Origin of the sequence: Mycobacterium cookii (assembly GCF_010727945.1) — a bacterium.
Classification (GTDB): Bacteria; Actinomycetota; Actinomycetes; order Mycobacteriales; family Mycobacteriaceae; genus Mycobacterium; species Mycobacterium cookii.
The window spans coordinates 1,659,634-1,717,304 of record NZ_AP022569.1 but is presented as its reverse complement, the minus strand read 5'-3'; the positions used below and the strand labels follow the sequence as shown (position 1 = coordinate 1,717,304).

At 66.0% G+C, this 57,671-nt stretch carries 44 protein-coding genes, 2 tRNA genes and 1 pseudogene (2 of these 47 only partly in view); 25 read left to right on the top strand and 22 right to left on the bottom strand.

Annotation, left to right across the window (positions count from 1 at the left end; genetic code table 11):
- From G6N27_RS08055 to G6N27_RS08030, 6 genes are all read right to left on the bottom strand, one after another.
- Positions 1-673 carry the start of a PecA family PE domain-processing aspartic protease gene (locus tag G6N27_RS08055; RefSeq protein ID WP_163775862.1) on the bottom strand. 2,120 nt of this gene lie to the left of the window's left edge, so only the first 673 of its 2,793 coding nucleotides appear in the window; it begins with the start codon at positions 671-673; its stop codon lies beyond the left edge, outside the window.
- A gap of 154 nt (positions 674-827) precedes the next feature.
- On the bottom strand, positions 828-2,330 hold the full coding sequence (locus tag G6N27_RS08050) for a class I adenylate-forming enzyme family protein (RefSeq protein ID WP_163775861.1): 1,503 nt from the start codon (positions 2,328-2,330) through the stop codon (positions 828-830).
- Positions 2,327-3,262, bottom strand: a complete 936-nt coding sequence (locus G6N27_RS08045; protein WP_163775860.1) for an acyl-CoA dehydrogenase family protein — start codon at positions 3,260-3,262, stop codon at positions 2,327-2,329. Before G6N27_RS08045 ends, G6N27_RS08050 begins: the two co-directional genes overlap by 4 nt.
- Entirely contained in the window at positions 3,259-4,407 is a 1,149-nt protein-coding gene (locus G6N27_RS08040) for an acyl-CoA dehydrogenase family protein (RefSeq protein ID WP_163775859.1), read from the bottom strand. Before G6N27_RS08040 ends, G6N27_RS08045 begins: the two co-directional genes overlap by 4 nt.
- A 2-nt stretch (positions 4,408-4,409) precedes the next feature.
- Complete coding sequence (locus tag G6N27_RS08035) at positions 4,410-5,516, bottom strand: acyl-CoA dehydrogenase family protein (RefSeq protein WP_179963385.1); 1,107 nt, start codon at positions 5,514-5,516, stop codon at positions 4,410-4,412.
- Positions 5,517-5,521: 5 nt separating this feature from the next.
- Positions 5,522-6,601 (bottom strand): acyl-CoA dehydrogenase family protein, encoded by a 1,080-nt coding sequence (locus tag G6N27_RS08030; protein ID WP_163775857.1) that lies wholly within the window; start codon positions 6,599-6,601, stop codon positions 5,522-5,524.
- A gap of 91 nt (positions 6,602-6,692) precedes the next feature.
- On the opposite strand from G6N27_RS08030, the gene G6N27_RS08025 reads away from it, so the two are divergent.
- Entirely contained in the window at positions 6,693-7,544 is an 852-nt protein-coding gene (locus G6N27_RS08025) for an LLM class flavin-dependent oxidoreductase (protein WP_163775856.1), read from the top strand.
- On the opposite strand, the gene G6N27_RS08020 is transcribed toward G6N27_RS08025, so the two are convergent.
- Complete coding sequence (locus G6N27_RS08020) at positions 7,541-8,266, bottom strand: SDR family oxidoreductase (protein WP_232065019.1); 726 nt, start codon at positions 8,264-8,266, stop codon at positions 7,541-7,543. The two genes, G6N27_RS08025 and G6N27_RS08020, sit on opposite strands and share 4 nt — an antisense overlap.
- 12 nt (positions 8,267-8,278) lie before the next feature.
- Positions 8,279-9,100, bottom strand: a complete 822-nt coding sequence (locus tag G6N27_RS08015; RefSeq protein ID WP_163775855.1) for a FadR/GntR family transcriptional regulator — start codon at positions 9,098-9,100, stop codon at positions 8,279-8,281.
- A 121-nt stretch (positions 9,101-9,221) separates the two neighbouring features.
- On the opposite strand from G6N27_RS08015, the gene G6N27_RS08010 reads away from it, so the two are divergent.
- On the top strand, positions 9,222-11,615 hold the full coding sequence (locus G6N27_RS08010; RefSeq protein WP_163775854.1) for a CaiB/BaiF CoA transferase family protein: 2,394 nt from the start codon (positions 9,222-9,224) through the stop codon (positions 11,613-11,615).
- Between the two features lie 17 nt (positions 11,616-11,632).
- Positions 11,633-11,824 carry a ferredoxin gene (locus G6N27_RS08005; RefSeq protein WP_163775853.1) on the top strand — a complete coding sequence of 64 codons (192 nt, stop codon included), beginning with the start codon at positions 11,633-11,635 and terminating at the stop codon, positions 11,822-11,824.
- On the opposite strand, the gene G6N27_RS08000 is transcribed toward G6N27_RS08005, so the two are convergent.
- On the bottom strand, positions 11,825-13,048 hold the full coding sequence (locus tag G6N27_RS08000; RefSeq protein ID WP_163775852.1) for a cytochrome P450: 1,224 nt from the start codon (positions 13,046-13,048) through the stop codon (positions 11,825-11,827).
- A gap of 186 nt (positions 13,049-13,234) precedes the next feature.
- Between G6N27_RS08000 and G6N27_RS07995 the strand changes: the two genes are divergently transcribed.
- From G6N27_RS07995 to G6N27_RS07975, 5 genes are read left to right on the top strand one after another with little or no spacing between them, the layout of a single operon-like run.
- Positions 13,235-14,350, top strand: a complete 1,116-nt coding sequence (locus G6N27_RS07995) for a Rieske 2Fe-2S domain-containing protein (protein WP_163775851.1) — start codon at positions 13,235-13,237, stop codon at positions 14,348-14,350.
- 9 nt (positions 14,351-14,359) lie between these two features.
- Positions 14,360-15,907, top strand: coding sequence for an AMP-binding protein (locus G6N27_RS07990; protein WP_163775850.1), 1,548 nt, complete (start codon positions 14,360-14,362; stop codon positions 15,905-15,907).
- Positions 15,908-15,926: 19 nt separating this feature from the next.
- Positions 15,927-16,340 carry a nuclear transport factor 2 family protein gene (locus G6N27_RS07985; RefSeq protein ID WP_163775849.1) on the top strand — a complete coding sequence of 138 codons (414 nt, stop codon included), beginning with the start codon at positions 15,927-15,929 and terminating at the stop codon, positions 16,338-16,340.
- Positions 16,341-16,396: 56 nt separating this feature from the next.
- Positions 16,397-16,903 carry an FAS1-like dehydratase domain-containing protein gene (locus G6N27_RS07980; protein WP_163781509.1) on the top strand — a complete coding sequence of 169 codons (507 nt, stop codon included), beginning with the start codon at positions 16,397-16,399 and terminating at the stop codon, positions 16,901-16,903.
- Positions 16,900-17,322 (top strand): MaoC/PaaZ C-terminal domain-containing protein, encoded by a 423-nt coding sequence (locus G6N27_RS07975; protein ID WP_163775848.1) that lies wholly within the window; start codon positions 16,900-16,902, stop codon positions 17,320-17,322. Before G6N27_RS07980 ends, G6N27_RS07975 begins: the two co-directional genes overlap by 4 nt.
- On the opposite strand, the gene G6N27_RS07970 is transcribed toward G6N27_RS07975, so the two are convergent.
- Positions 17,319-18,791: an aldehyde dehydrogenase gene (locus G6N27_RS07970; RefSeq protein ID WP_163775847.1), complete on the bottom strand. Its 1,473-nt coding sequence runs from the start codon at positions 18,789-18,791 to the stop codon at positions 17,319-17,321. The genes G6N27_RS07975 and G6N27_RS07970 overlap by 4 nt on opposite strands.
- 182 nt (positions 18,792-18,973) lie before the next feature.
- Between G6N27_RS07970 and G6N27_RS07965 the strand changes: the two genes are divergently transcribed.
- Entirely contained in the window at positions 18,974-20,227 is a 1,254-nt protein-coding gene (locus G6N27_RS07965) for a lipocalin-like domain-containing protein (protein ID WP_232065017.1), read from the top strand.
- On the opposite strand, the gene G6N27_RS07960 is transcribed toward G6N27_RS07965, so the two are convergent.
- Both G6N27_RS07960 and G6N27_RS07955 read right to left on the bottom strand, forming a co-directional pair.
- Positions 20,210-21,352: an aromatic ring-hydroxylating oxygenase subunit alpha gene (locus G6N27_RS07960; protein ID WP_163775845.1), complete on the bottom strand. Its 1,143-nt coding sequence runs from the start codon at positions 21,350-21,352 to the stop codon at positions 20,210-20,212. The genes G6N27_RS07965 and G6N27_RS07960 overlap by 18 nt on opposite strands.
- Positions 21,353-21,445: 93 nt before the next feature.
- Positions 21,446-23,047: a serine/threonine-protein kinase gene (locus G6N27_RS07955; RefSeq protein WP_163775844.1), complete on the bottom strand. Its 1,602-nt coding sequence runs from the start codon at positions 23,045-23,047 to the stop codon at positions 21,446-21,448.
- Between the two features lie 145 nt (positions 23,048-23,192).
- On the opposite strand from G6N27_RS07955, the gene G6N27_RS07950 reads away from it, so the two are divergent.
- From G6N27_RS07950 to G6N27_RS07935, 4 genes are all read left to right on the top strand, one after another.
- Complete coding sequence (locus G6N27_RS07950; protein ID WP_163781507.1) at positions 23,193-24,407, top strand: low temperature requirement protein A; 1,215 nt, start codon at positions 23,193-23,195, stop codon at positions 24,405-24,407.
- A 481-nt stretch (positions 24,408-24,888) separates the two neighbouring features.
- Positions 24,889-34,125 carry a type I polyketide synthase gene (locus G6N27_RS07945; protein WP_163775843.1) on the top strand — a complete coding sequence of 3,079 codons (9,237 nt, stop codon included), beginning with the start codon at positions 24,889-24,891 and terminating at the stop codon, positions 34,123-34,125.
- A 158-nt stretch (positions 34,126-34,283) separates the two neighbouring features.
- Positions 34,284-34,676 (top strand): holo-ACP synthase AcpS, encoded by a 393-nt coding sequence (gene acpS, locus G6N27_RS07940; RefSeq protein ID WP_163775842.1) that lies wholly within the window; start codon positions 34,284-34,286, stop codon positions 34,674-34,676.
- A gap of 106 nt (positions 34,677-34,782) precedes the next feature.
- Entirely contained in the window at positions 34,783-36,108 is a 1,326-nt protein-coding gene (locus G6N27_RS07935) for a dipeptidase (protein WP_163775841.1), read from the top strand.
- A gap of 35 nt (positions 36,109-36,143) precedes the next feature.
- Here G6N27_RS07935 and G6N27_RS07930 read toward each other — a convergent pair whose 3' ends face one another.
- Complete coding sequence (locus G6N27_RS07930; protein WP_163775840.1) at positions 36,144-36,935, bottom strand: bestrophin-like domain; 792 nt, start codon at positions 36,933-36,935, stop codon at positions 36,144-36,146.
- A 549-nt stretch (positions 36,936-37,484) separates the two neighbouring features.
- Here G6N27_RS07930 and G6N27_RS07925 point away from each other — a divergent pair.
- Positions 37,485-37,937 carry a hypothetical protein gene (locus G6N27_RS07925; protein ID WP_163775839.1) on the top strand — a complete coding sequence of 151 codons (453 nt, stop codon included), beginning with the start codon at positions 37,485-37,487 and terminating at the stop codon, positions 37,935-37,937.
- Positions 37,938-38,052: 115 nt separating this feature from the next.
- Here G6N27_RS07925 and bcp read toward each other — a convergent pair whose 3' ends face one another.
- Positions 38,053-38,526: a thioredoxin-dependent thiol peroxidase gene (gene bcp / locus G6N27_RS07920; RefSeq protein WP_163775838.1), complete on the bottom strand. Its 474-nt coding sequence runs from the start codon at positions 38,524-38,526 to the stop codon at positions 38,053-38,055.
- A gap of 118 nt (positions 38,527-38,644) precedes the next feature.
- Here bcp and G6N27_RS07915 point away from each other — a divergent pair, with 118 nt between their 5' ends.
- Positions 38,645-38,872, top strand: a complete 228-nt coding sequence (locus G6N27_RS07915) for a DUF3618 domain-containing protein (protein ID WP_163775837.1) — start codon at positions 38,645-38,647, stop codon at positions 38,870-38,872.
- A gap of 84 nt (positions 38,873-38,956) precedes the next feature.
- On the opposite strand, the gene G6N27_RS07910 is transcribed toward G6N27_RS07915, so the two are convergent.
- Complete coding sequence (locus G6N27_RS07910; protein ID WP_163775836.1) at positions 38,957-39,649, bottom strand: hypothetical protein; 693 nt, start codon at positions 39,647-39,649, stop codon at positions 38,957-38,959.
- 337 nt (positions 39,650-39,986) lie between these two features.
- On the opposite strand from G6N27_RS07910, the pseudogene G6N27_RS07905 reads away from it, so the two are divergent.
- Positions 39,987-40,166 (top strand): annotated as a pseudogene (locus G6N27_RS07905) (sigma factor-like helix-turn-helix DNA-binding protein); the annotation flags it as partial.
- Positions 40,163-42,925: an AAA family ATPase gene (locus tag G6N27_RS07900; RefSeq protein ID WP_232064914.1), complete on the top strand. Its 2,763-nt coding sequence runs from the start codon at positions 40,163-40,165 to the stop codon at positions 42,923-42,925. The pseudogene G6N27_RS07905 and the gene G6N27_RS07900, both read left to right, overlap by 4 nt.
- 420 nt (positions 42,926-43,345) lie before the next feature.
- Here the strand turns inward: G6N27_RS07900 and G6N27_RS07890 are convergent, their stop codons facing one another.
- On the bottom strand, positions 43,346-44,002 hold the full coding sequence (locus tag G6N27_RS07890; protein ID WP_170308161.1) for a TetR/AcrR family transcriptional regulator: 657 nt from the start codon (positions 44,000-44,002) through the stop codon (positions 43,346-43,348).
- A gap of 87 nt (positions 44,003-44,089) precedes the next feature.
- Between G6N27_RS07890 and G6N27_RS07885 the strand changes: the two genes are divergently transcribed.
- Positions 44,090-45,598, top strand: a complete 1,509-nt coding sequence (locus tag G6N27_RS07885) for an LVIVD repeat-containing protein (RefSeq protein WP_163775834.1) — start codon at positions 44,090-44,092, stop codon at positions 45,596-45,598.
- Positions 45,599-45,654: 56 nt separating this feature from the next.
- On the top strand, positions 45,655-46,218 hold the full coding sequence (locus G6N27_RS07880; protein ID WP_163775833.1) for a DUF305 domain-containing protein: 564 nt from the start codon (positions 45,655-45,657) through the stop codon (positions 46,216-46,218).
- A gap of 290 nt (positions 46,219-46,508) precedes the next feature.
- On the opposite strand, the gene G6N27_RS07875 is transcribed toward G6N27_RS07880, so the two are convergent.
- A tRNA-Lys gene (locus G6N27_RS07875) sits at positions 46,509-46,581 on the bottom strand.
- Between the two features lie 218 nt (positions 46,582-46,799).
- Between G6N27_RS07875 and G6N27_RS07870 the strand changes: the two genes are divergently transcribed.
- Together G6N27_RS07870 and G6N27_RS07865 are read left to right on the top strand one after the other, a co-directional pair.
- A complete protein-coding gene (locus tag G6N27_RS07870; RefSeq protein ID WP_163781503.1) occupies positions 46,800-47,957 on the top strand; it encodes a L,D-transpeptidase in 1,158 nt (385 codons plus the stop codon).
- 100 nt (positions 47,958-48,057) lie between these two features.
- The gene (locus G6N27_RS07865) at positions 48,058-48,207 is read left to right on the top strand and encodes a hypothetical protein (RefSeq protein ID WP_163775832.1); all 150 of its coding nucleotides are present in this window, start codon (positions 48,058-48,060) and stop codon (positions 48,205-48,207) included.
- Positions 48,208-48,518: 311 nt separating this feature from the next.
- Here G6N27_RS07865 and G6N27_RS07860 read toward each other — a convergent pair.
- Positions 48,519-48,594, bottom strand: a tRNA-His gene (locus tag G6N27_RS07860).
- Positions 48,595-48,661: 67 nt separating this feature from the next.
- On the bottom strand, positions 48,662-49,276 hold the full coding sequence (gene orn, locus G6N27_RS07855) for an oligoribonuclease (protein WP_163775831.1): 615 nt from the start codon (positions 49,274-49,276) through the stop codon (positions 48,662-48,664).
- 117 nt (positions 49,277-49,393) lie between these two features.
- Between orn and G6N27_RS07850 the strand changes: the two genes are divergently transcribed.
- Positions 49,394-50,923 carry a helicase HerA-like domain-containing protein gene (locus G6N27_RS07850; protein ID WP_163775830.1) on the top strand — a complete coding sequence of 510 codons (1,530 nt, stop codon included), beginning with the start codon at positions 49,394-49,396 and terminating at the stop codon, positions 50,921-50,923.
- A gap of 1 nt (position 50,924) precedes the next feature.
- Here the strand turns inward: G6N27_RS07850 and cmrA are convergent, their stop codons facing one another.
- Positions 50,925-51,728, bottom strand: coding sequence for a mycolate reductase (cmrA, locus tag G6N27_RS07845; RefSeq protein WP_163775829.1), 804 nt, complete (start codon positions 51,726-51,728; stop codon positions 50,925-50,927).
- 24 nt (positions 51,729-51,752) lie between these two features.
- Between cmrA and G6N27_RS07840 the strand changes: the two genes are divergently transcribed.
- Positions 51,753-53,084 (top strand): MFS transporter, encoded by a 1,332-nt coding sequence (locus tag G6N27_RS07840; protein WP_163775828.1) that lies wholly within the window; start codon positions 51,753-51,755, stop codon positions 53,082-53,084.
- Between the two features lie 5 nt (positions 53,085-53,089).
- Here the strand turns inward: G6N27_RS07840 and G6N27_RS07835 are convergent, their stop codons facing one another.
- Together G6N27_RS07835 and G6N27_RS07830 are read right to left on the bottom strand one after the other, a co-directional pair.
- A complete protein-coding gene (locus tag G6N27_RS07835) occupies positions 53,090-53,845 on the bottom strand; it encodes an MmpS family transport accessory protein (RefSeq protein ID WP_163775827.1) in 756 nt (251 codons plus the stop codon).
- Positions 53,846-53,928: 83 nt separating this feature from the next.
- Positions 53,929-54,549, bottom strand: a complete 621-nt coding sequence (locus G6N27_RS07830) for an SACE_7040 family transcriptional regulator (protein WP_163775826.1) — start codon at positions 54,547-54,549, stop codon at positions 53,929-53,931.
- Between the two features lie 81 nt (positions 54,550-54,630).
- Between G6N27_RS07830 and G6N27_RS07825 the strand changes: the two genes are divergently transcribed.
- The gene (locus tag G6N27_RS07825) at positions 54,631-56,181 is read left to right on the top strand and encodes a carboxyl transferase domain-containing protein (RefSeq protein WP_163775825.1); all 1,551 of its coding nucleotides are present in this window, start codon (positions 54,631-54,633) and stop codon (positions 56,179-56,181) included.
- A gap of 5 nt (positions 56,182-56,186) precedes the next feature.
- Positions 56,187-57,671: the 5' portion of an acetyl/propionyl/methylcrotonyl-CoA carboxylase subunit alpha gene (locus G6N27_RS07820; protein ID WP_163775824.1), read on the top strand. Its footprint extends 507 nt past the window's final position; only the first 1,485 of its 1,992 coding nucleotides appear in the window; it begins with the start codon at positions 56,187-56,189; the stop codon falls past the right edge of the window.

The following is a 57,671-nucleotide window of genomic DNA, read 5'->3' as shown; positions in this document are numbered from 1 at the left end:
CGTTGCCGCCATCGGCACCGTCCCCGCCGTTGCCACCGTTACCGATCAGCCCCCCGGCCCCGCCGTTACCGCCCTGGCCTAGCGCGTCGGTGGCGCCGTTGCCGCCGTTGCCGAACCACAGCCCGCCGGCCTCGCCATTGGCCGCTGCCAATGTGGAGTCCGGCGTCCCGTTGGCGCCGTTGCCGATCAGGATGCCGCTGCCACCAACGTCGTGCCACAGCGTATTGAGCTGAGCGTCGTACGCCGCACCGGATTGGCTGGTGATCCACTCTTGCGCGTCCGCCTGCAGCATCGCGTCGAACGAACTAGCTGCAGGGGACGGATCGGACGCCGCCGTCAATGCCGAATCCGCAGCACCGACACCAAGGCTGCTACTACCGGCTAAATCGGCGGCAGGCGCCACCAGGCCGCCCATATCCAGACCGGCCAAGGCATCCGCACCCGGCACGGAATCAAGACCGGCCAGACTCGCAAGGGAACCTGCGATGGAGTTGATGATGGGGTCAATGACCAGGTCAAACTCGTCGGCATGGGCTACCGGCGCGGTGACCAGCGGAGTCATCGCCGCGCCGAGAAACGCCCCGGCAGCCGCAACCAGACCGGCCGACCGACGATGCCGGCACGCCTTTGCCCGGCGCGGCCGACGATGCCGCTTGCTAGGCCGTTGAGCCATAGTCGGATCCTGAAAGAATCTGAGGTTTAACTTAGGCATTTGTAAGGTAGCGCGAGATAGTCCTCAGGCGTGCTTATCCGCCAAATCGTCGAATAATTTTCACGTTGCTGGTAGCCCAACGGTGGGCCGCTCTTGGGCCAGCTTCAAGCGGCGCTCAGCCGCCGCGGGCTTCGATCATCGCCGAGCGGTTGACCTTCGTCGCCGCCGTGCGGGGAATCTCGTCGACGAACTCCACCGTCTTGGGAACCTTGTAGGCGGCCAGTCGGGTCTTCGCGTAGGCGATGACCTCATGCTCAGCCAGCGGGTTCACCGGATCGGCCGGTTGAATCACGGCGTGCACCCGGCGGCCCCACTCCGGGTCGGACAGGCCGATGACGACGACGTCGATGATCAACTCGTGTTCGACGAGCGCGCATTCCACTTCTGCGGGAAAGACATTGGCACCGCCGGTGATGATCATGTCGCTGCGGCGATCGGCGATGTAGAGATATCCGTCGGCGTCGACGTGACCGATGTCGCCGGCGGTGCGGAACCCGTCGGGCGTCGACGGCAGCAGCGGCGCTCCACCGAGGTAGTGATAACCGGCGCTCATCGGTGAGCGCAGATAGATCTCACCGTGCTCATGCACACCGACCGGTTGACCGTCCAGGCCCAGGATCTGAACTTCGGTGTCGCGGAAGCCCCGACCGACACTGCCGCGATGGGCCAACCACTCGTCGCCGCGCAGTGCGGTCAACCCCAGATTCTCGGTCATCCCGTACGCCATCACGACTTGCTCGGGGCTGAGCAACTCGAACCAGGTATGCAGCAGCGCGTGCGGCATCACCGCCGCACCTTGCAGGATCCAGGCGACGCTGGACAGATCTCGCTCGCGGATATCGGGAAGGGCCGCGATACGCGCCAGCATGGTTGGCGTGGCGGTGAAGTTGGTGATGCGATAGCGCTCGATCGCGTCGACAACGGTTGCCGCATCGAACTTTTCGAGCACCACCAGTCGATCCCCGCCCAACAGGTAGGTGAGCGGTGAGAAGCCGTTGGTGTGGTACATCGGCCCGGGAACCAGGATGGTCTGTGGCTGGGGAGTCGGAGCCCACGCCGCCAAGAACGGAAACGACGATTCCGGCGTCCAAACCCCTTGCGCCAGAGTCAGGATGACCTTGGGCATGCCGGTCGATCCGCTGCTGCAGATGCCATTGGCGTGGGGGGAGACCACCTCGGGAAGCGGGCCGTCGGACTCGGCGGCGGCACGCGAAGCCAGCGCGTCCCGGGTGTGATCGTCGACGACGACGATGGGGTCGATGACTTCCAGCACCCGGGACCGCTCCCAATCGGGCAGGTCCCAGCGCATCGGAACGGGGACGGCGCCGACCTTCCAGCAGCCCAATGCGGCGAGTATGAATTCCTGCGAATTAGGAATCGCCAGTGCGACAAGCGAACCGACCTGCGCACCGGCCGCTGCAAGTGCTCGCCCCCATTGATTGGCCCGGCGATCCAGTTCGGCGAAGGTCATCGAGTGGGCGGTGCCGTCGCGCGCGATGACGGTTAAGGCAGTGTCGTCAGGTCGTTGTTCGGCGAGTTGAGCTAGCTTGGTGCCAAAGGGGATTCCGTCGTCCGGTCCAGTACCGGGGACCCCGGTCGAGGCCGTCTGGGTACTCACGCCGACACCGGTCCTGAGAACAACGTCTCGAATTGGCCGCCAGCCACACCCGACGTCAGGCGCATCGCGAGCACCTCGCTGCTGACGGGCAGGCGGATCAATGACTGCGTATGCCGGTCGAGCACGCTGACATCGGACTCGTCGCAGAAGCCGAGCGCGCCCAGCAGTTGGTGCGCGGTGCGCAGCACCTGCCGTGCGGTGTCGGCGGCCTTGAGCCGAAGTATCAGGGCATCCGCCGAACGCACTTGCGCCGGTGTGGAATCCGTCCGGCTGATGGTGTACTTGGCGAGTTCCGAGAGCCCGCGCGCGGCGACGGACGCATCGGCGACAGTGAAGCGGACCGCCTGAAATTCGGCCAGCGGCTTGCCGAACTGCATCCGGTCGGCGACGTGTCGTCGGGTGATGTCGAGAGCCTGTTGCACCGCGCCCAGGATCCGCCACGACCCGAGGTTCAGATGCAGATCGATGTCGGCTGCCGGCACCCTGCCGTCGGGCTGGCCCAACGTGGCGGGCACCAGGAACGGCCCGAGTTTGGCTGTCGTCCTCGATGACGGCTGTACCTGGTAGCGCGTGCCGTCGAGATCGGCGGCGATCCAGTCGCCGGGCAGGTCGCCGTGGTCGATGCGCGGCGCTTCCGGATTCACCAGCGCGAGTCGGGCGCCGTCGATTGCCAGCAGTTCGTCGACGAGCGGATAGGGCAGCGCCGTCGCGCCGGCAGCCTGGCAGAGCACCGCGGCGGCCAACAGGTCCTCGGCGGACGATCGGACGTCGAGGTCGAATGCACCGAGATCGGACAGGGCCGTCCGAGCGTCCTGACGCAGCGTGTCCTCGGTCTCTGCCTGCAGGGCGGTCTGCGGGCCGCCGAACCGGACGAACCGTTTGGCGGCGACGGCGCTGAACTCGGCGATGTCTTCTGGCAGAGCGGTTTTCATCCGTTGCCTCCTAGAGCTTCGCGGGCGACGAGCATCCGCTGCACTTCGATGGTTCCCGACGCGACGGTGGCGGCCTGGGCGTAACGCCAGTGGTCCTCGATCGCGCCGTGCAACGGTGCCGACGAGCCGCTGTCCAACGCGGTCGGGCCGAGCACGTCGAACAGTAACTCGGCGACCTGCTGGTCGCACGTGGTGGTCGCGATGCGCGCGGCGCTGGCTGCCGCCCCGGCCGACGGGTCGTCCTGCAGCGACACCGCGCGGTAGGCCAGCAGCCGGGCGACCCTCAGGTCGATGAGTGCCCGCACCCAGCGGGTGCGGATCGACTCGGGCAACCGGTCCCAGTCGTCGCCGAGCTCGGCCTGCATTCGATCGAGCAACGATTCGCACCGGGCATAGCGGGCGATGCCGACCCGCTCGAAGGCGAGTGCTTCGCGCATCACCCGCCAGCCGTCGCCCACCTCGCCGAGAACCTCGTCGGCTGACACCTCGACGTCGTCGAGAAAGACCTCGTTGAGGTGATGTGGTCCCAGCATCGACCGGATCGGCCGCACGGTGATGCCGGCCCGGTCCATCGGAACCAGAAAAAGGCTGAGCCGCTTGGGTTTCGGCGCGTTCGGGTCGGTGCACGCCGCCAACACACACCAGGACGCCATCCGGGCGTAGGACGTCCACACTTTCTGACCGGTGACGCGCCAGCCGTCACCGTCGGCAACGGCGCGAGTGCGCAGCGACGCGAGATCGGTTCCGGCCTCCGGCTCGGAAAACCCTTGACACCAGATCACTTCGCCGGCCGCGATGGCCGACAGGTGCCGTGCCTTCTGTTCGGCGGTTCCGTACCGCATCAGCGCGGGCCCGACCCAGTTGATGCCCATGTACTGCGCGCCGCGGGGTTCGTGGTGTGCCCACATCTCCTCGCGCAGGACAGTCTGCTGCCACACCGAACCACCGCCGCCGCCGTGTTCTTTGGGCCAGGCCAGGGCCAGCAGCCCGTCGGCGGCGAGCAGTTTGCAGAACGACTCGGTGGTCGCGAGGTCGCGCGGGTCGTCGGTGCAGGCGCCGAGGAAGCCCTCGGGGATGTGCGTGGATATCAACTCCCGGAGGCGCTTTCTGAGGTCGACGGCGTCGGCGCCGAGGTCGTAATCCATCGTCATCCCTTCGGCAGTCCGAGCAGTCGCTCGGCGATGATGTTGCGTTGGATCTCGGAGGTCCCGCCGTAAATGGTGGCCGCCAATCCGTCCTGACGTTCGAAGAGAAGGTCGGTGTCGTCGATCGACCGCGGCCCGGCGGCCGCTGCGGCGAGCTCCCAAACACGTTGCAGTGTCTGCGAACCGAGCAGTTTGAGAATGTCACCCTCCGGGCTGGGACGCCCGTCGAGTTCGTTGTTGAGCGCGCGATACCCGGTTGCACGCACTGCTTCGGCGTCGGCGAGCAGCGAGCCGAGTTCGGTAAAGACCTCGCCGGAGGCGTAGTCGTCGTGGGTGGTCCCAGCGTCGCGGACACAAGTGAGTCCGCGCTGGATCTCCACCCAGTTCATGATCCAAATCATCTGCCGCTCATGGTTGAGCGACGACATCGCCACCTGCCAGCCGCCGTTGTACGGGCCGAGCAGATTGGCGGCCGGGATTTCGACGTCATCGAGCAGGACCTCGCAAAAGGTCTCATCCGAGATCGACGACATGCGAATCGGTTCGATGGTGATGCCTGCGGACTCGAGATCGAGTATGAGGCAGGAGATTCCGCGGTGCTTGGGCGCGTCGGGATCGGTGCGGACATAGAGTGTGCACCATTTGGAGAGGTGCGCCTGGGTCGTCCAGATCTTGCGCCCCTTGACCCGAAACACATCGCCGTCGCGCACGGCGCGGGTGCGCAGCGAGGCGAAGTCCGATCCGGCTTCTGGCTCCGACATGCCCAGCGCCCACCACTCGTCGCCGCGTAGTAGCGGGACCAGCAGCCGATCGACTTGTTCGGGAGTCCCGAACTGGCGGATACCCGGCGCGGCGACGCCCGGCCCGGCGACGTTGGGCAGCTTGGGCGCTGACCGCATCGCGGCTTCCAGCCGGATCTCCATGGCCTCGGCCAAACCCAGCGAGCGGCCGCCGTGCTCGCGCGGCCAGGTGGGCTGCAACCAGCCCGCCTCGAACGCCGCGCGTTGATGCGCGCGCCGAAGCTCGATGTCCCAGCGGTATTCGCGATAGCGCTCGTAGTAGTCGCCCGGCAGAAAGTCGGTCAGCCAGGCGGCGTATTCCTCGGTCAGAGTGGTCACGCCGTGCCTCCGGCGAAGCGACGGCCCACGGCGTGGTAAAGCGCACGGCTGTCGCCCAGCGTCGACGCCCCTTGCCACGCGTGCCGCAGATACAGATGAATGTCGTGTTCCCAGGTCTGCGCCAAGGCGCCGTGAACCTGCACCGCGGTGCGGCCGCAGCCGACCGCTGCCTCCCCGGCCGCCGCCTTGGCCAGTGCGGCCGCATTCCAGCCCGCCGTCGGCGGTGTGGTCGGGTCGTCGAGTCTGGCTGCCGCCGCGTAGGTCAGACCGCGGGCCCGCTCGAGCGCCACATAGTTGTCGGCCAGCGCGTGCTTGATGCCCTGGAACGCCCCGATCGGCTTGTCGAACTGACGCCGCGACTTCGCATACTCGACGGAGCGTTCCAGAGCCGCGCTCGCCACACCGACCAGGTCGGCGGCCGCAGCGACCAACGGCGAGGCCAAGGCTGACTCCAGGTCCACCGGTGCGAAGGCGACCGGCTCGGCGTCGATCTCGACGTCGGCGACCGGTTGCGCCGGATCGGTGCTTTCGGCCTCGCGCACGGCGACACCGTCGCCGACACGCACAACGGCGGCGACCGGCCCGTCCGGCGACGAGGCCAGCGTGACGACCAGCTCTGCGCGGGGGAGGCCGGGCACCGCGACGGCGTGCCCGTGCACGCGCCCGTGCTGCAGCGTCATCGGCACCCCGGGCAGTCGATACCCGGGCGGATGAACGGCCAGTGCGGCCACGGCGCCGCCGCCGATCTCGCTCAGCACGTCGGCGACCGCGGGGCCGGCATGGCGCAGGACGCCCGCGGCCAGGCCGACGCTGGACAGCAGCGGAATGGGTGCGATCGCCGCGCCGCACTCCTCGAGGACCACGGCGAGATCCAGCAGGCCGAACGTGTCGTCGTTGTCGGCGTCGTGGACGGCGAGTTCGGTCCAGCCGAGGTTGACGACGGTCTTCCACACCGTTCGCCAGCGCTGGGGATCCGTTATGGCCTGTCGGGCGATTGCCGGCGGGCACTCGGTGCGCAGGACGTCGCGCACGCTGTCACGCAGCGCCAGCTGACCCGAATTCAGTCCCACGTCCATAAGGCCCCTAACATAATAAAAATAGTAAACTAGCGCGACAAACGTCAATCGTTGCGGCGTCGTGCTGAGCACTCTCGTACGGAGGTTGGCAATGGCCGAGTGGTACCTGTTTATGCCGCAGGTGAGGGTCCCGGTCGCCGACATCGTCGAACGGGCGCAGTGCGCCGAGGCCAGCGGATTCACCGGCATAGCGTTCATCGACCACCTCGAGGCGCCCGGGCTCCCCAACGAAAGCATCTGGGAGGCAATGGGTGTCGCTACCTGGATCGCCGCCAGGACCACACAGCTGCGAATCGGTCACCTGGTGCTCTGCGACGCCTTCCGTCATCCGGCGGTGCTGGCCAAACAGGCCGTGACGCTGTCGGAGGCGTCAGAGGGCAGGTTCGAACTCGGGCTCGGCTCGGGCTCTTGGCCCGCAGAGTTCACTAGATTCGATATCGGACAACAAGATTCGGTGGCACGAGTCGAACAACTCGAACGCCACCTCGAAGTGATGAACCAGTATTGGGGACACGGCGATGCCGGCGCCGACACCCAGTCGCCACTGCCCACCTATCCGATACCGCTGGTCCTGGGTGGGGCCGGACGCAGGATCATGGAACTCGTTCGTAGATATGCAGATTGGTGGAACATCCCGGCCCACCAGATCGACCGGCTAGCAGAGTTGGCGCCTGCCACCGGATCGGCTCGCATCTCGATCCAGCAGATGATCGGTTTCGTGCGCGAGGGCAGCGATCCCGAGAAGGTGCGGGAGAGAAGCACCCGTCATTTCGGAAATCTCGGATCGGGTCTGGTCTGCGGCGACGCCGAAGAATTGTCCGGACATTTCTCGAAATTGTCCGGTCAAGGCGTCGAGCGTTTCTACGTCTGGTTCGCCGATTTCGCCGCACCCGAATCGCTGCACGAGTTCGGCGAGACGGTGATCAAAAACTTCGTCGGCTAGCTTTGCGCGGCCCGGCGCAGGACCTCGGTGGGCACGACGGGTTTGCGGGCGAACGGTCCGCGCGGCACCGCGGACAGCCGGATCTCCGGCAGATCGACCGACGGGTCGACGGTGTCGAGCCAGGCCACGGTTTCGGCGACATCGGTGACCTGGATGGCGTTCATCTCGAACGGAACATCCTGCAGCATATCGGTTTCCACCGGGCCGGGCGTCACGATATGGACGGCGATGCCGTCCCGGTCGACCTCGGTCGCCAACGCGCGGGCAAAGGCGTTCATCCCCGCTTTGGACGCCGAGTACGCGGTGCGGGCCATCATCGGTTCGTGTGCCGCGGAGGACGAGATGAAGATGAACCGTGAGCCGGCGCGCATCTTGGGCAGCGCGGCCGAGGTCACCACGAAGCACGAATCCAGATTGGCCGACATGATCGTGCGCCACTGCTCGAAAGTCTGCTTGCGCGCATAGGTTCCGCCGAGCGTGCCCGCCGCGTGCACGACCAGATCGATCACCTCCAGCGGGCCGATCGCCGCGGCGAAGCCTTCCAGATCGGACGCGTCGGCGGCGATGTAGCGCGCGCCGATCTCGTCGGCCGCCGCCCGCAGTGGGTCGACGCGGCGCGCGGAAAGCACGACGTCGTAACCGAGTTCGCAGAGCGTGGCGGCACAGGCTTTGCCGATTCCGCCGCTACCGCCGGTCACCAGTGCGGTTCGCGCACCGATCAACTCGTCCACGATTTACAGATGACGGTTGTCCCGCGGGCGGGACAACGCTTGCGGCGACACCGCATAGATGCGTTGGTCCGGCCCGGCGGCCAGAACGTGACTTTGGGTATCGGACAGATGCCGGGCGGCGATCCGTCGCGCCCGGTCCACGTCGCCTGTCTCGATCATGTCGGCCAGCTTGACGTGTGTCTTCAGGACTGCGCGCCGTTCGGTCAGCGACGGATAGGTCCCCTTCGCGGCGCTCTCGTCGGCCCATTGCTGTTCGTGGCTGGTCCACAGCGTTTCCAGGGTTCCGACGACGGCGATGATGGTGCGGTTGCCGCACCCGTGGACGACGGAATCGTGGAATCTGCGGCCGATTTCGGTGAATTCGGGCCCGTCTTCCAGATGCGTCTCCATCGCGGAGTTGATCTCCTTGAGCTCGGGCACGATGGTGTCGGCGCGGTCGGATCGCTGAGCGGCCAGTGCGGCGCAGGCGGGTTCGAGCTCGAGCAACGCCGTTCCCAGATCGGCGACGACGACGGACTCGCTCTGCAACAGCAGGCCCAGCATGTAGGCGGCGCTGGTCTTGGCCGGGGCATGGACGATGGCACCGCCACGGTTGCCGCGCCGAACCGAGACCAGGCCCTCGGTTTCCAGAATGCGCAGCGCCTCTCGCAGCGAGACCAGGCTGACGTTGAACTGCTCGACGAGCACTTCCTGACGGGGCAGCAAATCGCCGTCGGCCAATTCGCCGTCGATGATCTGACGCCGCAGCTCGTCGGCGACGATCTCGGCGATCCGCGGCGCAGACAAACGGCGTCGCGCCTCGGGGCCAATTCCCAGCGCAGTCATCCGATTCCAGAAGCGGCACGATCGGTCAGAGTCACGGCGCCGCACCCGCGAACTCCATTTACTGCAATCTTAGCAGTAATGGCATAATAGCCGCGCTGGTCAAGAGCACGGTTGAACGCGAATGGGATACAGGGTGAGCGACGGGCACGACGGCCGACCGACACCGCTGGACGACGTCCGCGTTGTGGAGATCAGCAACCGGATCGCCGGCAGTTACTGCGGAAAGCTTCTGGTCGATGCCGGAGCTGACGTCAGGAAAATCGAGCCACCGCAAGGAGATTCGCTGCGACGGTTCACCGCGAGCGGCTCGCCGGTACCGGACGGGACAGACTCACCGCTGTTCGGCTATCTCAACGCCGGCAAACGGAGCCTGACCTGGCCCGTCGCAGATCTCGGCTCCGAGCTGGCGGGTGCCGATGTCATCGTGCTGACAGCCAATCGATCACAGGCGGCTGAGCTGGGCATCGACCCGCACCGACTGCGCGCGGAGTTCCCCAGGGCGGTGGTCGTCACCATCTCCGACTTCGGCTGGACCGGGCCGTTCGCCGATCGTGCCGCCAGCGAGTTCACCCTGCAGGCATGGTCGGGGTTGACCGGATTCCGCGGCGACCCCGCCGGACCACCGATCTCGATCGGTGGTGACCTCGGGGAGTACATGGGTGGAGTGTTCGCCGCCTTCGGCGCGCTGGCGTTGCGTCGCCGCGTCGAGCAGGGCGGACCAGGCGAGCACCTGGATCTGTCCATGCTGGAGGCGATCACGCTGATGCAAAGTGGCGAGTGGTTGCACTCCCAGCTGCTGCAGGTGCCGCCGGTGTCGCGGACCGTCGAAGTGCCGTCGATCGAACCGGCCAAAGACGGCTACATCGGGATCACCATGGTTACCGGCCAGCAATGGCTGGACTTCGCCGCGATGGTCGATTGTCCCGAGCTGACCGAACTCCCGCAGCTCAGTTTCCAGATCGGGCGGTGGGCACATCGCGACTTCATCCGCGAGCGGATCCGGCCGTGGCTGGCCGAACGCACCGTCGAGGAGATCGTCGAGCTCGGGCAACTGTTCCGGCTGCCGATCGCGGCCTTGGGCAACGGGGCCACCATCCGGGAGACTGCCTACGCGCAAGAGCGGGGTGTTTTCGTGCGGAACCCGGCGGGCTTTCACCAGCCGCGGACCCCGTGGCTGATGTCACGGTGTCAGCCCGCGCCGCTGCGCAGCGCGCCGTCGCCGGGCGAGGCCGACGACACTGCGCGGTGGCCGAGACGCGCCTACGCCGAGCCACCGTCAGATCCGCAACTGCCGTTCGCCGGTGTACGCGTGGTCGACCTCACCGCGTTCTGGGCCGGCCCCGCCGCGACCCACCTGCTCGCGGCCTTCGGCGCCGACGTGGTCAAGGTGGAGTCGATACAGCGTCCCGACGGCATCCGGTACTCCGGCGGCATGCGAAAAGACGTCGACGACTGGTGGGAATACGGCTGGGTGTTCCACGCCATGAACACCAATAAGCGTTCGGTGACATTGGATTTGGCGTCTGACGACGGCCGTCGCCTGTTCAACCAGCTGGTCGCCGGCGCGGATGTGGTGATCGAGAATTTCTCCCCGCGGGTGATGGACCATTTCGGTCTGACCGCCGACGCATTGCTGGCGGTCAACCCGCGACTGGTGGTCGCCCGGATGCCCGCGTTCGGTTTGGACGGTCCCTGGCGCGACCGAGTCGGGTTCGCGCCGACCATGGAGCAGATCGCCGGGCTGGCGTGGGTGACGGGGCTGCCCGACGGACCACCCATCCCGCCCAGGGGAGCCTGTGATCCGCTGGCCGGTGTGCATGCCGCTTTCGCGGTGACGGCGGCGCTGTCGCACGCGGCCCGGACCGGAGAAGGCCAACTCGTCGAGTTGCCGATGATCGAAACGGTGATGAACGCCACCGCGATTCAGCCGATGGAGGCCGAGGTGTTCGGTGTCACGCTGAGCCGCCAGGGCAATCGCGGACATGGTCAGGCCGTGCAGAACCTGTACCGCTGCGCCGGTGCGGACGACTGGATCGCCGTCGCCGTGCACACCGACCAGCAGTGGAAGGCACTCGTCGAGCTGATGGGCCGCCCGTCGTGGAGCGACGACGACCAGTTCGCCACGATCGCCGGGCGGCGGGAACGAGCCGACGACATCGACCGCAATCTGCAAGACTGGTTCGCCGCCCAGGAATTGAGCCGCGTCGTGGATAAGCTTGCCGCCGTGGGCATTCCGGCCGCTCCGGTCGTTTCGCCGTCTTTGGTGACCCAGAATCCCCAGCTGTGTGACCGTGGGTTCTTCGAGACGCTCGACCACCCGCGCACCGGGCCCGGTCGCTACCCCCGCCCGCCCTTTGCTCCGCTCGGCGGCGAACGTGAATGGCTGATGCGCCCGCCTCCGACGCTCGGCGAGCACAATGGCGAAGTGCTGCGGGACCTGTGTGGGGTCAGTGATCAGGACCTCGCGCGTCTGGCAATTGCCGGGGTGATAGGCACCCGGCCCAAGGGTCTGTGAAAGGAGAAGGCGAGACGATGCGAGTGATCGTCGACGAAAGTCTGTGCGAGGCCAATGGGTTCTGCGAATCGTTGGCGCCGGACATCTTCGTTATCGGGAAGTCCGACGTCGTGCACGTCGCCGACGGCGAGGTGCCGGAGCATCTGGAGATCGACGTGGCAGCGGCGGTCGACCAGTGTCCGAAGGCCGCGCTGCGGCTTATCGAGTAATCATCTCTCGGCCAGCGTGATCGGCATGGCGTCGTAGATCGACATGTTGGTGGTCAGATTCGGATAGGACACCTCGGCCGGACCGAGAGTGATGGCGTCGCAACGCAGGAGCAGTTCATCAAGCACGGCGCGGATCTCGGCGCGGGCAAGCATGGCGCCCAGGCAGTGGTGCGCACCGCCGCCGCCGAACGCGACATGCGGGTTGGGCTGGCGGCCGATGTCGAAGGTGAACGGCGAGTCGAAGACTTCCTCGTCGCGGTTCGCCGAACGCAGCATCGACACCACCCGCTCGCCCTTGGGGATGTGCTGACCGTCCATCTCGATGTCGACTTTGGTGGAGCGCGTCCAGTACGCCACCGGCGACGCCCAGCGCAGCACCTCCTCGACAGCACTGGAGCGCAGTGCCTCGTCGTCGCGATACCGCTCGATCTGGCCGGGATTGGCGACGAACGCCTGCAAGCCGATGGCCAATGCGTTCTTGGTCGTATCACTGCCGGCGAAGGCCAGCACGAAGAAGAAGAATTCGAGTTCGTTTGCGGCCAGGCTGAATTGCTCGCCGTCGTCGCCGGTGATGACACCGGAGGCGATCGTGCTCCAGATGTCGTCGGCTGGGTTGCGCCGCTTCTCGGCGGTGAGCTCCATGGCGTAGCTGAAGATCGTCGCGAACACGTCGGTGTCCATCTGGGCGCCTTTGGATTGCACCTTGAGGATGTGGTCGAAACCGTCGAAGATGCGCGGGCGGTCCTGTTCCGGGATACCGATGATGTCGCCGATGACGGTCATCGGGAGCGCGTCGGCCACATCGTCGATCCAGTCGCCGCCGCCGCGGACGAGCAGCTCGTCGATCATTCGTGACGCGCGGGCCCGGATGCCGTCCTCGAGCTTGGCGATCGCCCGCGGCGTGAATGCGCTCGAAATGAGTTTTCGGTGCTTGCTCTGTTCCGGTGGGTCCAAGGTGATGATGGTCGGATAGGACGCGAACAGGGCGGCTGGTTGGATCAGCGGTCCGTCGCCGGCGGTGAAGGATTCGGCGTCGCGGTGCAGCCGCACGGCGTGCCGGTGCTTGGTGGTGATCCAGAAATCGCGTTTGACAGTCTTGGCCACACCCGGCGTGAGCCCGTGCCGGAACAGCGGTCTGGTACGGCGCAGCTGGGCGAACAGATCGTCGGGAAAGCCATTGCGCCACAAGTCGAAATCGGACAGATCGACCGTCGACACCGTCATCCGCAACCTCGATTCACTCGGACGCCTACACCGCAAGGGGAGCCGGTCGGCGAACTCAGACTACTGTGGGCCGACCGGTGCGTTGACGTTCAATGCTTAAAATAGTAAAAATAGACGGAGTCTGCCACCACGTGGTGGGCGTAAGCGTGGTCGCGCCCGTTCGGCTGCGCGGGAACGGAGAGATTAGTGACGGACACGGTTTCGGAGTCCTCCATCGACCCATCGGAACGCGAATTCGGGCCGAGCGGCATCAGCCTGTCGCCGTACCGCTTCCCGACCGGATGGTTCATCGTCGGCTTCGCCTCGGACTTGGCCCCCGGGCAAGTCAAGCGGGCGCACTACTTCGGCGAGGAGATGGTGCTGTTTCGCACCGAGTCCGGCGAAGTGAACGTGCTCGACGCCTACTGCCAGCACCTCGGCGCCAACATGGGCGTCGGCGGCACGGTCGAGGGCGAGAACATCGTCTGCCCGTGGCACGGATGGCAGTGGCGCGGTGACGGCACCAACGCATTGATCCCGTACAGCAAGATCGGCTGCAAGAACAACGTCCGGGTGCGGACCTACCACAGCACCGAGTGGTACGGCTTCATCCTGGTCTGGCATGAGCGCCATGGCCGGGCGCCGTACTGGCAGCCACCGGTGCTGCCCGAATTGGAAACCGGCGAGTACTACCCGCTGCACCCGCACAGCCGCATGCTGAACCGGGTCAAGGTGCACGCGCAGATGATCATCGAGAATGCCGCCGACCCGTACCACGTGCAGTACGTGCACAAGGCCGCGAATCCGGCGAACACCACCTCTTTCGAAGTATCCGGCTATCACCTGCACGCCACCGTCAGCGCGCACTTCGGCGGCGGCCGCGCGCAGACCTGGCTGACCCCGGACGGGCCGGTCGACGCCAAGATCGTCTACGACAACTATTCGCTGGGATTGGGCATCGTCCGCTTCCCCAGCGATCTCGTGGCCACCATCGAGGTGACCGGGCAGACCCCGGTCGACGAGGACTACACCGACTACTTCTACACCCAGGCTTCCGTCCGCGAGCCCGGCGACACCGGAGATGCGCCAACCGGTCGCGCCGCGAAATTCCTCGCGCTGCAACAAGAAGTCATCAAGCAGGACTTCTTCACCTGGGAGAACATGAAGTACCTGGAGAAGCCGAACCTCGCGCCCGAGGAGGCACACGACTACGCGGCATTGCGGCGCTGGGCGCATCGCTTCTATCCAGGCGAAGAGTCCTCGCCCGACGACTTCGGTTACAACGCCGACGGCGAGCCTGACCCGGCGGCTGCGAAGGTTTAGCGGAGCTTGATGGCCCCCGGCCCGGCTGATTTCGGTGTCGACCGGTTCAGCGTCACGGCGGTGCTCGATGCACGCGCCGAGCAGTTTCCGGACCGGGTGATGATGACGATCGACGGTACCGACGTGACCTTCGAGCAGATGCGACGGCGGTCCTGCGCAGCGGCAAACAGGCTGTCGGACTTGGGTGTTGAACCGGGCGACGGCGTTGCGCTGTTCGCTGCGACCTGCCCCGAGTGGGTCTATTTCTGGTTGGGCGCTGGCCGCATCGGTGCGGTCGCCGCTGCGGTGAACGTGGCGAACAAAGGCGACTTCCTGCTGCACGCGCTTCGCTTGTCGCGGGCGAAAGTGATTGTCACCGACGTCGAACGGCAGCAGCGGGTGGCCGAGGTGCTACCCGATGCGGTGACCGTTGTGGTCGACGCTGAATCACTCGGCGAGAACGATTCCGCGGTCGCCGAGCATGTGGGCGACGTGGCGGACATCGGGTCGCTGTTCTTCACCTCGGGCACGACCGGGGCGTCCAAGGCGGTGGCCACTACGTGGCACTACCTGTTCACCACGGCCGCGACCGTCGCCTCGGCCTGGCAGTTCGGCGCCGGTGAGGTGTTGTGGACGGCGATGCCGCTGTTTCATCTCAGCGCCGCACCCGCGGTGCTGGCGCCGATGCTCGTCGGCGGCACAACGGTATTGGCCCCGGCGTTTCATCCTGGCTCGGTCTGGGACGAGGTGCGCGGTTGCGGCGCCGCGGGATTCGTCGGTGCCGGCGCGATGGTCTCCATGCTGTGGAATCAGCCCGATGATCTCCGTGACGCGCGACTGCCGCTGCGATTCATCTCCGCGGCACCGATCGACGCGGCCCTCTACCGCGACATCGAAAAGCGTTACGACTGCCGGATTGTCACCATGTACGGCCTGACCGAGGCGTTCCCGATCGCGGTCAAAGGCGTGTCCGACGACGGGGTGCCCGGAACGTCGGGCCGGCCCAACCCCAGTTTCGACGTGCGAATCGTCGACCCGGACGGCGTGCCGCTGCCGGACGGGTCGGTGGGCGAGATCGCGTGCCGCCCCCGCCACCCACATGTGATGAGCGAGGGCTACGTCAACCCGTCGGGCATCGGCGTCGACCCGCACCCGGAGTGGTTCCGGACCGGCGATCTCGGTGTCTTCGACGGCGACCGCAACCTGACGTATGTCGACCGGGTGAAGGATTCGCTGCGCCGCCGCGGGGAGAACATCTCGTCGGTCGAAGTCGAGAGCGTGGTGCTCGGGCATCCCGCGGTCCTGGAGGCGGCCGTGGTCGGGGTGCCCAGCGACCTGGGTGAGGACGATGTGCTGCTGTTCATCACAGCCCGGCCTGATGAAGAGCTGGATTACTTTGAGCTGCTGGACTTCTGCGGCGAACGGATGCCGTACTTCTCCGTGCCGCGGTACGTCGAAGTCGTCAGCGAGCTGCCGAAGACCATCATCGGGCGGGTACGCAAAGACGTTCTCCGCGCCCGGGGTGCCGGGCCCACCGCGTGGGACCGCGAATGCCACGGATACATCGTCAGTCGGTGATAAAGGAAAGAGATAACAGATGGCCATGACCTACCAGCAGCAGTTCGTCCTCGACGCGACGGCGGCGCGCGACGCCATCTTGAACCTGACGGCGCGACACAACCGGTGCTACTCCTCAGGTGACCGTAACGGATGGATCGCGACGTTCCGCCACTCGGGTGCCAGCTTCACCCGCGACGGTAACGAATACGCCGACCTGCGTGACGCTTTCGACGGCGGCAACGGACGCCTGGTCACTGTCGACCACGAGATCACCGTCGACGGCGTCAATGCGACGCAACGCTGCGTCGCATTGTTGTTCGCTGCCGGCGCCGACGGCGGCACGGCGTTGCGAGCCACCGGCAGCTACCGTGACGAGCTGATCTACGAGCGGGGCGGCTGGTACTTCACCTCCCGTGAGCTGCAGTGGGATTCGGTGCCGGTCTCGGCGTGACGTCGACGCCTATCAGCTACAAGCTGGCGTTCGGCACCTACGAGGACGCCCTCCGCATGGTCGGCGTGACCTCCGAACCGAGGGTGGCCGGAACCGTGGTCAGCGCCGCGAGGATCCAAATGTTCGCTGCCACAGTGCAAGACGGCAACCCGTCGTACTGGGACGCTGACTTCGCGACCAAGACCTGGGGCGGGCTGCTGGCGCCGCCGGCGCTGCTGATGGGCTGGCTGGTTCCGGTGCCGTGGGAACCGGGTGGACGGCCGCCGGTCGCGGCGATTGCGCTCCGGGTTCCGCTGCCCGGCACCACCATCGTGAACGCCGCAAACGATGCGGAGTTTCCGCTGCCCATCCTCGATGGCGACCGGCTCACCATCGTCGAACAGGTGGTGTCGGTATCACCGGAGAAGCAGACCAAGCTCGGTGTCGGGCATTTCATCGAAACCTTGGACACCTTCACCCGTCAGGATGGTGCGGTCGTAGCGACCAACCGGAACACATTGTTCCGGTTCACCCCTGCGGCGGCGACGATGCAGAGCGAAGCGATGAGGAGGAGCGGCGCATGAGTCCCGGGGGCGTCGTGATCACCTGGGACGCGATCGTCGTCCCGTCGGACCTCCCTGAGGTTCGCGACGAGATCAGCTACCAACGGGTGGTGATGAACTCCGGAGCCACCTGGGACTACACCCCGGTCCACTTCGACCCGTATTACGCCGAAAAGCAAGGCCACCCAGGAATTTTTGTCAACACCATGCATCTCGCCGGATTCGCCGACCGCGTCGCGACCGAGTGGGCCGGGCCCCAGAGTCGGGTGGTGCGGCGAAAGATGCGGCTCGCCGGTTCGATCTACGCCGGCGACACGATGGTGAGCCGAGGCCGGGTCGTCGCCAAGCCTGCACCGGGACTCGTGGATGTGCAGATCGACATCGTCAATCAGCGCGGCGAGTTGTGCTGCCCCGTCGAGCTGACGCTGCGGCTGGCTTAACTGGGCAGCGGCGGCATCGCTCCCTTGGCGATCACCGACTGCAATTCGACATACTCGTGCAGGCCCTCGGGGCCGAACTCGCGGCCGATGCCGGATTGCTTGAAACCACCGAACGGACTGCCGACGTCGAGCGTGTACATGTTGATGCCGTAGGTGCCGGCTCGCACGCTGGCGGCCACGTCGAGGCCGTGTGCGACGTCGGCGGTCCACACCGATCCGGCCAGACCGTAGTCGCTGTCGTTGGCGATGCGGATTGCGTCGGCCTCGTCGCGATAGGTCAGCACGCTCAGCACCGGCCCGAAGATTTCCTCGCGCGCGATGCGCATGTCGTTGGTGACGTCGGCGAACAGCGTCGGCTGGACATACCAGCCCTGGTCGTGTGGTGCGTCTTCGCCGCCGAGGACCATGCGGGCGCCCTCTTTGACCCCGGATCGAATGTAGTCCTGCACGCGCGCCTGTTGCCGTTGAGCGACCAGCGGCCCGATGTCGGTGGTCTCGTCGGTCGGATCGCCCACCCGCAGACTCGACATCATGCCGGCCAACGCGTCGATCACGTCGTCTTTGCGCCGTTCGCTGACCAGGATGCGGGTCTGGGCGACGCAGGCCTGGCCGTTGTTCATCAGGCTGGCGGACTTCAGTTCCCGGACGGTCTTGTCGATGTCGGCGTCGTCGAGGATGATCGCTGCGGACTTGCCGCCGAGTTCCAGGCTCACCCGCTTGAGTTGCTCGCCGCACAGCGTGGCGATCCGGCGGCCCACCGTGCTCGATCCGGTGAACGAGATCTTGTCGACGCCGGGATGACGCACCAGCGCCTCGCCGACATCGGTGCCGCCCGGAAGTATTGACACCACCCCGTCGGGCAGATCCAGCTGCTCGATCATCTCGGCCAACCACAAAGCGTCCAAGGGTGTTTCGGGCGCTGGTTTCACGATCACCGTGCAGCCGGCGATCAGCGCGGGAATCAGCTTGGGCATGATCAGGAACTGCGGCACATTCCACGGCACGATCGCGCCGACCACACCGACCGGGGCGCGGCGCAGATGCACTTCGCCGAGCACACCGTGCCGTCGCTCGACCCAGGGAAAGTCGCGGGCCACCGCGAGTGAAAGGTGGATCATCGAGACCGCCGCGGCGGCCTGGCCCAGCCGGCTGAAGCTGCGCGGTGAGCCCATCTCGTCGGTGATCAGGTCGGCCATCTCGTCGAGGTGGCCACCGTAGATCGTCGCAAGCTGTTCCATCTTGCGCATCCGCTCCCCGACATCGAGGCGGGGCCAGGGCCCGTGGTCGAATGCCTCCCGGGCCGCGGCCACGGCAGCCTCGACATCGTCCGGAGTCGCCGCCGGCACGTCACCGATCGGCTTTTCGGAATGCGGGGAAATGACTGTCAACCGTTGCTCGGTGGACGGCTTACGCCAGTGTCCGCCGATGAAAAGCTGGTCGTAGCAACGGTGGTCACTGGCTTCCGGCATTGGGGCACCACCTTTGAAAGGCGACGGCAAAAATCGCTATTGATGCTAACATAGCAAAAAAGCCGGGCCGCCCGATGTCGGCCTGCTTCAACGGTGAAGGCAACGTGAGCGACGAACTTCGGGTGACCACGGATGGCGACTGGCGTACGTACCCGTTCCGGTTGGTGCCGGGCACTGACACGATGGATTTCCCCGCCGCCGAGGGCGAACACGCCGACCAGGAATCCGACACCTGGTTCATCGCCGGCGAGCTGACCGGCGCGACGGGGCGGACATTTGCGTTCCTGACGATCTTCAACAAGAACCGCCCGGGCGGCACGGTGGTCGCCGACTTCTACACGATGTCCCTATTCGACTGCGACACCGGCGAATACGGAACCTACACCGACTACGACATGCCGCCGAAGAACATGGAGCCGGGGGCGAAACCGAAGATGTCGATGGCGGCCGGCCACCTCGACATCCATTACGACAGCAGCGCCGGGCCGGTGACGTGGACGGCCTGTCGCGACGAGCATGGCGAATTGCGGCCTTACACCTACACAGTCAGCCTGCGCGGCACCGATCAGGCCGGCCAGTCGATGGCGCTGGATCTGGCCGTCACCCCGACCCGCGCGCCGGTTCCCGTCGGCGCCGGCGACGGAAAGATCACCTGCTTCGGTCAGGACGACACCTACTCGTATTTTCAGACCGGGATGGTGATGAGCGGGACCCTGCGCTGGGGCGACGTGCACGACGAGGTCAGCGGCAAAGCGGGACACGTCGACCGGCAGTGGTTTCCCAAATACGCCGGTGGTGGCGGATCCGGGGGAGACGCGCGGGCCAGGTCGCACGAATGGCGCACGATCAACCTGGACAACGGGGTCGACATGAGCATCTGGCGGCAGTTCGACCGCCGGGACGGCAATGCGCCGCAACCGTTTACGGGTGTGACGGTGAGCTATCCCGACCCGGAGATGGCTCCGGAGTGTGCTGAGGACGTCGAGGTCGACACCTTCAGCTATGTGCCATGGCCGAACGAGATTCGCCCGCTGCTGAAGCCGCTCGCGCCGGCGCGGTTCATGCCCGATCGGCACCGGCTGCGTTGCGCCAGTCTGCAATTGGACCTCACCGGGGAGCCGTTGGTGGCCGCCCCGGCGCACGGCCTGCCGATCGAATACATGGAAGGGCCGTATCGCTATCACGGGACGATGCGCGGAGAACCGGTGAGCGGGTTCGCGTTCAACGAACGCTCGCTCGCGTTGTACCGCGACTGGGAGTTGATCGACGTGCTGGCCACTACCGCCGAGGACCTCAGCGACGAGATACGGCCGATGATCGCCGCGGGTCATCGATCGAAAGCGCGAAAGCTGTTGCAGACCAGGCTTACTGAGCTACCTGCAGAAAGCCACGCTGTGGTTGAGGCGCTGATCGAGGCGCTAGCCGTCGACAGCTGACCACGACTCCCACGACATGTGGCGGTGCTGCAGGCCCGGCTCGTTGCGGCCGAACACCAAATGGTCCCGGACACCGGACTCCAGGTTGGCTTGCAGACCCGCAACGAGGCGGTAGTCCTCGTCGCGCACGGTGGAGTGGGCGTAGTCGAAGACGGCCTGGGCGCCGGCGGCCACGGACTCGTCGGACGTGTCCAACGGCGTCGAATTCTGGTGCACGGTAATGGATCTACCGGGCTCGTCGGCCGGATAGATCCGGAACAGCTCTCCGTTGGCGATGGTCACCGACAGCACGATGTTCGGGAACAGCGCGTAGATCACCACCATGTTCTGGAACGGATTCCACTGTTCTTCGGGCACATCGTCCAAATCGAGAATGGAATTCAGCGGGAAGATCAGCCGGTGATGCGGCCCGAACGCATCGAACACGGTGCAGTTGCTGCGCGCGATCGTCGCGAAGGTGTCGCGGTGGACGGTGGCGAAATGGTAGTTCTCCGAGAAGGTGTCGACCGCGAGCTTCCAGTTGATCGGCGAATCGAGGACCTTCTCGCCAAGCGGTGACCAGCGGCCGATGCCCCACGAGTCGAGCTCCTCGGCGAGTGGACCCAGATGCGTCGCGACATCCAGCGTGGCACCGGGATCGAGTGCGACCCAGAGGAATCCGGCGAACTCGGCGGCGGGCAGCTCGGTCAGCCCGTCGGAACGCACCTGCACACCCGGGAAGCCCTCTCGTCCGGGCAGCCCGATCAGTCGCCCGGTGTTGTCGTAGGTCCACGCGTGATAGGGACAGGTGAACCGCTTGGCGGTGCCGCAGCCGGTGGCGACCTGCGATTGCCGATGCAGGCAGACGTTGTTGAACGCCTTGACCGCCCCGTCGGAGGTTCTGGTCAACAGCACCGAGCGTCCCATCACCGTCTTGGTGCAATAGGACCCGGGCGTCGGCAGCTCGGATACATAGCCGACCAGTTGTGGACTCGCCATCAGCATCTCGACGTCGCGCCGGTGGCGCTCGACCGAGGTGTAGTTGCCGGCCGGGACGATGTGCTCGGCCGGCGCCAGATCGGTGGTCTTGTCGCGTGCCAACTTCACGGCACGGCGGGTCAGGTCGATGAGTTGGTCGCGTTCCATCAGCGGTCCTCTACCGTCGGTCGTACTTTTCCTGACGGTATCTTTATAAACTTAGCAATTACAAGAAGCTGGGACAGAAGAGTCGGATTTTGGTCAGCCTGCGGGCTGCAGACCGGGCGGCTCCCAGGCGAATCCGCCTGGTGTGCTCACACAATTGACCGGCCCGCCCCCGTTCGAGACCGCTGACGCGCCGGACTGCTCCGGTCCGCAGGGCATGCCGAGTGCGGGCCGGGTGTCCAGCCCGCTCGGAGCCGTCGTCGGGGTGGTCGTCGGCTTCGATGGGGTGGTGCTCGTCCGGGTGGTCTCGGCGGCGCTGGTCCGTGGTGTGGTCGTGACGGTCGGCGTGACCCTGCTGGTCGTGACCGCCGGCGGCGTGGTGACGACCGGCGGTGGGGGTGTCATTACTTGCGGCGGCGGCGCCATCGGCGAAGGCGCCGGGGTCGCGGGCTCAGCGGAGGTCTCGACACTCGTTGGCGTGTCGTCGGAGTGCGAGGCGGTGCGCAGGGCACGCACGCCGAGGAACCACGCCAGCACGACGACCAGGATCGTCCCGGCGATCGCCGCGGTCTGCTTTTTCCGGCGACTCCGCGCCGCATGCTCGTCGTCGTCGAGGTCCGTCACCACCTTTTCTGTGGAGGTGGTGACCTCGTCAGGCTTCGGCGGCACCGGTGCCGGGGCGAACGCCTTCGCGGTTGCGGTGACGGGAGCGGCGAGCGGCGCGGGCTCGGTCGGCGCCGTTCCATTGTTCATCGGCGCCGCGCTGGGCGTCGGTGCGGCGGGCATCGCGGTGGTTTCGGCGTCCTGGCGGTCCGAAGCGACGGAGAAGTCGGCCGTCGCACGCGGGTGTGATCGCTTGCCGCCGTTCAACTCCAAGGCGCGGGCGAAGTCTCGACATCGCCGGAACCTGTCCACCGGATCTTGGGCGAGCGCGCGAGCGAAGATCGCGTTGTATTCGGTCAGATCGGGTCTGATGTCGCTTGGCCTCGGCGGTGGTTCGTTGAGCTGCTTGCCGACCAGCACTGTGGGGTTGAAATGTGCGAACGGTGGTGTTCCGGTCAAGAGGTGAAATGCGCTGGCCGCCAAGCCGTATTGATCAGCCCGGCCGTCGACCGCGTCGTCCAGCAGCCGCTCCGGAGCGGTGTAACTTGCCATGCCGATGAAGAGGTTGGCCCGGGTCAGGGTGTTGCCTTTGTCGCGGATGGGTCGGGTAACGCCGAAGCCCGACAAGGCAATTCTTCGCTTGTCGGCCGGTGCATTGCCGACCATGATGGTGCCCGGATTCACGTGATGGTGCAGCACGCCGTGATCGTGCGCGTAGTCGAGCGCCTCTGCGATCGCGGACACGATCTCGACCACCAACTTCGGCGGCATGCCATCGGGATGGTTGTCGCCCAGCAATTGGGCCGCATCCCCGCCTTCCAGGTAGTCCGTCGAGATCCACAGCTGGTCCTCGAATTCGCCACGGTCAGTCAGCCCCAGGATGTTCGGGTGCCATAGCGTCGCGGCGAGGTCCGTCTCCTGGTTGAAGTCTTCTCGATAGTCCAGGTCGGCCGAAATCTCGGCAGGGATCAGCTGTAGCAGCTGAAGGCGTGGGAGCCGCGGGTGCTCGGCCACATAAAGTTCACCGAACTCCGTGTATTCGAGCTGCCGGACGATACAGAATCCGGCGGCAGTCGCTCCACTGACCAGCGGCATGGGGAGGATCGTACAGAGTGACCGAGAAAACCCGCGGAATGTGGTGCGTGCCGACTGTCACGCCGTGCGGGTGGGTCAGAATGTCCCGGTGAGCGAATCCGGCGGTCGCCGGCCGAAAGTGGACCTTGCGCACCGGCTCCGCCCGATGTCCGGCCGCGACCCGCACGAGCCGCATCGGGCGGCGACGCCGCTGGAGTTGCTGTTCGACCTGACTTTCGTCATCGCCTTCGGCGTCGCCGCGTCCCAATTCGCGCACATGCTGGCAACGGGTCATGTCGGTGGCGGATTGGCCGGCTTCAGCTTCGCCACGTTCGCGGTGTCCTGGGCGTGGATCAATTTCAGCTGGTTCGCGTCGGCCTACGACACCGACGACTGGGTCTACCGCGTGACGACGATGCTGCAGATGGTCGGCGTTCTGGTGCTCGCACTGGGGATTCCGCAGGTGTTCGCCTCGATCGCCGATGGCGCGCACGTGGACAGCCGGGCCCTGGTCGCCGGCTACGTGGTGATGCGGATCGCGATGGTGATCCAGTGGCTGCGTGCCGCCAGGCAAGACCCGGACCGAAGGGCCGCCTGCCTGACCTACGCCGTGACCATCACCGTCGCTCAGCTCGGTTGGGTGGCGATCGCGATCGTCAACACGTCGCTGGGTATCACCTTTGCCCTTTTCGCTGTGATGATCGGACTTGAGGTGACGGGCCCACTGCTTGCCGAGAAGCGGATGGGTGGAACGCCGTGGCATGCGCACCACATCGCCGAGCGCAATGGGCTGCTGACGATCATCGCGCTCGGCGAAGGCGTGGTGGGCACGGTCGCGTCGCTGTCGGCGGTGGTCGCCGAACAGGGCTGGTCGACCGACGCCGTACTGGTGGCGGTCGCCGGAACCGGTCTGACCTTCGGCATGTGGTGGGTTTATTTCGTGATGCCGGCCGCCGACCTGCTGCACGCGCATCGCGATCGCTCGTTCGGCTACGGCTACCTGCACATCGCGGTGTTCGGTTCGATTGTCGCGACCGGCGCCGGCCTGCATGCGGCCGCGGACTCCATCGAGCACCGGTCCGCGCTGAGTTCGGTGGCCACGGTCCTCGCGGTGGCGGTGCCGGTCGGCGCCTACGTCGGAGCCGTCTTCGGTACCTACTTGTTGCTGACCCATGCCTGGGACGGGTTCTACGGATCGGTCGTGCTGATGGCGCTGGCGGTGCTGGGCGGCGCGGTGGCCCTCGCGGCTGCCGGCGTGTCGACTCCGCTCTGCCTGCTGGTCGTGACGGCAGCACCTGCGGCGGCCGTCTGCGGCTTCGAGCTCTCCGGCCACCGGCGCACAGCCGAAACACTGGCCGAGGAATTGGACCGGCGGCCCTGAGGCTACTCACGGGTAAGTTTCCAGCAAACTCCCGCCGGATTGTCAGACTGCCCGATTTTTGTCAATCGCCGCGCGGCGTCTCGTCGACCGCAAGCGGCGGCTGCCGACGAAGCGCAGATTTTGTAGGTAACGATTGAATAACAATCGTGCTTTGATCTGCGGAGTTATAGCTACTCGACCGTAACCACCTGCACGCAGCAGGTTTGGTCCGGACGCTGTCGGCCGCCGGTGAGCGGAGTGTTACCCAGCCCACCATTACTCATGCGTAGAACTCACCAGTAACCAAATTGCGCCGGAGAGCTCCCAATTTCTTATGACACTCTTAGTGCAGCCGATGACGCCCTTCGGCCCGACCCGCTGAAGCCGGGTCCGTCGAGTCGTAGCCGGTGAGTCGGGGGCTCAATCGGGATTCGGACGGCTTATCCGGGGCAGCGGGGCTCCGGCAGGTAGGCGACGGATAAGCGCTTGAGGAGATGCACACGTGACGATCTACGAGCACCACCGGGTGTCTGCTGACAACGACGGGACGCCCGAGGCTCCCCACGGCACCCACGCGCTCGTCGATCGTCTGACCGCCGGTGAGGCGTACGCCGTCGCCTTCGGCGGCCAGGGCGGTGCGTGGCTGGAGACGCTGGAAGAGCTGGTGTCCTCGGCCGGCATCGAGTCCGAGCTGGCGACGCTGGTCGGCGAGGTCGACCTGCTGCTCGAGCCCGTCGCGAACGAGCTCGTCGTCGTGCGGCCGATCGGCTTCGAGCCGCTGCGCTGGGTGCGCGCGCTGGCCGCGGAGGATCCGGTTCCGTCCACCAAGCAGCTGACCTCGGCCGCGGTGTCGCTGCCCGGCGTCCTGCTGACGCAGATCGCCGCAATCCGCACCCTGTCGCGCCAGGGCATGGACTTGACCAAGACCCCGCCGGTGGCCGTCGTCGGGCACTCGCAGGGCATCTTGGCCGTCGAGGCGCTGAAAGCGGCGGGAGCGCGCGATATCGAGCTGCTGGCCATGGCGCAGCTGATCGGCGCGGCGGGCACGCTGGTGGCTCGTCGGCGCGGGATCTCGGTGCTCGGCGACCGCTCGCCGATGGTGTCGGTCACCAACGCCGACCCCGAGCGCATCTACCAGCTGCTCGAGGAGTTCGCCCAAGACGTCCGGACGGTGCTGCCGCCCGTGCTGTCGATCCGCAACGGCCGGCGCTCGGTCGTCATCACCGGCACCCCCGAGCAGCTGTCCCGCTTCGAGTTGTACTGCCAACAGATCTCGGAGAAGGAAGAAGCCGACCGCAAGAACAAGGTCCGCGGCGGCGACATCTTCGCGCCGGTCTTCGACGTGGTCCAGGTCGAGGTCGGCTTCCACACACCCAGGCTCGCCGACAGCATCGACATCGTCGGTGACTGGGCGCAGCAGGTCGGCATCGACGTCGCGCTGGCCCGCGCGATGGCCGAGGCCATCCTGGTTCAGCCGGTCGACTGGGTCGACGAGGTGATCCGGGTTCACGAGGCCGGCGCGCGCTGGATTCTCGACCTCGGACCCGGCGACATCCTGACCCGGTTGACCGCGCCGGTCATCCGCGGGCTCGGCGTCGGCATCGTGCCCGCGGCCACCCGCGGCGGTCAGCGCAACCTGTTCACCGTCGGCGCCGTCCCCGAGGTGGCCCGACCGTGGTCCAGCTACGCCCCGTCGGTGGTCAGCCTGCCCGACGGGCGGGTCAAATTGTCGACGAAGTTCACCCGCCTGACCGGACGGTCACCGATTCTGCTGGCGGGCATGACGCCGACGACGGTCGACGCCAAGATCGTCGCGGCCGCGGCCAACGCCGGGCACTGGGCCGAGCTGGCAGGCGGCGGGCAGGTCACCGAGCCGATCTTCGACGGTCGTATCAAGGAGCTCGCCGGGTTGCTCGAGCCCGGCCGCACCTACCAATTCAATTCGCTGTTCCTCGACCCGTACCTGTGGAAGCTGCAGGTCGGCGGAAAGCGGTTGGTGCAGAAAGCCCGCCAGTCCGGTGCGGCGATCGACGGCGTGGTCGTCAGCGCAGGCATACCCGAGCTGGAAGAGGCCGTCGAGCTGATCGAGGAGCTCAACGAGATCGGCATCGCCCACGTGGTGTTCAAGCCGGGCACCGTCGAGCAGATCCGTTCGGTGATCCGCATCGCCACCGAAGTGCCCACCAAGCCGGTCATCATGCACGTCGAGGGTGGTCGCGCCGGCGGTCACCACTCGTGGGAAGACCTGGACGATCTCCTGCTGGCCACCTATTCCGAACTGCGGTCGCGGCCTAACATCACCGTCTGCGTCGGCGGCGGTATCGGCACGCCCGAGCGGGCCGCCGAATACCTGTCCGGACGCTGGGCGCAGTCCTATGGCTTCCCGCTGATGCCGATCGACGGCATCCTGGTCGGCACCGCGGCGATGGCCACACTGGAGGCCACGACGTCGCCGTCGGTCAAGCAGATGCTGGTCGACATCCGGGGCACAGATCAGTGGGTCGGCGCCGGAAAAGCGCAGGGCGGCATGGCTTCCGGCCGTAGTCAGCTCGGCGCCGACATTCACGAGATCGACAACGCCGCCTCGCGCTGTGGCCGGCTGCTCGACGAGGTCGCCGGAGACGCCGAGGCCGTCGCCGCGCGCCGCGACGAGCTGATCGCCGCGATGGCCGGTACCGCGAAGCCGTACTTCGGCGACGTCGGCGAGATGACCTACCTGCAGTGGCTGCAGCGCTACGTCGAGCTGGCGATCGGGGAGGGCAACTCCACCGCCGACACCGCCGCGCCGGGCAGCCTCTGGCTGGCCGACACCTGGCGCGACCGGTTTCAGCAGATGCTGCAGCGCGCCGAGGCGCGGCTGGACCCGCTGGACTCGGGGCCGATCGACACCCTGTTCGACGATTCCGAATTGCTGGAGAACCCCGAACGGGCCATCGCGGCGCTACGTGCCCGCTACCCCGATGCCGAAACCGTGCAGCTGCATCCGGCGGACGTCCCCTTCTTCGTCACGCTGTGCAAGACGCTGGGTAAGCCGGTCAACTTCGTGCCGGTCATCGACAAGGATGTACGCCGTTGGTGGCGAAGCGATTCGCTGTGGCAGGCCCACGACGCCCGCTACGACGCCGAGCAGGTGTGCATCATCCCCGGCACCGCGGCGGTCGCCGGCATCACCCGGCTCGACGAGCCGGTCGGCGAATTGCTGGACCGCTTTGAGCAGGCCGCGGTCGACGAGGTGCTCTCGACCGGCGCGACACCGACCGCGGTCACCGCACGACGACAGCACCGCAGCGATGTGCGCGGGCCGCTGGCCACCGTGCTCGACGCGCCAGATGTGTTGTGGGCCGGCCGCGCCGCCACCAACCCGGTGCACCGCATCGCCGATCCCGCCGAATGGCAGGTGCATCACGGCGGTGACGAATCCCGCGAGCCGCGAGCCACGCACGGGTCCACCGGCGCGCGTCTGCAGACGGACGGCGACCACGTCGTGCTGAGTGTGCCGATCGCCGGCGTCTGGATCGACATCCGATTCAGCTTGCCCGCCAGCACGATTGACGGTGGGATGCCGGTGGTCCGCACCAAGGACGCGATCGAGGCGATGCGCTCGGTGCTTGCGATCGCCGCCGGAGCCGAGGGCCCGGAGACGTTGCCGCGGGTGCACAACGGGACCGCGACCGTGAACGTGCACTGGGACCCCGAGCGGGTCGCAGACCACACCGGCGTCACCGCCATCTTCGGCGAGCCGCTGGCGCCGACGCTGACCACCGTGCCCGACGCTCTCGTCGGCCGTTGCTGGCCGGCCGTCTTCGCGGCCATCGGTTCCGCGGTCACCGGCGAAGGCGTGCCCGTCGTGGAAGGCCTGCTGAGCCTGGTGCACTTGGACCACGCCGCTCACCTGATCGCCGCGCTGCCCAAGGTTCCGGCCGAATTGATCGTCACCGCAACGGCTTCGGTGGCCACCGACACCGAGGTCGGCCGCGTCGTCCCGATCTCGGTAACGGTCGCCGCGGCGGACCGGACCGTGCTCGCCACCATGGAGGAGCGGTTCGCGATTCGTGGTCGCACCGGCGCGGCCGAACTCACCGACCCGCCGCGGGCCGGCGGCGCGGTCTCGGAGAACGCCACCGACACCCCTCGACGTCGCCGACGTGACGTCACGTTGACCGCACCGGCCGACATGCGGCCGTTCGCCGTGGTGTCCGGCGACCACAACCCGATCCACACCGACCGGTCTGCCGCGTTGCTGGCCGGCCTGGAATCTCCAATCGTGCACGGGATGTGGCTGTCGGCCGCGGCGCAACACGTTGTCACCGCCACCGACGGCCAGGCCCGCCCGCCGGCCCGGCTGATCGGCTGGACGGCCCGCTTCCTGGGCATGGTTCAACCCGGAGACGAGGTGGACTTCCGGGTCGACCGGGTCGGAATCGATCAGGGCGCAGAGGTTTTGGAGGTAGCCGCGCGGATCGGTTCGGATCTGGTGATGTCGGCGACGGCGCGCCTTGCCGCGCCCAAGACGGTCTACGCGTTCCCGGGTCAGGGCATCCAGCACAAGGGCATGGGCATGGAGGTCCGGGCCCGTTCCAAGGCCGCCCGCAAAGTCTGGGACGACGCCGACAAGTACACCCGCGAAACGCTGGGCTTCTCGATTCTGCATGTGGTGCGGGACAACCCGACCACGCTGATCGCCAGCGGCGTGCACTACCAGCACCCCGAAGGCGTGCTGTACCTGACCCAGTTCACCCAGGTCGCGATGGCGACGGTGGCCAGCGCGCAGGTCGCCGAGATGCGCGAGCAGGGCGCGTTTGTGGAAGACGCCATCGCGTGCGGCCACTCCGTCGGCGAGTACACCGCGCTGGCCTGCGTGAGCGACATCTACGGCCTGGAAGCGTTGCTGGAGACGGTGTTCCAGCGCGGCTCCAACATGCACGACATCGTGCCGCGAGACGAGCTGGGCCGGTCCAACTACCGGCTGGCCGCGATCCGCCCGTCGCAGATCGACCTCGACGACGCCTTGGTGCCGGAGTTCGTCGACGAGATCTCGCGGCGCACCGGTGAGTTCCTGCAGATCGTGAACTTCAACCTGCGTGGCTCGCAGTACGCGATCGCCGGCACGGTACGGGGTCTCGAGGAGCTCGAGGCCGAGGTGGAGCGGCGTCGCGAAATCTCCGGCGGCAAGCGGTCGTTCATCCTGGTTCCGGGTATCGACGTGCCGTTCCACTCGGAGGTGCTGCGGGTCGGCGTCGCCGAGTTCCGCCGCTCGCTGGACCGGGTCATGCCGCGCAACAAAGACCCCAAGGTGATCATCGGGCGTTACATCCCGAACCTGGTCCCGCGGCCGTTCAGCCTGGAGCGTGACTTCATCCAGGAGATCCGCGATCTGGTGCCGGCCGAGCCGCTCGACGACATCCTGGAGAACTACGACACCTGGCTTGCCGAGCGGCCGTTCGACATGGCCCGCACGGTGTTCATCGAGCTGCTCGCCTGGCAGTTCGCCAGCCCGGTGCGCTGGATCGAAACCCAGGACCTGCTGTTCACCGAGGAGGCCGCGGGCGGTCTGGGTGTGGAGCGGTTCGTCGAGATCGGCGTGAAATCGGCGCCGACCGTCGCCGGCCTGGCCACCAACACCCTCAAACTGCCCGAATATGCCCACAGCACAGTCGAAGTGCTCAACGCCGAGCGCGACGCCGCCGTGCTGTTCGCCACCGACACCGACCCCGAGCCTGAGTTCGAGCTCGACGAGAACCCGGAGTCCGACGCTGCCGAGGCGGTCGTCAGTGCGGAGGCCGCGCCGGCCGCTCCGGCCCCCGCGACCGCTCCGTCAGGGGCCCCGAGGCCGGACGACATCACGTTCGACGCCGCCGACGCCACGCTGGCGCTGATCGCGCTGTCGGCCAAGATGCGGATCGACCAGATCGAGGAGCTGGACTCCATCGAGTCGATCACCGACGGCGCGTCATCGCGGCGAAACCAGTTGCTGGTCGACCTGGGTTCCGAGCTGAACCTGGGCGCCATCGACGGCGCCGCCGAGGCCGACCTGACCGGGCTCCGGGCGCAGGTCACCAAACTCGCGCGCACCTACAAGCCCTACGGCCCAGTGCTTTCCGACGCGATCAACGACCAGCTGCGCACCGTGCTCGGACCGTCGGGCAAGCGGCCCGCGGCGATCGCCGAGCGAGTGACGAAGACGTGGGAACTCGGCGAAGGCTGGGCCAAGCACGTCACCGTCGAGGTCGCGCTCGGCACCCGCGAGGGCACCAGCGTTCGTGGCGGTGCGATGGGCAACCTGCACGAGGGCGCCCTGGCTGACTCCGCCGCCGTCGACCGCGTCATCGACGCCGCGGTGGCGGCGGTGGCCGCCCGCCGCGGCGTGGCGGTGGCGCTGCCGTCCACCGGCGGCGGTGGCGGTGCGACCGTCGATGCGGCCGCGCTCGGTGAGTTCACCGAGCAGATCACCGGCCCAGACGGCGTGCTGGCTTCGGCGGCCCGCCTGGTCCTGGGCCAGCTCGGATTGGACAGCCCGGTCAGCGCGCCGCCGGCCGCCTCCGATGCCGAGCTGATCGACCTGGTCACAGCCGAACTCGGGTCGGACTGGCCCCGACTGGTCGCCCCGGTGTTCGACGGCAAGAAGGCCGTGCTGTTCGACGACCGCTGGGCCAGTGCCCGCGAAGACCTGGTCAAGCTCTGGCTGGTCGACGAAGACGAGGCCAACGCCGACTGGGCGCGACTGTCCGAGCGGTTCGAGGGTGCCGGCCACGTGGTGGCGACCCAGGCGACCTGGTGGCAGGGCCGAGCCTTGGCTGCCGGCAAGCAGATTCACGCGTCGCTGTACGGCCGGATCGCTGCCGGCGCGGAGAACCCGGACAACGGCCGGTTCAGCCACGAGGTCGCGGTGGTGACGGGTGCGTCGAAGGGTTCGATCGCCGCATCGGTGGTAGGTCGACTGCTCGACGGTGGTGCCACCGTCATCGCGACGACGTCCAAGCTCGACGACCAACGACTGGCCTTCTACCGCAACCTGTACCGCGACCACGCCCGCTTCGGTGCGTCGCTCTGGGTGGTGGCGGCCAACATGGCGTCCTACTCCGACATCGACGCGCTCGCCGAGTGGGTCGGCAGCGAGCAGAACGAAAGCCTTGGGCCGCAATCGATTCACATCAAGGACGCGCAAACTCCCACGCTGCTGTTCCCGTTCGCGGCGCCGCGGGTGGTCGGCGACCTGTCCGAGGCCGGTTCACGCTCGGAGATGGAAATGAAGGTGTTGCTCTGGGCGGTGCAGCGGCTGATCGGCGGCCTGTCCCGGATCGGCGCCGAACGCGACATCGCGTCACGGCTGCACGTGGTGCTGCCCGGCTCACCCAACCGCGGAATGTTCGGCGGCGACGGCGCATACGGTGAAGCCAAGTCGGCGCTGGACGCGGTCGTGACCCGCTGGAGTGCCGAGTCGTCGTGGGCGCAGCGCGTCAGCCTGGCCCACGCTTTGATCGGCTGGACCCGCGGCACCGGGCTGATGGGCCACAACGACGCGATCGTCAGCGCCGTCGAAGAAGCCGGTGTGACAACGTATTCCACCGACGAGATGGCCGAGATGCTGCTCGGGCTCTGCGGCATCGAATCGAAGGCCGCCGCGGCCATCGCGCCGATCAAGGTGGACTTCACCGGCGGCCTCGGCGACGTCCAGCTCGACATGGCCGAGTTGGCCGCCAAGGCCCGTGAGGAGATCTCCTCCGAGTCCGCGGTCGACGAGGACGGCCCGGCCGAGGGGACGATCGCCGCGTTGCCGTCGCCGCCGCGTGGTTTCACCCCGGCCCCGCCGCCGGTGTGGACTGACCTCGACGTGGACCCGTCCGAGTTGGTGGTCATCGTCGGCGGTGCCGAACTCGGCCCCTACGGTTCGTCGCGGACCCGCTTCGAGATGGAGGTCGACAACGAACTGTCGGCGGCCGGTGTGCTCGAGCTGGCCTGGACCACCGGGCTGATCAAGTGGGAGGACGACCCCCAACCCGGTTGGTACGACGTCGAATCCGGCGATCTGGTCGACGAGGCCGAGCTGGTCGAGCGCTACCACGACGTTGTCGTCGAACGCGTCGGCATCCGTGAGTTCGTCGACGACGGTGCGATCGACCCCGACCACGCTTCGCCGTTGCTGGTGAGCGTGTTCCTGGACAAGGACTTCACGTTCGTCGTCTCCTCGGAGGCCGAAGCCCGCGCGTTCGTGGAGTCCGACCCCGAGCACACCGTGGTGCGGCCGGTCCCCGATTCCGGCGACTGGCAGGTAACCCGCAAGGCGGGCACCGAGATTCGCGTGCCGCGCAAGACCAAGCTGTCGCGGACCGTCGGCGCCCAGATTCCGACCGGGTTCGACCCGCAGGTCTACGGCATCAGCCCGGACATGGCCAACTCGATCGACCGGGTGGCGCTGTGGAACATCGTCGCGACCGTAGACGCCTTCCTGTCGTCGGGTTTCACGCCGACCGAGGTGATGCGTTACGTGCATCCGAGCCTGGTGGCCAGCACGCAGGGCACCGGCATGGGCGGCATGACGTCGATGCAGACGATGTATCACGGCAACCTGCTCGGCCGGAACAAGCCCAACGACATCCTGCAGGAAGTTCTGCCGAATGTCGTTGCCGCACACGTGATCCAGAGCTATGTCGGTAGCTACGGCGCGATGATCCACCCCGTCGGCGCGTGCGCCACGGCGGCGGTGTCGGTCGAGGAGGGCGTCGACAAGATCCGTCTCGGCAAGGCCGAGTTGGTGGTGACGGGCGGCTTCGACGACCTGACGCTGGAGGCCATCATCGGCTTCGGCGACATGGCCGCGACGGCCGACACCTCGATGATGCGCGGCAGGGGCATCAGCGACGCGAAGTTCTCCCGGCCCAACGACCGCCGCCGGCTCGGCTTCCTGGAAGCTCAGGGCGGTGGGACGATCCTGCTGGCCCGTGGGGATCTCGCGGTCAAGATGGGTCTGCCGGTGCTCGCCGTGGTGGGCTACGCGCAGTCCTTCGCCGATGGCGTGCACACGTCGATCCCGGCTCCGGGGTTGGGTGCGTTGGGCGCCGGGCGCGGGGGCAAGGACTCGCCGCTGGCCCGGTCGCTGGCCAAGCTGGGTGTCGGCGCCGACGACATCGCGGTGATCTCCAAGCACGACACCTCGACGTTGGCCAACGACCCCAACGAGACCGAACTGCATGAGCGGCTGGCAGATTCGCTCGGCAGGTCGGACGGCGCGCCGCTGTTCGTCGTCTCGCAAAAGAGCCTCACCGGGCACGCCAAGGGCGGCGCTGCGGTCTTCCAGATGATGGGGTTGTGCCAGATCCTGCGCGACGGCGTGATCCCGCCCAACCGCAGCCTGGACTGCGTCGACGACGAACTCGCCGGCTCGGCGCACTTCGTCTGGGTCCGTGACACGCTGCGGCTCGGCGCGAAGTTCCCGCTCAAGGCGGGGCTGGTGACCAGCCTCGGGTTCGGCCACGTGTCCGGGCTGGTCGCGCTGGTGCACCCGCAGGCCTTCCTGGCCACGCTGGACGACGAGCAGCGCGCCGAATACCTGCGGCGGGCAGACGCCCGCCTGCTGGCCGGACAACGGCGACTGGCCTCGGCGATCGCCGGGGGTCGGCCGATGTACGAGCGGCCGGCGGACCGTCGTTTCGACCACGAGGTGTCCGAGAAGCGCCAGGAGGCGGCGATGTTGCTCGACGCGGATGCACGGTTGGGCGACGACGACTTGTACCGCGTTTGACCACCCCCGGTGAGCGTCGGCTAGGTTCTTAGCCAATATGAGCCGCGCCGATGACGATGGTCCCGGCGAAGCCGGGATCGAGGAGTGGCGCCTTTGAGCCGTGTCGGCGACCCGGCTGTGCGCCGCATGAGCGGCGCCAGTGAGGAGGAGCGACACCCATGAGCATCGTCGGAGTGGGGATAGACCTTGTCTCCATCGCTGAGTTCGCCGAACAGGTCGACCAGCCCGGAACGGTTTTCGCCGAGACGTTCACGCCCGGTGAGCGGCGCGACGCCTCGGACAAGAGTTCCTCGGCGGCGCGCCACTTGGCTGCGCGGTGGGCGGCCAAGGAGGCGGTGATCAAGGCCTGGTCGGGGTCGCGGTTCTCCCAGCGGCCGGTGTTGCGCGAAGACATCCATCGCGATATCGAGGTGATCACCGACATGTGGGGTCGGCCGAAGGTCCGCCTGACCGGCGATATCGCCCAGCATCTCAAGGACGTGACGATCCACGTGTCGTTGACGCACGAAGCCGACACCGCCGCCGCGGTGGCCATACTCGAGCTGCCGTAGTTATTCGGCGGGTGCCATCGAGATCGACGTTGGCGCGCTCGCTTCTCGACTTTTTCCGCGCTGGCGTCGATCTCGACGCCGCGGAGTACCGCTAGCCTGGACGACCATGAGCGATCTGGTCGAACGCGTGCGCCAGGTGTTGCCGTCGGTGCGCGACGATCTGGAAAACCTGGTGCGCATCCAGTCGGTGTGGGCCGACCCGGCGCGTCGCGACCAAGTACACCGCAGCGCCCAAGCCACTGCGGACCTGTTGTCGCAGGCTGGTTTTGACGACATTCAGATCGTCAGCGAGGGTGGTGCGCCTGCCGTCATCGCGCGGCATCCCGCGCCGCCCGGTGCGCCGACCGTGTTGCTGTACGCCCACCACGATGTGCAACCTGAGGGCGACCCCAGCCAGTGGGCATCGCCGCCGTTCGAGCCGACCGAGCGCAACGGCCGACTCTACGGTCGTGGCAGCGCCGACGATAAAGCCGGTATCGCAACACATTTAGCGGCTTTTAGAGCCCACGGCGGCCGGCCTCCAGTGGGCGTGACGGTCTTCGTCGAAGGCGAAGAGGAGTCCGGCTCGCCGTCGCTGGGACGATTGCTCGCCGCCCAGCGTGACGCGCTGGCGGCCGACGTGATCGTGATCGCCGACTCGGACAACTGGAGCACCGAGATTCCGGCGCTGACGGTCTCGCTGCGCGGGCTGGCCGACTGCGTCGTCGAAGTGGCGACCCTGGACCACGGGCTGCATTCCGGGCTGTGGGGCGGCGTGGTGCCCGATGCGTTGATGGTGCTGACGCGCCTGCTGGCCAGCCTGCACGACGACGACGGCAACGTGGCGGTGGCCGGCCTGCACGAAAGCACCGCTGCGGCAGTCGATTACCCGACCGAGCGAGTGCAGGCCGAATCAGGCGTGCTCGACGGCGTCGCCGAAATCGGCTCCGGCTCGGTGCCCCAGCGGATGTGGGCCAAGCCGGCGATCACGGTGATCGGCATCGACACCACGTCGATTGCGGCGTCGTCGAACACGCTGATCCCGCGTGCTCGGGCGAAGGTCAGTATGCGGGTGGCGCCGGGTGGTGACGCCGCAGCACACTTGAAGGCGTTGTCTGAGCACCTGGAGCAGCACGCGCCGTGGGGTGCGCGCGTGACGGTGACCCCGGGAGACGTCGGTCAGCCGTATGCCATCGACGTCACCGGTCCGGTTTATGACGCTGCGCGGGCGGCGTTCCGGCAGGCGTGGGGCGCCGAGCCCGTCGAGATGGGCATGGGCGGCTCGATCCCGTTCATCGCCGAGTTCGCCGCGGCGTTCCCGAATGCGGCGATCCTGGTCACCGGCGTGGAAGATCCCGCGACCCAGGCGCACAGCGTCAACGAAAGCCTGGACCTGGGCGTGCTGGAACGAGCCGCAACTGCTGAAGCACTGCTGCTCGCCAACCTCGCTTAGACCGACAAGTCGCGCCGCACGTGCCGAAGAGCGGTTTATGGGACGGGTCGGGACAGTACCGCGACCACTTCTTGCAACGGGTCCGAAGTTGTTGATACCGCACCGACATAGGGGTGTGACAGTTCAACGACGAGGAAGAGATTGGTGGCGACGATGACGGCGACGATCGCCACCATCGGATAGTGCATCGCGGGTTTTTCGACCCCGTACACGATCACGGTGCCGATGACCAGACTGCTCGTCACGAAGATGACCACCCAGAACGGCCAGGGGAGTCCGGCGTCCTCACGCGCAGTGAGTAGTCGCACGGTGCGTGCTTGGCTGATCTTGTCGAGGTTGGAAAACGACGTTGCAAGCAGCGTCTTCTGGGTGTCCGTCCCCGCGACTACGCCGTCGTAGGCCTGATATACGCGGGCCAGGGCGGTGTCGGCATCTGGTGATCTACTATTCCCGGCGTGCGGCCATTCCGCGATGGCGGCATGTTCATACCCCAGCAGACTCTGCCGGATGCGGTCCTTATCTGGCGTATCGAAAACGACTGCGTCTCTGGCCATCTGCGCCGCTGCTGCACCCTCGGCGCGTGCGTTACCGTCTGCGGCGTTGTTCTGACCCCACATGGAGGAGACCACGAATCCGATGAAGAAGGCATAGACGAACCCGATGAAGCCGTAGGTGAACTTGGTGACGTCGTTGTGCGCGTCACCCTTCAGGACCGGAAACCGCCGACGCACGTACCTCTGAAGCAGCACCGCTCCGCCCGCAATGAGCACGATCAGGCCTGTGAGCAGCACCCACGCCGGGGTGTAGTTCACAATCCACCAACTCATCAGCGGCACTCCCAAGCGGCTCGACGGCGAAGCGGACGTGCTGTTCGACTGTAGGGCCGGCTATTCTCCATCGAAGCGTGAATGATCGGAGTCTGAATAATCCCGCGGTGAGGACGTCGGGCCTCTTGGGCCTGACCCCCGGAACCCAGACGCGCCGCCGTGCGGGCTGCGCTTGACCTCGTGCTCTGGGAGCTGAAATTTCCGAGGTCAAGAAACCTCATTTTTGTGGCGATATTGATGCTGACAGCAGGTCGACGTGCTTACGGTTTTCCGCATGTCGGAGCAGGTACGCAGCCAGCCACCAGACCACGAGCCTGAGGCCCAGCGAGCAGCCGATGAGGCACCAGCGGACCATTCAGCTGACGATTCACAAGCTGAAGCAGGTGGAGCCGAGCCGGAAACGCGCAAACCAAGCAGCGAACAGCGGGGCAGGTCGGAAAGTCGCTTCTCAGTTCTCACCGCATTGATCAGCGCCGCAGCTGCACTCATTGGCGCAATCGTGGGCGGTGTCGGGTCATACAAGCAGCGCAATCGCAGGCGAACGCTCAATTGCGTGTCGCGCAAAATAACAATGCGGCTGCGGCTGATCAGGCACTGATCATTCGAAGACAGACAGCGTATTCAGATTTTTTGAGAGCGGAGAAAGACCTAGAAGATGCCGCGTTCCGATTTGGGAGTGCCGTTTACGTTTTTAAACCACCCAATATTGACCCGATACAAGCAGCTTTCGACCGGTGGGATGATGTCAAAACTAAGTGGGAGCATGCTGTCGGCGCGGTCGAACTTGTAGATTCACCCGACGTCCGACATTCACTTGAGGCAATAGAGAAAGAAATAGACGGGCTGCGTTCAAAACTAGAAATGCTCTATACGCCAGCTAGATACGAGTTGGCGGCGACCGATATGGATGCACTCAGGCAATTCAGTGAACAACGTGAGGGCATGAGCAAGCTTGACTCTGCGTTTTTAGCCGCTGCAAAGCGTGATATTTCGGGAAGTTAATGGCGAGTGCCGCAACTGCAAGAACGCTCCAGGCAAAAGCGCAAACCCGACCGGGAGGCGGAACCTCAGAGGCAGTGGCGTCACGCCAACGGACCGGCTCGGTCGACGACCTAGGCTAGACCGACAAGTCGCGCCGCAACTTCGCGACGTGGCCGGTGGCCTTGACGTTGTATTGCGCCTCGGCGATCTTGCCCTTCTCGTCGATGACGAACGTCGAGCGGATCACGCCCTGAACGGTCTTGCCGTACATCTTTTTCTCGCCGTAGGCGCCGTATGCCGTCAGCACCTTGCGTTCTGGGTCGGACAGCAGCGGAAACGTCAGCTTCTCCGCGTCGCGGAACTTGGCCAGCTTCTCCGGCTTGTCGGGAGAAATACCGACGACTGCCAGGCCGGCGCCGTTGAGTTCGCTCAGGCTGTCGCGAAAGTCGCAGGCCTGTTTTGTGCAGCCAGGGGTCGAGGCAGCGGGGTAGAAGTACACGATCACACGTCGGCCCTTGTAGTCGGCCAGCGAGACCTTCTTCCCGTCGGCGTCCGGCAGGGTGAAGGCGGGCGCGTTGTCACCCGGTTCGAGGCGTGCGGTGTCGGTCACGAGGGTGCCTTTCTGTTCACCGGCAGATGGGATGAGCGCCGGCTGATCTAGGGTAGGTCGGCAGGCACCAACCTAGACCGCGCCTGGTCTTGGTTCGCCGACGACAGGGAGGACAAGCGTGGCGGAGCGGGATCCTGACACCATCAAGCAGGAGATCGACCGGGCCCGCGACCAGCTCGCGTCGACCGTCGACTCGCTGGCTGAGCGCGCCAATCCGCGCCGACTCGCCGACGACGCCAAGGCCCGTGTGATCGGGTTCGTCAAGAAGCCCGCGGTAGTGATTTCGCTGGCCGGGATCGCCGCGATTGCCGCCACTCTGGCGGTTCGCCGAATTCGCAACAGGTAAGTTAACACCGCCGTCGACCGGTTGCCGTGCTCGTCATTTCAGCCCGACGCGTGCGATGAGGCGAGCGGGCGCGCACCCACTCGCTTACTCCTTCGATTCGGCTTGTGGTCCGCGAATCGATTTGCCGAGCGTGACCACAAGATAATTACCATCGACGGTAGTTGCCGGGCACTGAAAGAGAATCTGGCCGCCACATTCCGCAGCTTCAAAGGAAGTTCCCGAAGGAAGATCGGCAGGCAAGGTGACTGGTACATAACTACCGATGATGTATTTCTGGCCTTCGTATTCGATACACGACTTCAGGGTGAGGATTGCTCGCGGCTTCAACGTCGTGACCTTGTCGGTCAGCTCGAGTTGTACCGAGAAGCCCTCGTGCTCAGCGAGGCGATCCCCGAGGCGGTGGTCCTGTTGAATGAGCGCAGCGAGGTCGACTCCCGCCAGCTCCTCCGAGGGCTTCTTGCCCTGGAATCGCGTGAGAGCGTTGTTGCCCTTCAGGTGGCTATCGTGGGGGAATTCTTTGATGAAGGCGGGGAATGGGAGCGCCTCGAACGCGCGCTCCCAAAACTCAGCGGACAGCTCCTTGCGTGACACGACCATCCAAGGAATTCGTCGTTGTATCGATTCCGAGCTCAGGATGAACGAAATGACAGCGCCGGCGAGTAAGAGCCACCCGGCAACCCGAACCAGGCCTTGTTGAAAAACCAGCCCTGTGCCGAGTGACAGTAGAACGACCCCGAGCCCGAGCGGCCCGCCATTGGCTCTGAGCCACCGCGTCACGCGCCTGATGATAATTTGCCCATGCCTCGAGCGCGAGCGGTCGACAGCGAGTGCCGCACCCCCGGTGGCTTCCCGGCGCGTGGCCGGATTCGACCGCAGAAACGGCCAATTTAGGCGACTGGCGCGCCCTATCCTTGGCATCTGGATAACTCCGGGGGACTGGAAGCGGCGGAGGGTCGGATGTGCACCACCTGCCACTCCCTGATTGCACGGGTACCGGTCCAGCCGTCGACCATCGGCTGGCGCTGGCGTTGAACCAAAGCGGCGCCGCATTCGTGCTATCTCCGGAAGGCTGGTAATGGAGAACCCGGAAACCAACCGGACACGGGTAGCTGCCGCGTTTGCACAGCTGTCTGCCGAGGATCGCGCATTTGTTCGACGCGCGTACTATTACGGCTGGACAACCGCACAAATCGGTGCAGACCTGGGCATCGCCGAAGGGACCGTAAAATCGCGGTTGCATCACGCGCTGCGAGCACTGCAACAGACACTGTTGGAAATGGGAGTGGCACCATGACCGCTTTTCCGGGGCAGGGAACGCCCGTCCCCGGGTTGCGCGGACACGACGGCGACAAGTATGCGCAGTGGGACGCAGCCTATGTGCTGGGGTCACTGTCCGAGATGGACAGGCGCGAGTTCGACGCGCACCTCGAAGGGTGCCAGGCGTGTCGAGATGCGGTAACCGAGCTTTCCGACTTACCTGCCTTGCTGTCGCTGCTCGAGCTCGATGAGGTCATTGACGAAAATGATCCGATAGCAGTTCGGCCGCCACGGCCGCAGCCGGATCTAGTCGGTCGGCAGCGGGAAATATCCACCATTGCAAGCTTGCTGGAGCATGCACTTGATGGCCACGGCGCCGTGGTCGGCGTGGTCGGCTCGCCGGGTATCGGCAAAAGCCGTCTCGTGCGCGAAGTTTCGGCGATGGCGGATGCCCATGGCGTCGACGTCTTCGCCACCTTCTGCGAATCGCACACCAGCCAGGTCCCCTTCCATGCCGTGTCGCGCCTCTTGCGCGCCGTCACCGGCGTCCAGAGCCTCGACCCACCCGCCGCCCGGGCGCAAATCCGGGCCCAATCCCCCGACGCGGAGCCCGAGGACTTGCTGCTCTTCGACGATCTGCTGGGCATCGCCGATCCCGACGTGGAACTGCCCAAGATCGATCCTGACGCGCGCCGGCGGCGGTTGACCACGCTGGTCAATGCAGCCTCACTGGCCCGCCAGACTCCGGCGGTTTTCGTCGTCGAGGACACCCATTGGATCGACGAGGTCAGCGAGTCCCTGTTGGCCGATTTCTTTGCGGTCATGTCGCGGACACCCTCGCTGGTGCTGATCACCTACCGACCCGAATATCGCGGCGCGTTGACCCGAGTGACAGGTACTCGCACTGTTTCCCTTGCGCCGCTGAGTGATTCAGAAACCACGGGCCTGGTCTCGGAACTTCTCGGCCCGGATCCCTCGAATAGCGCCTTGGGTCAGCGGATCGCCGTGCGGGCCGCCGGCAATCCGTTCTTCGCCGAGGAGATCGTGCGTGAATTGGCCGGGCGTGGCGTGCTGCGCGGCGAGCCGGGTGCATACCTCTCGGCGGCAGGGGTAGGCGAGGTGAGCGTGCCGGTCACGCTGCAGGCCACCATCGCTGCTCGCATCGACCGACTCGACCCACTGGCAAAGCGCACGCTGAACGCAGCGGCGGTGCTCGGTGCGAGGTTCGACCTGGATCTGCTGGCCGCGGTGGGCGTTGAACCGGTTGTCGACGAGCTGCTGGCCGCGCGGCTCGTCGATCAGGTCCGCTTCACCCGGGATTACGTGTTCCACCACCCGTCGATCCGCACGGTGGCTTACGAATCCCAGCTCGAATCGGATCGCGCCGAGCTGCATCGGCGCGTTGCGGCCGCCATCGAATCACGTAACCCGGGAGCGGGCGACGAAAACGCCGTCCTGATCGCCGAGCATCTGGAGGCAGCCGGCGATGGGCACGCCGCTTACGGCTGGCAAGTGCGGGCCGCAACCTGGGCGACCAACCGCGACATCGCCGCGGCATGGCGCAGTTGGGAGCGTGCCCGGGTTATCGCCGACGCCCTGCCCGCCGATGACCCAGACCGGGCACCCATGCGCATTGCTCCTCGCACCATGTTGTGCGGGATCGCCTGGCGGGTGAATGAGCATGCGACAGGCGCCCGCTTCGAGGAATTGCGGGAGTTGTGCGCGGCGGCCGGGGACAAGCCGTCACTGGCCATCGCCATGGCGGGGCAGGTGATGGATCACCTGCATCAGGCCCGGCTGCACGAGGCTTCGCAGCTGGCATCGGAATCGATGGCCCTCATCGAGTCCCTCGAGGATCCGAACTTGACGGTGGGCCTGTCCCTTGCGTCGATCTACGCCAGAGCTAAGTGCGCCGAGTGGCCCGACGCGCTGCGGTGGTCGCAGATGGTGATCGACCTGGCCGACGGTGATCCGTCAAAGGGCAACTTCATCATCGGCTCTCCCTTGGCGCTCGCCTTGACGACGCGGGCGACGGCCAGCTATTGCCTGGGACTTCCAGGATGGCGCGACGACCTGCGGCGCGGCCTCGCCATGGCCCGCAGGACCGACCCGATGTCCTACGCCACCGTCGTCACATACGCATACTCCGCGGCAATACCGCCGGGCATGCTGAGGCCCGACCATCGCGCGATGGGGGAGATCGAGGATGCCCTGCGCATTGCCGAACAATCCGGTGACGATGTCGCGGTCGCCATCTCCCGGATGACGCTGGGCATTGCGTTGGTGCACCGCCGGACGAACGCGGAGCGCGAGCGGGGACGGCAGGTTCTGGCGGAGGTCGGTGACGTGTTCTCGCGCCGCGGGTTCTTCCTGGCCGAGTTGCCGATCGTCGAGGTCTGCCTGGCGCGCGAGATGGCTGACCGTGGCGATCGCGATGGCGCCATACCGCCCCTGCGCGCGGCCGCGGACGGCCAATTCCGCGACGGACGGCTGCTGGGGTGGAGCATTCCGGCCACCGGCGTCCTGGTCGAAACATTGCTCGATCGGGGAGCCGACGGTGATTTCGCCGAAGCCGAGGCCGCGATCGAGAGGTTGGCGAACGCCGCGATCGAGCGGTCAGCGGAGGCCGACGGCGGTTTCGCGGTGCGCGAGATCTGGCTGCTGCGGTTGCGGGCTCTCCTGGCGCGGGCTTACGGCGACGCCGCAAACTACGCGCACTTCCGGGATCGCTACCGCAACATGGCGACAACGCTGGGCTTCGAAGGACATGTCGATTGGGCCGAGGCAATGCCGTGACCGCCGTCGTGGTGGTGCACCGTCAGGGTTTCGAACCCCGGACCCGCTGATTAAGAGAAGCTGGATACGCCGTAGGGAGCTCCGGCCAGGCGACAAAAGTTCCCACGTCAAGACACCTTAGGGGTTTTCAAGTATTCGGGCCTTAAGCTAAAACTGCTGGTCAAACGCACTTGCAGCAATGGCTTAATACATGGCTCAATGGGGTCAGCGGGTCTTGGCTTAATCGTTAGCCTAGTGTCAGTGGATCTTTGCCCGCGCCTACAACTTTGTACGGTTTTTCATACGCCAGCGTGGCATCCTTCAACGGTGGGGCAATGGGTTTACCTGACCGTCGAGGGTGCGTACCCACCATGCGGCGAGACCTTCGGGATCAGTGGTGTCGAAGGTGATGTTCTCTGTCTTGAGTGCCATGACCCGCCGCTAATCCAGGCGTGTGACAGGACCTTGCATCAGAGCGACGATGCCGTCGATCAAACCGTGCGCGGCCGCGGGCCAGTGCGGCCACGGTGACGGATTTCCCTCGGCGAGCACACGTTCGAATTCAGCGCAGGTGTAGATCAGCATCGTGCGCATCATGACGCTGCGTTCGGCAAGCTCCTGCTCGGGCACCTCCGGCAGTGCGCGGCCGATCTCTTCGACGACGTGGTGCAGACTCGCTGATTCGAAGCTGTTCTTGATGATGATCCGCCGATAGGTGGGATCGGTCAGCACCTGAGCGGCGAACCGCGCATACCAACTCGGTGTGCCGATGGCGCTCAAGTGGTCGGTCAGCGGCAGCACCAGGCACGCCACCCAGTCCCGCAACCCGGGCGAGGAGCCCATGTCGGAGATGGTTCGGGTGCGCAGCGATTCGATGTGGTCGCCGTGCTTGTCTTCGATGGCGCGAACGAGGTCCGTCGTGGTGCCGAAGTGGTAGCCGATCGCGGCGCCGTTGCCTTGCCGTGCTGCGGCGACGATCTGCCGGTGCGAGACCGCCGCGATCCCATGTTCGGCGAAGAGCTTCTCTGCTGCGGTGAGGATTGTCGCCCGGGTGTTGTCGCCTCGCGGGGATCGACGGCTGCGGGTCTCGACGCTCACCAGGCAAAGTCAACATTGCCTCTTGTACTAAGTCAAACGTATTACTTAAGGTGGGTGTGACCTCGATCGCATCGAAGGAGTCGACGAATGCGGACCGCAGCCCTATGCGTGGTTGCGATACTCGTCGCTGTGAGCGGCGGAATCTCCGTGGCTGAGCCGCCGCCAGGCTTCGATCCTCGCTTCGACGTGTGGCGGACCTCGGCGCCTGCAGCATCCTGCCGGCCCGCCGACCGGGTGGAGACCGGCCTGCAGGGTGAAGTGACGCTAGAGGATCGTGCTTCCGGGCGTAGCACTCAGGGCTATGCGTGCAACATCGACCTTGTCGGCCAATACCAAGGCAAGGGCGCGAACTTCATCAGCGCGTCCTATAAGAACTGCACCTATGTCGGGGCAACCTGGCCCCATACCGACGGGGTGGCGGTCGTCGACGCATCCGACCCCAGCCGTCCGCAACTGACCGACAACCTCACCGAACCCGCAATGGTCGGCGGCACCTGGGAATCGTTGAAAGTCAACGAAGCCCGGGGATTGCTGGCAGCCACGGGTGTCCCGTTCTACACCGGGTTCGGGTACTTCTCGATCTATGACATCTCTCAGGATTGTGCCCATCCTCGGTTGCTGAACTTCGGGCGTGGTTCGCTGCCGGGGATGCGGATCGGAATGCTCACCCACGAGGGCGCATTCTCTCCGGACGGGAACACCTATTGGTCATCCGGCTCGATGTGGGTCACCGCGCTCGATGTCAGCGACCCCACCGACCCGCACACGGTGTGGAGCGCACCTGCGGGACTGGGCACCCATGGCATGGGCTTCACCCCGGACGGCGACACCATGTACATGTCCACACTGGCCGGGGTGAACATCCTGGACACCTCCGCGATCCAGGACCGTGCCCAGCCGGGTTTCACGATGCACCAGCTGCTGCCGTTGCGCGGAGACAAGCACTGGGCCGATGGGCAGTTCACCCAGCACAGCATCTACGTCACCTACCGCGGGGTTCCGCACATCTTCACCGTCGATGAGTCCGGTTCGGGAGGCGTCAAACTTTTCGATGCCTTCGACCCCGCGAACCTGTTGCTGCGCAACGACATCAAGCTGGCGATCAATCTGCCTGCGCACCAGGACCGGTGGATGTCCAGCGCCATCAACGATGGCTTCTTCGGCTACGACCCGCACTACTGCAGCGTCGATCGTCAAGACGATCCCCTTGCGCTTGCCTGTGGTTGGCAGCAGTCGGGGATCCGGGTTTTCGACGTGCGCGATCCGGAGCACATCCGCGAGATCGCCTATTACAACCCGCCCGCGCAGACCGGTAAGCAGGCCGAGCTCACCAACTCGGTGCACGCCGTCTTCGGCAAGCTGATGGCCGCTCCGCTCAGCGGCACCCTGGCGGTTTCGCGCGCCATCCTGGCGGGTGACGTGCGACCCGACGGGTCCATCACCGCGGCCAGGAACAGCCAGCACGTCGGCAACGACATGACCGCCGACTGGTGCATGTCCCCGCCGGAGTTCCGCGGCAACATGCTCGTCGTCACCTGCTCGGACAACGGACTCATGGCACTCGTCCTCGACCCACGGGTCTACCCGCCACGATGACGCCAGCCTGGCAGCCGATCGCGGCCCGGATCGTCCAACTCCTCGCAGCAGCGATCGTGGGCGCGGTCGCGGTCGTTGTCTTCGCACGGGGGCCGGTAACGCCGCTGACGGCCACCGATATCGGCTTCGCACAAGACATGTCGGCCCACCATCAGCAGGCGATCACCATGTCCGACATGGTCGCCAGGGATGCAGCCCCCGAGGTGCGCGCGCTGGCCGATCAGATCAGACTCACCCAACTCCGCGAGATCGGACAGATGACGGGGTGGCTTCAACTGGCCGGTGCACCCGTCGTCTCGCCGCTCCCCATGGCGTGGATGACGGCTGACACCGGTCACCACATGGGTGGTGGCGGCATCAAGATGGCTGGCCTAGCGTCACCGGCAGACCTCACCCTCCTACAACGGGCCACAGGCCGCGACAACGAAGTCCTGTTCCTGCAACTCATGACGCGTCACCACCAAGGCGGCATCGAGATGGCGGCCTACGTCACGCAACACAGCTCCACCGGCAGCGTGCACCAGACCGCGGTGGCCATGATCGATGAACAGAGCCAGGAAGTGATCTTCATGGCGTTCCTCCTCAAGCAACGCGGCAGCGCCCCGATGGCCTACCCGTAAGAGCGCCTGCAGCGCAAGCAAATAGGCGGCGATGGCCAACGCCAAGGATCAACCAGCCTGTTGGCCTCACCGTTGAGCACTTCACCGCGTTGCGTGAATTCGGGCATGTTTGGCTGGCCCGAATTCAGGTTGTCGGCGATCTGACCGGGACCGACGGGGAGCGTGAGCCGGTGGGTATGCGAGCACTGCGGGGCCGAAACGCCGAATAACCAGGGTGGATATGCCGAGATGGCTTAAAACCCAGCGATGCAACTGGCTTAATTTGGCCTAAAACCCCTGGTCAAACCGAGTGCGCCGTCAGGGTTTCGAACCCCGGACCCGCTGATTAAGAGTCAGCTGCTCTACCAACTGAGCTAACGGCGCGTGCATCCTGCTGGACTGCGTTTGCGACAATAACAGCCATCCCATCGGGGGACGAAATCGTGATTCGTGAGATCGGTCGCTGGTCACTATTGGCAGTCGTCTACGCCTTAGACTACTCCCCAGTAACACAGCATTACGGGCCGTGAGGGGAAGCAACTCAGGTGGCAGGTCGGGTGTTAACGCGTCGGTGGGCAGGCCGGGTGTGGTTGGCCACACTAATGGTCCCGCTCGCCGTTTTCGGCCTGGGCGCTTGCAGCAGCGGCGGCAGCAACCCGGCGCCGAAGGCCATCATGGACAAGGCCACGCCATTCAACGACCTGCTCGTGCCGAAGCTCACCACGTCGGTGACCGACGGCGCCGTCGGCGTCGCGGTAGACAGCCCGGTGACGGTCAGCGCCGACAACGGGGTGCTGGCCTCCGTCGAGATGGTCAACGCAAACGGCGGGACCGTGGAAGGCCAGCTCAGCCGCGACGGCGTGCACTGGTCGACCACCGAGAAGCTCGGCTACAACCGGCTCTACACGCTGACCGCCAAAGCCCGTGGGCTCGGTGGCGTAGCCACCCGTCAGCTGACCTTCCAGACCCACTCTCCGCACAACCTGACCATGCCGTACGCAGCGCCGCGCGACGGTGAGGTGGTTGGCGTCGGCGAGCCGGTCGCGATTCAGTTCGACGAGAACATCGCCAATCGCGAGGCCGCCGAGAAGGCCATCGTGGTGACCGCCGATCCGCCCGTCGAGGGCGCGTTCTACTGGCTGAACAATCGCGAAGTGCGCTGGCGCCCGGAGCATTTCTGGAAGCCGGGCACCAACGTCAACGTCGCGGTAAACACCTACGGCGTCGACCTGGGTGACGGAGTCTTCGGCGAGGACAACGCACGCACCCACTTCACCATCGGCGACGAAGTCATCGCGACCGCCGACGACAACACCAAGATGGTGACCGTGCGGGTCAACGGCGAGGTGGTCAAGACCATGCCGACATCGATGGGCAAGGACAGCACTCCCACCGCCAGCGGCACCTACATCCTCGGTGTGCGGTTCGCGCACATGATCATGGACTCGTCGACCTACGGCGTTCCGGTGAACTCGCCCAACGGATATCGCACCGAAGTCGATTTCGCCACGCAGATGTCCTACAGCGGTGTGTTCGTGCATTCGGCACCGTGGTCGGTGGGCGCGCAGGGCCACACCAACACCAGCCACGGCTGTCTGAATGTGAGTCCCAGCAACGCGCAATGGTTCTTCGAACACACCAAGCGCGGTGACATCGTCGAGGTGCTCAACACCATCGGGCCGCCGTTGTCGGGCACCGAAGGACTGGGGGACTGGAACATTCCCTGGGATCAGTGGCGCGCCGGCAACGCCAAGACGTAACCCGCTGATCAGGTTCTTGATACCTGTTGTTCCGCAACGAAATTCGCCACGCCGAGTATTCATGAGGTCTGGAATGCCCGCGCGCTCTTAACCTGATGGCGTGAGCGAAACCCTCAGTCGCACCGTCCGCGACCTCCTCTGGCGCGTGGTCGGTATCGCCGCCGTTGCCGTCGGCTACGCCGCGGAAGCGGGTTTCGAATTGGAGATGCGCAGAGTGGCCGCACGCTCAGGGGCCGCTCAACTCTCCTGACGCTGGGGGAATTCACCGCGAGGGGAAGGACCGGGGCAGCTACCAGGGCTTGAGTTTCTTTACCTGAGAAGACTGTCGCACGAGGGAGCACACCACCGGCCCTTCCGACCGCCAAGCTTACGCCCGGGACCTGAGCTTCCGTCTGAGGCGGTAGAAAGTCTGACGCGGCAGTCAATTCAGATTTCCGGAAGTTGGCTCAAGAACGCTTGAGGCACAGTGCCTTCATGACCGCTTGTTGCGTGGCCCGCTCGATGAACCGGAATTCAAACACCGCCCCACCCGCAATAACGCAGGTGGGGCGGTGTTTCCGTTGGGGTGAGTGACGGGACTCGAACCCGCGACATTCAGGATCACAACCTGACGCTCTACCAACTGAACTACACCCACCGTGGCCGCCTCGTGAGAAGCGGCGACGTCGATCTTAGCGGCTCGGGTCCCCGGCAGCCGAATCGATTTACTCCGCGTCGGCTGACGGAACCCCGAGTTCGTCGGCGACCGTCGCAATTTCGCTGGTCGTAGGGCCTGGTGGCGCCACGAATGCGGTGCGCCGGTAGTACTGCAGTTCGCGGATGGACTCCTGAATGTCGGCCAGCGCCCGATGCGCCAGGCCTTTGGCCGGCTGGCCGTAGTAGATGCGCGGATACCAACGACGGCACAACTCTTTGATGGAGCTCACATCGACCATTCGGTAGTGCAGGAACGAGTCCAGAGTGGGCATGTCGCGGGCGATGAAACCGCGGTCGGTGGCGATCGAGTTGCCCGCCAGCGGTGCCGTTTTCGCTTGCTTGACGTGTTGGCGGATGTAGTCGAGCACCGCCGCCTCGGCTGTTGCCAGATCCACCGTGGACGCGCGGACCTCCTCGATGAGGCCGGAGCTGGTGTGCATATCGGTGACCACCGCGGCCATCGACGACAACGCGGCGTCCTCGGCGTGAATCACCACGTCGACGCCGTCGCCGAGAACGTTGAGCTCGGCATCGGTCACCAGGACGGCGATCTCGATCAACTTGTCCGCGCTCAGATCCAGCCCGGTCATCTCGCAGTCGATCCACACCAGTTGGTCCCGCACAGCGTTCACAGTAGGCAAAGTTAGCTGGCGGGCCGCAGCCACCCCGGCTGAGCGCGTCAGCAACCAGTAAGGTCGAGCGTGATCGAGACCACGACTTTCAGGGGAGAGGCATGGCCTATGAGCACTGAATCGACCGATACCCCCGCAAAGCAGATCGCCAAGGGCTACGCCGTTCAAGGCGAGGCCTTGGAGTTGGGGACTGTGGTTGTGGACGACACAGCTGACCCGACCGCGCAGATCCGCATTCCGCTGGCCACGGTCAACCGGCACGGCCTGGTGGCCGGCGCGACCGGCACCGGCAAGACCAAGACCCTGCAGGTGATCGCCGAGCAACTCTCGGCGGCGGGTGTGCCGGTGCTGATGGCCGACGTGAAGGGCGACCTATCCGGCTTGTCGAAGCCCGGTGAGAGCAGTGACAGAGTCACCGCACGCGCGAAGGAAACCGGTGACAACTGGCAGCCGAGCGGTTTCCCGGTGGAGTTCCTGTCGCTGGGCACCAAGGGAATCGGCGTCCCGGTCCGGGCCACGATCGCCAGCTTCGGCCCAATTCTGCTGTCGAAGGTGTTGGGGCTCAACAGTACTCAGGAGTCGACGCTCGGGCTGATCTTCCACTGGGCCCAGGACAAGAATTATGAGCTGCTGAACCTGGCTGACCTGCGTGAGGTGATCAGCTATCTGACCAGCGACGAGGGCAAGGTTGAGCTGAAATCGCTGGGTGGTGTTTCGGCGCAGACAGCCGGGGTGATCTTGCGCGCGCTGGTCAACCTCGAAGCCGAGGGCGGGGACACGTTTTTCGGTGAGCCGGAACTCGATCCCAAAGACCTGTTGAGCGTCGAGGGCGGCCACGGCCGGATCTCGCTGCTCGAGCTCGGCGACCAGGCGGCCCGCCCGGTGCTGTTCTCCACCTTCTTGATGTGGGTGTTGTCCACGTTGTTCAAGTCGCTGCCCGAGGTCGGCGACATCGACAAGCCCAAGCTGGTGTTCTTCTTCGACGAGGCGCACCTGCTGTTCTCCGACGCGTCGAAGGCATTCCTGGATCAGGTCGAACAGACCGTCAAGCTGATCCGCTCCCGCGGTGTCGGCGTATTCTTTTGCACCCAGCTGCCCACCGACATCCCCAACGACGTGCTGTCGCAACTCGGCGCGCGCATTCAGCATGCGCTGCGCGCCTTTACGCCCGACGACCAGAAAGCTCTGACCCGAACCGTCCGGACCTATCCGAAAACCGATGTCTACGACCTTGCTTCGGCGCTGACGTCGCTGGGCATCGGAGAAGCGGTCGTCACGGTGTTGTCGGAGCGGGGCGCGCCGACACCGGTCGCCTGGACCAGGTTGCGCTCACCTCGCTCGCTGATGGCCGCCATCGGCGACGAGGCGATCAGCGCGGCAGCCAAATCCAGCCAGCTGCAACAGAAATACGGCAAGACCGTCGACCGTGAATCGGCTTACGAGAAAATCCAAGCCAAAAAGGCTGAGGCTCAAGCCAATCAGCCGGCTCAGGCGGGATCGAAGTCGGCGCCCGAAGCCGCGAAGAAGCCGGGCTGGTTCATTCGATTAGTGAACAGTAAGGGCTTTCTGACTTTCATCAGGGCGTTTGCGCCCCAGCTCGCTCGCAGCATCGTCAACTCGTACAACCGACGCCGGTAGATCAGCCACCCATCTTCTTGTAGAAGCTTCCGACGATCGGCGCCACGATGGCCCGCGGCGCGTATTGACTCGCGACCGACATCGCCTTGGACGTCACGCCGGGCACCACACGCATTTTGTTGCGCGCCAACGCGTCCAACGACTTTTTCGCGGTGTACTCGGTGGAGATCCACAGAAAGTCCGGCACCAGCTTCTCCACAATCGAGGCCTCGGAATCGTCCGGCAGATCGGTACGGACCGGGCCGGGCGCCAGCACGGTGACGTGCACGCCCGTCTTACGCAGTTCGCCACGCAGCGACTCACTGAAGGTGTTCGCGAACGCCTTGGTGGCGGCATAGGTCGCGTTGTAGGGGATCGGCGAATTACCTGCTGCCGAACCGGAAATCAAGATCCCGCCGGCCTTGCGCTCGATCATCCCCGGCAACACCGCGAGCACCAGGTCGTGTACCGCGACCGCGTTGAGCTGTACCTGAGCCCGCTCGGTCGACGCGTCGAGCGTCGACACCGAACCGAACGTCGCGGTGCCGGCGTTGGCGCACAGGATCGAGATATTTCGGGTGGCCAACTCGTCGACCAGCTTCGCGCGTTCTCCTGTGTCGGCGAGGTCGGCCGGACACACCTCGACTGTGACGCCGTACTTCTCGGTGAGGCGGTCGGCCAGCTTGTTGAGCAGGTCCTCACGGCGCGCCGTGATGATCAGGCCGTGGCCGCGAGCGGCCAACTCGGTGGCCAGAGCTTCGCCGATGTTCTGTGAAGCTCCGGTTACAACGGCGCGGGCGTCAGGACTGGGGGCGGGTACCGGCATGCGCCAATGGTAGACAGACCAACGATGGCTGAAATCAGCAGTGACGCTCCGGGCGGAGCCAAGCGGTCGCAGGTGCTGGCGTGGGCGGTGTGGGACACCGGTTCGGCCGGGGTCAGCGCGGTCGTGGTGACATTCGTGTTCTCGGTGTATCTGACCGGCGCTGTAGGCAAGGGTTTGCCCGGCGGCGCGACGCCGGCAAGTTGGCTGGGCCGCGCGTTGGCGATCGCCGGGGTGACCATCGCTGTGCTGGCGCCGGTGATCGGCGTGTGGGTCGAAGATCCGCGGCGCCGCCGCCTCACTCTCACCGTGCTCACCAGCCTGGTGGTGGGGTTGGTCAGTGCCATGAGCCTGGTCCGCGAGCGCCCCGAATACCTGTGGCTGGGTTTGGCGTTGCTCGCCTTGGGCGCGGCGTGCGGCGACCTGGCCAGCGTCCCGTACAACGCGATGCTGCGTCAGCTCACGACCCCGCAGAACTCCGGCCGGATCTCCGGCTTCGGCCTGTCCGCGGCATTCATCGGCAGTGTCGGCCTGTTGCTGCTGGTCTATTTCGGCTGCATTGACGGCAAGGGTCCCACCCGCGGATTCCTGCAACTGTCGGTCGGCGACGGCATGAACGTCCGCATCGCGATGCTGCTGGCGGCCGGATGGTTCGCGGTGCTGGCGACGCCGCTGCTGCTGACCGCGCACAACCTGCCGGCGCCGGCGGACACCGTCAGTTCCGCCCGGGGCGTGCTGGGCGGTTACCGCAGGCTCTGGCAGGACTTGGTCGGCGAATGGCACCGCGACCGCAACCTGGTCTATTACCTGCTGGCCGCGGCGGTCTTTCGGGACGGTCTGGCAGGCGTGTTCACGTTCGGCGGCGTGCTCGGCGTCAACGCATACGGAATCTCGCCGGCCGACGTGCTGATCTTCGGGGTGGCCGCGAGCGTGGTGGCGGCGCTGGGCGCGGTGTTCGGTGGATTCCTGGACGACCGGATCGGGTCCAAACCGGTCATCGTCGGGTCGTTGGCCAGCATCATCGCGGCCGGCCTCGCCATGATGGCGCTGTCGGGTCCGCGCGCGTTCTGGGCGACCGGGCTGCTGCTGTGCCTGTTCATCGGGCCCGCGCAGGCGTCGGCGCGGACCCTGTTGCTGCGGATGTCCAGCGCCGGAAAAGAGGGTGTGGCGTTCGGCCTCTACACGATGACGGGTCGTGCGGTGTCGTTCGTGGCGCCGTGGTTGTTCTCGGTCTTCGTCGACGTGTTCGGGGCCGTACGCGCCGGGATGGGCGGGCTGTGTCTGGTGATGGCCGGAGGGCTGATCGGCCTGCTGATGGTGCGAGCGCCGCACCGAATCCCCGTTGCCGACGTCGGTTGAGCTGTCTAACCGGACCCGTTGCACACCGTGAGGCCGACGCCGGTGCGCTCGTTGATCTGCACGCCGTCCACGGTCACCGAACAGGTGACGTCGTGACCGATGTTCACGATCGTCACCGTCGGCGACGTGGTTTCACTGGTCGCCATGCTGACCTGCTTGCTCCACGGCAAAGGGACGTTGAACTCGGTCTGCATCATCCCGTCGTTGTCCACATACGTGATGCTGATGGCGCGGCCCTGGCCGGTGACGTTGTAGAACACGGCCTGCATCGCCCCGGCATTGGGGGGCGGGCTGGACTCGGTGGGCCTCGGCTCGGACGTACTGGCCGACGGCGGAGGTGACGCCGAAGACGTCGACGACGGGCTCTGCGAACTCGGCATCGACGGGAGTGGCGGCACCGCCGTCTGCTTTCTGGCGGTGCCGTTGGCGATGACCAGAGCGATGACCAGCCCGACGACCAGGATCACCGCGGCCGCCGCGACGATCCACAGCCAGCGCGGCGCCTTCGGCCGGTCGGGTGTGGGCTCCTCGGGTGGCTGACTGGGTGGGGGCTGACCCTGAAGCCAATATTGCGGCAGCTTGTCGGTCGGGTTGGCCCCGTTCGGGTCGGCGGGCGAGCCGGTGTAACGCGGCGGCGGGTAATACGACTGGCCGCTGTAGGCGGGGTCGGTGTACTGCGGGTACGGCTGACGTATGCGTTGGGTTTGGTCAGTCCACTCTTGGGACGAACGGGTGTGCTCGGGATGACGTCGATCGCTCATACCCACCTCATGGCTGCAGGGTACCTGCAGCGTTGGTGTCGCCGCCGATACATTCGATGACCAGTATTAATTCGAACGGCCGGTTAACGGGTGGTGGTCAGCGCGGCGACCGTCATCGCCCGCATTACCGCGCGCGATCGGCCGGCTCGCGCCGCCTTGCCGTCGGCGGGCTTCAGGCTGTGTGGAGTGGAGTTGAGCAGACCGAAGACGGCGTGCGCCATCAGCCGGGCGTCGGTTTCGGCAAGCTTTGGGTCGAGCTCGCGCAGGACTCCGACCCATACCTCGACGTACTGGCGCTGGGCCCGTCGCACCTGACGTTCGGCAGCTGTCGGCAGATAGGCGAGGTCGCGGTCTTGAATCCGGATGAGATCCGGCTCGCCCAGGGCGAAGTCGAGATGGAAGTCGATCAGGCCGTCCAGCGCCGCCGCGGCGTCGGTTTCGCGCGACCGGACGTCTTGCGCGCCGGCGAGCAGGCGGGTGCTGATGCCCACCAACAACTCGACCAGCAGCGCCTCCTTGCTGGAGAAGTGGCGGTAGATCGCCGGGCCGCTGACTCCCGCCGCTGCGCCGATGTCTTCGAGCCTTACCGCTAGGAACCCGCGTTCGGCGAACAGCCGCTCGGCGGCGGCCAGCAGTTGCAAGCGCCGGTCCGACTTTCGTCGACTGCGGCGATTCGCCTGGTGGACCGGAGCAGACGCTGCCATACGCCCCTCCTAGACACTTCGGTTAATCCCCACTAACATAACACGAGTTAGTGACCATTAACCGAAAATTGGCGTGCACCGATGACCTCTCCCGCGGAAAACCGCGACGCGCACACCGAGCTGGTGGCGCAGCTGCGCGACAAGCTGGCCGCCGCAGCCCGCGGTGGCTCGGAGCGTGCCCGCACCCGCCATGTGGACCGCGGCAAGCTCTTGCCCCGTGACCGCGTCGACGGTCTGCTCGATCCCGGTAGCCCGCTGCTCGAAATCGCCCCGCTGGCCGCCGACGGCATGTACGACGACGAATGCCCCGGGGCGGGCATCATCACCGGCATCGGCCGGGTGTCTGGCCGCGAGTGCATGATCGTGGCCAACGATGCGACCGTCAAAGGCGGTACCTACTACCCGATTACGGTCAAAAAGCATCTGCGCGCTCAGGAGATCGCCGAGCAGAATCAGCTGCCTTGCATCTACTTGGTCGACTCCGGTGGCGCCTTTTTGCCCCGACAAGACGAGGTGTTTCCCGACCGCGACCACTTCGGCCGAATCTTCTTCAACCAGGCCCGGCTCAGTTCCAAGGGCATTGCGCAGATCGCGGCCGTGCTGGGATCGTGCACGGCCGGTGGAGCGTATGTCCCGGCGATGAGCGACGAGGCGGTGATCGTTCGCAACCAGGGCACCATCTTCCTCGGCGGCCCGCCACTGGTGAAGGCCGCCACCGGGGAGGTCGTCTCCGCTGAAGACCTCGGCGGCGGAGACCTGCACTCCAAGATCTCCGGTGTCACCGACCATCTCGCGCACGACGACCGCGATGCGCTGCGCATCGTCCGGCGCATCGTGTCGACACTGGGTCCGCGCCAACCACGCATCTGGGATGTGGCGCCCGCAGTGGATCCGATTGCCGATCAGGCCGAGCTCTACGACGTGGTTCCCGTCGACCCGCGGATTCCCTACGACGTGCACAACGTCATCACGCGCCTCGTCGACGGAGGCGAATTCGCGGAATTCAAAGCCGAATACGGCAACACCCTGGTCACCGGCTTCGCCCGCATCCACGGCCACCCGGTCGGCATCGTCGCCAACAACGGGGTGTTGTTCTCCGAATCCGCCCTCAAGGGCGCGCATTTCATCGAGCTGTGTGACAAGCGGATGGTGCCGCTGCTGTTCCTGCAGAACATCGCCGGGTTCATGGTCGGACGCGACTACGAGGCCGGCGGCATCGCCAAGAACGGCGCGAAGATGGTGACCGCGGTGGCATGTGCGCGGGTGCCCAAGCTGACCGTGGTGATCGGCGGCTCCTACGGAGCGGGCAACTACTCGATGTGCGGGCGGGCGTATTCGCCACGGTTTCTGTGGATGTGGCCAAACGCCAGGATCTCGGTCATGGGTGGCGAGCAGGCCGCTTCGGTGCTGGCGACCGTACGGGGCGAGATGACCGCCGAAGAGGAGGAAGCGCTCAAAGCCCCGATCCGGGCGCAGTACGAACATCAGGGCAACCCGTATTATTCGACCGCCCGGCTCTGGGATGACGGTGTCATCGATCCGGCTGACACCAGAATGGTTGTCGGTCTTGCCCTTTCGGCAGTTTCTCGCGCACCGGTCGAGCCGGTCTCCTACGGCGTCTTCCGGATGTGAGTGTGATGGGTTTCGACACTGTTCTGGTCGCCAACCGGGGTGAGATCGCCGTCCGGGTGATCCGCACGCTCAGGGCGATGGGCATCCGGTCGGTCGCGGTGTTCAGCGATGCCGACGCCAACGCGCGTCACGTCGCCGCCGCCGACCTCGCCGTCGCGATTGGGCCGGCGCCCGCGCGAGACAGCTATCTCAACATCCCGGTCGTCGTCGACGCGGCACTGCGCAGCGGCGCCCAGGCTGTTCATCCGGGCTATGGATTCCTTTCGGAGAACGCTGATTTCGCGGAGGCGTTGGCCTCGGCGGGAGTGACGTTCATCGGGCCGCCGGTAGCGGCCATCCAGACCATGGGCGACAAGATCGCCGCGAAGGGGACTGTTTCGGCATTCGGTGTGCCGGTGGTGCCCGGCATCGCCAGGCCGGGCCTGACCGACGACGAGCTGATCGCCGCCGCCGACGACATCGGCTACCCGGTGTTGGTCAAGCCGTCTGCCGGTGGCGGCGGCAAGGGCATGCGGATGGTCGAGCGACCCGCCGACCTGCCGGCCGCGCTGGTCAGTGCCCGCCGCGAGTCAGCCGCGGCGTTCGGCGACGACACGCTGTTCCTTGAGCGATTCGTGTTGCGGCCCAGGCATATCGAGGTTCAGGTGTTGGCTGACACCCACGGCAACGTGCTGCATTTCGGCGAGCGGGAGTGCAGCCTGCAGCGGCGACACCAGAAGGTCATCGAGGAGGCGCCGTCGCCGCTGCTGGATCCCGAAACGCGCGCCCGGATCGGCGCCGCAGCCTGCGACACCGCCAAGAGTGTGGCCTACACCGGCGCGGGCACGGTGGAGTTCATCGTCTCGGCTGAGCGGCCCGACGAGTTCTTCTTCATGGAGATGAACACCCGACTCCAGGTCGAGCATCCGGTCACCGAACTGGTGACCGGATGGGACCTGGTCGAGTGGCAGGTCCGGGTCGCCGCGGGGGAGAAGCTGACCGCCGATCAGGCTGATATCGCCTTGCAGGGCCACGCCATTGAAGCGCGGGTCTATGCCGAGGATCCGGCGCACGGGTTCCTGCCCACCGGTGGTGATGTGCTGGCCCTGGTCGAACCCAACGGGGACGGTGTGCGGGTGGATTCGGGCCTGGCCGCGGGCATGGTCGTCGGCAGCGATTACGACCCGATGCTGGCTAAAGTCATTGCGCACGGCGCGGATCGGGCCGCGGCCCTGAGGACTCTCGACCGAGCCTTGGCCGACACGGCGGTGCTCGGCGTCGGCACCAACGTCGACTTCGCCCGTTTCCTGCTGGCCGACCCTGACGTCGTCGCCGGCCGGCTCGACACCGGGCTGTTGGACCGTCGCGCAGGCGATTTCGTCGCGACAGCGGCCTCCGATGAGCAATTCGTTGCGGCTGCGGCCTACCTGTGGTTGCGGCGCTTTCCCGCGCCGGGCGCCGACGTGTGGGAGGCGCCGTCCGGATGGCGGGTAGGTAGACATGCGCCGGTC

Coding starts and splice junctions, on each gene's coding strand:
- G6N27_RS07985 (WP_163775849.1), top strand. CDS start 15,927: ATGGCCATGACCTACCAGCAGCAGTTCGTCCTCGACGCGACGGCGGCG.
- G6N27_RS07990 (WP_163775850.1), top strand. CDS start 14,360: ATGGCCCCCGGCCCGGCTGATTTCGGTGTCGACCGGTTCAGCGTCACG.
- acpS (WP_163775842.1), top strand. CDS start 34,284: ATGAGCATCGTCGGAGTGGGGATAGACCTTGTCTCCATCGCTGAGTTC.
- G6N27_RS07965 (WP_232065017.1), top strand. CDS start 18,974: ATGGATTTCCCCGCCGCCGAGGGCGAACACGCCGACCAGGAATCCGAC.
- G6N27_RS07970 (WP_163775847.1), bottom strand. CDS start 18,791: ATGCCGGAAGCCAGTGACCACCGTTGCTACGACCAGCTTTTCATCGGC.
- G6N27_RS07840 (WP_163775828.1), top strand. CDS start 51,753: ATGGCTGAAATCAGCAGTGACGCTCCGGGCGGAGCCAAGCGGTCGCAG.
- G6N27_RS07935 (WP_163775841.1), top strand. CDS start 34,783: ATGAGCGATCTGGTCGAACGCGTGCGCCAGGTGTTGCCGTCGGTGCGC.
- G6N27_RS07955 (WP_163775844.1), bottom strand. CDS start 23,047: ATGCCGCTGGTCAGTGGAGCGACTGCCGCCGGATTCTGTATCGTCCGG.
- G6N27_RS07950 (WP_163781507.1), top strand. CDS start 23,193: ATGTCCGGCCGCGACCCGCACGAGCCGCATCGGGCGGCGACGCCGCTG.
- G6N27_RS07835 (WP_163775827.1), bottom strand. CDS start 53,845: ATGAGCGATCGACGTCATCCCGAGCACACCCGTTCGTCCCAAGAGTGG.
- G6N27_RS08030 (WP_163775857.1), bottom strand. CDS start 6,601: ATGGACGTGGGACTGAATTCGGGTCAGCTGGCGCTGCGTGACAGCGTG.
- G6N27_RS07850 (WP_163775830.1), top strand. CDS start 49,394: ATGAGCACTGAATCGACCGATACCCCCGCAAAGCAGATCGCCAAGGGC.
- G6N27_RS07900 (WP_232064914.1), top strand. CDS start 40,163: ATGACCGCTTTTCCGGGGCAGGGAACGCCCGTCCCCGGGTTGCGCGGA.
- G6N27_RS08010 (WP_163775854.1), top strand. CDS start 9,222: ATGGGATACAGGGTGAGCGACGGGCACGACGGCCGACCGACACCGCTG.
- G6N27_RS07885 (WP_163775834.1), top strand. CDS start 44,090: ATGCGGACCGCAGCCCTATGCGTGGTTGCGATACTCGTCGCTGTGAGC.
- G6N27_RS08040 (WP_163775859.1), bottom strand. CDS start 4,407: ATGGATTACGACCTCGGCGCCGACGCCGTCGACCTCAGAAAGCGCCTC.
- G6N27_RS07960 (WP_163775845.1), bottom strand. CDS start 21,352: ATGGAACGCGACCAACTCATCGACCTGACCCGCCGTGCCGTGAAGTTG.
- G6N27_RS07830 (WP_163775826.1), bottom strand. CDS start 54,549: ATGGCAGCGTCTGCTCCGGTCCACCAGGCGAATCGCCGCAGTCGACGA.
- G6N27_RS07825 (WP_163775825.1), top strand. CDS start 54,631: ATGACCTCTCCCGCGGAAAACCGCGACGCGCACACCGAGCTGGTGGCG.
- G6N27_RS08000 (WP_163775852.1), bottom strand. CDS start 13,048: ATGACGGTGTCGACGGTCGATCTGTCCGATTTCGACTTGTGGCGCAAT.
- G6N27_RS08025 (WP_163775856.1), top strand. CDS start 6,693: ATGGCCGAGTGGTACCTGTTTATGCCGCAGGTGAGGGTCCCGGTCGCC.
- G6N27_RS08005 (WP_163775853.1), top strand. CDS start 11,633: ATGCGAGTGATCGTCGACGAAAGTCTGTGCGAGGCCAATGGGTTCTGC.
- G6N27_RS08015 (WP_163775855.1), bottom strand. CDS start 9,100: ATGACTGCGCTGGGAATTGGCCCCGAGGCGCGACGCCGTTTGTCTGCG.
- G6N27_RS07975 (WP_163775848.1), top strand. CDS start 16,900: ATGAGTCCCGGGGGCGTCGTGATCACCTGGGACGCGATCGTCGTCCCG.
- G6N27_RS07870 (WP_163781503.1), top strand. CDS start 46,800: ATGGTCCCGCTCGCCGTTTTCGGCCTGGGCGCTTGCAGCAGCGGCGGC.
- G6N27_RS08045 (WP_163775860.1), bottom strand. CDS start 3,262: ATGAAAACCGCTCTGCCAGAAGACATCGCCGAGTTCAGCGCCGTCGCC.
- G6N27_RS07980 (WP_163781509.1), top strand. CDS start 16,397: ATGGTCGGCGTGACCTCCGAACCGAGGGTGGCCGGAACCGTGGTCAGC.
- cmrA (WP_163775829.1), bottom strand. CDS start 51,728: ATGCCGGTACCCGCCCCCAGTCCTGACGCCCGCGCCGTTGTAACCGGA.
- G6N27_RS07930 (WP_163775840.1), bottom strand. CDS start 36,935: ATGAGTTGGTGGATTGTGAACTACACCCCGGCGTGGGTGCTGCTCACA.